The organism is Salipiger mucosus DSM 16094, assembly GCF_000442255.1.
Taxonomy (GTDB): Bacteria; Pseudomonadota; Alphaproteobacteria; order Rhodobacterales; family Rhodobacteraceae; genus Salipiger; species Salipiger mucosus.
The window spans coordinates 58,551-112,681 of record NZ_KE557278.1 but is presented as its reverse complement, the minus strand read 5'-3'; the positions used below and the strand labels follow the sequence as shown (position 1 = coordinate 112,681).

Annotated in this window: 57 protein-coding genes (1 of these 57 only partly in view); 26 read left to right on the top strand and 31 right to left on the bottom strand. The window is 68.8% G+C overall.

Annotated features, from left to right (window positions below; genetic code table 11):
- The 4 genes from rplT to pyk all read right to left on the bottom strand — a co-directional run.
- Positions 1 to 63, bottom strand: partial view of a 50S ribosomal protein L20 gene (gene rplT / locus SALMUC_RS16170; protein WP_020038559.1) — the 5' end (the start) only. The gene continues 306 nt to the left of window position 1, outside the view; 63 of the gene's 369 nt are visible here — the first part of the coding sequence; it begins with the start codon at positions 61 to 63; the stop codon falls past the left edge of the window.
- An 18-nt stretch (positions 64 to 81) separates the two neighbouring features.
- Positions 82 to 282 (bottom strand): 50S ribosomal protein L35, encoded by a 201-nt coding sequence (rpmI, locus tag SALMUC_RS16165; RefSeq protein WP_020038560.1) that lies wholly within the window; start codon positions 280 to 282, stop codon positions 82 to 84.
- A 138-nt stretch (positions 283 to 420) separates the two neighbouring features.
- Positions 421 to 645, bottom strand: coding sequence for a hypothetical protein (locus SALMUC_RS16160; RefSeq protein WP_020038561.1), 225 nt, complete (start codon positions 643 to 645; stop codon positions 421 to 423).
- 124 nt (positions 646 to 769) lie between these two features.
- Complete coding sequence (gene pyk, locus SALMUC_RS16155) at positions 770 to 2,215, bottom strand: pyruvate kinase (RefSeq protein WP_021120517.1); 1,446 nt, start codon at positions 2,213 to 2,215, stop codon at positions 770 to 772.
- A 153-nt stretch (positions 2,216 to 2,368) separates the two neighbouring features.
- Here pyk and SALMUC_RS16150 point away from each other — a divergent pair, with 153 nt between their 5' ends.
- Entirely contained in the window at positions 2,369 to 3,106 is a 738-nt protein-coding gene (locus SALMUC_RS16150) for an N-formylglutamate amidohydrolase (RefSeq protein WP_020038563.1), read from the top strand.
- A 16-nt stretch (positions 3,107 to 3,122) separates the two neighbouring features.
- Entirely contained in the window at positions 3,123 to 3,437 is a 315-nt protein-coding gene (locus SALMUC_RS16145; protein ID WP_020038564.1) for a DUF1244 domain-containing protein, read from the top strand.
- 61 nt (positions 3,438 to 3,498) lie between these two features.
- Here SALMUC_RS16145 and holA read toward each other — a convergent pair whose 3' ends face one another.
- From holA to leuS, 3 genes are read right to left on the bottom strand one after another with little or no spacing between them, the layout of a single operon-like run.
- Positions 3,499 to 4,527 carry a DNA polymerase III subunit delta gene (holA, locus tag SALMUC_RS16140; protein WP_020038565.1) on the bottom strand — a complete coding sequence of 343 codons (1,029 nt, stop codon included), beginning with the start codon at positions 4,525 to 4,527 and terminating at the stop codon, positions 3,499 to 3,501.
- Positions 4,524 to 5,018 (bottom strand): LPS assembly lipoprotein LptE, encoded by a 495-nt coding sequence (lptE, locus tag SALMUC_RS16135; protein WP_020038566.1) that lies wholly within the window; start codon positions 5,016 to 5,018, stop codon positions 4,524 to 4,526. The genes holA and lptE overlap by 4 nt, the downstream gene beginning before the upstream one ends.
- Complete coding sequence (gene leuS / locus SALMUC_RS16130) at positions 5,005 to 7,593, bottom strand: leucine--tRNA ligase (RefSeq protein WP_020038567.1); 2,589 nt, start codon at positions 7,591 to 7,593, stop codon at positions 5,005 to 5,007. The genes lptE and leuS overlap by 14 nt, the downstream gene beginning before the upstream one ends.
- A 190-nt stretch (positions 7,594 to 7,783) precedes the next feature.
- On the opposite strand from leuS, the gene SALMUC_RS16125 reads away from it, so the two are divergent.
- Positions 7,784 to 9,043, top strand: coding sequence for a glycosyltransferase (locus SALMUC_RS16125; RefSeq protein WP_020038568.1), 1,260 nt, complete (start codon positions 7,784 to 7,786; stop codon positions 9,041 to 9,043).
- An 80-nt stretch (positions 9,044 to 9,123) separates the two neighbouring features.
- Here the strand turns inward: SALMUC_RS16125 and SALMUC_RS16120 are convergent, their stop codons facing one another.
- Complete coding sequence (locus SALMUC_RS16120; protein WP_020038569.1) at positions 9,124 to 9,633, bottom strand: DUF3576 domain-containing protein; 510 nt, start codon at positions 9,631 to 9,633, stop codon at positions 9,124 to 9,126.
- A 273-nt stretch (positions 9,634 to 9,906) separates the two neighbouring features.
- Here SALMUC_RS16120 and SALMUC_RS16115 point away from each other — a divergent pair, with 273 nt between their 5' ends.
- The 3 genes from SALMUC_RS16115 to SALMUC_RS16105 all read left to right on the top strand — a co-directional run bounded on the left by SALMUC_RS16115 (position 9,907) and on the right by SALMUC_RS16105 (position 13,065).
- Complete coding sequence (locus SALMUC_RS16115; protein WP_020038570.1) at positions 9,907 to 10,872, top strand: porin; 966 nt, start codon at positions 9,907 to 9,909, stop codon at positions 10,870 to 10,872.
- Positions 10,873 to 10,954: 82 nt separating this feature from the next.
- Positions 10,955 to 12,421, top strand: a complete 1,467-nt coding sequence (locus tag SALMUC_RS16110; protein WP_020038571.1) for a tetratricopeptide repeat-containing sulfotransferase family protein — start codon at positions 10,955 to 10,957, stop codon at positions 12,419 to 12,421.
- Entirely contained in the window at positions 12,412 to 13,065 is a 654-nt protein-coding gene (locus tag SALMUC_RS16105) for a YggS family pyridoxal phosphate-dependent enzyme (protein ID WP_020038572.1), read from the top strand. The genes SALMUC_RS16110 and SALMUC_RS16105 overlap by 10 nt, the downstream gene beginning before the upstream one ends.
- A gap of 15 nt (positions 13,066 to 13,080) precedes the next feature.
- Here the strand turns inward: SALMUC_RS16105 and SALMUC_RS16100 are convergent, their stop codons facing one another.
- The 3 genes from SALMUC_RS16100 to SALMUC_RS16090 are packed head-to-tail and all read right to left on the bottom strand — an operon-like array spanning position 13,081 to position 17,145.
- Positions 13,081 to 15,324 (bottom strand): peptidoglycan -binding protein, encoded by a 2,244-nt coding sequence (locus SALMUC_RS16100; protein WP_020038573.1) that lies wholly within the window; start codon positions 15,322 to 15,324, stop codon positions 13,081 to 13,083.
- A gap of 3 nt (positions 15,325 to 15,327) precedes the next feature.
- Positions 15,328 to 16,545 carry a motA/TolQ/ExbB proton channel family protein gene (locus SALMUC_RS16095; protein WP_020038574.1) on the bottom strand — a complete coding sequence of 406 codons (1,218 nt, stop codon included), beginning with the start codon at positions 16,543 to 16,545 and terminating at the stop codon, positions 15,328 to 15,330.
- 57 nt (positions 16,546 to 16,602) lie between these two features.
- Positions 16,603 to 17,145 carry a gamma-glutamylcyclotransferase gene (locus SALMUC_RS16090; protein ID WP_020038575.1) on the bottom strand — a complete coding sequence of 181 codons (543 nt, stop codon included), beginning with the start codon at positions 17,143 to 17,145 and terminating at the stop codon, positions 16,603 to 16,605.
- A 66-nt stretch (positions 17,146 to 17,211) separates the two neighbouring features.
- Here SALMUC_RS16090 and SALMUC_RS16085 point away from each other — a divergent pair, with 66 nt between their 5' ends.
- The 3 genes from SALMUC_RS16085 to SALMUC_RS16075 all read left to right on the top strand — a co-directional run bounded on the left by SALMUC_RS16085 (position 17,212) and on the right by SALMUC_RS16075 (position 20,075).
- Positions 17,212 to 18,168 (top strand): DUF2125 domain-containing protein, encoded by a 957-nt coding sequence (locus SALMUC_RS16085; RefSeq protein ID WP_020038576.1) that lies wholly within the window; start codon positions 17,212 to 17,214, stop codon positions 18,166 to 18,168.
- A 113-nt stretch (positions 18,169 to 18,281) separates the two neighbouring features.
- Positions 18,282 to 19,556: an acetylornithine deacetylase/succinyl-diaminopimelate desuccinylase family protein gene (locus tag SALMUC_RS16080; protein WP_020038577.1), complete on the top strand. Its 1,275-nt coding sequence runs from the start codon at positions 18,282 to 18,284 to the stop codon at positions 19,554 to 19,556.
- 75 nt (positions 19,557 to 19,631) lie between these two features.
- Positions 19,632 to 20,075 (top strand): RrF2 family transcriptional regulator, encoded by a 444-nt coding sequence (locus SALMUC_RS16075; protein WP_020038578.1) that lies wholly within the window; start codon positions 19,632 to 19,634, stop codon positions 20,073 to 20,075.
- A 7-nt stretch (positions 20,076 to 20,082) separates the two neighbouring features.
- Here SALMUC_RS16075 and panC read toward each other — a convergent pair whose 3' ends face one another.
- Both panC and panB read right to left on the bottom strand, forming a co-directional pair.
- Positions 20,083 to 20,928 carry a pantoate--beta-alanine ligase gene (panC, locus tag SALMUC_RS16070; RefSeq protein ID WP_020038579.1) on the bottom strand — a complete coding sequence of 282 codons (846 nt, stop codon included), beginning with the start codon at positions 20,926 to 20,928 and terminating at the stop codon, positions 20,083 to 20,085.
- On the bottom strand, positions 20,925 to 21,758 hold the full coding sequence (panB, locus tag SALMUC_RS16065) for a 3-methyl-2-oxobutanoate hydroxymethyltransferase (protein ID WP_020038580.1): 834 nt from the start codon (positions 21,756 to 21,758) through the stop codon (positions 20,925 to 20,927). Before panB ends, panC begins: the two co-directional genes overlap by 4 nt.
- A gap of 160 nt (positions 21,759 to 21,918) precedes the next feature.
- Here panB and SALMUC_RS16060 point away from each other — a divergent pair, with 160 nt between their 5' ends.
- Entirely contained in the window at positions 21,919 to 23,394 is a 1,476-nt protein-coding gene (locus SALMUC_RS16060; protein ID WP_020038581.1) for an ABC transporter substrate-binding protein, read from the top strand.
- A gap of 22 nt (positions 23,395 to 23,416) precedes the next feature.
- Here SALMUC_RS16060 and SALMUC_RS16055 read toward each other — a convergent pair whose 3' ends face one another.
- Together SALMUC_RS16055 and smc are read right to left on the bottom strand one after the other, a co-directional pair.
- A complete protein-coding gene (locus tag SALMUC_RS16055; RefSeq protein ID WP_020038582.1) occupies positions 23,417 to 24,280 on the bottom strand; it encodes a DMT family transporter in 864 nt (287 codons plus the stop codon).
- A 110-nt stretch (positions 24,281 to 24,390) separates the two neighbouring features.
- Positions 24,391 to 27,846, bottom strand: a complete 3,456-nt coding sequence (gene smc / locus SALMUC_RS16050; RefSeq protein ID WP_020038583.1) for a chromosome segregation protein SMC — start codon at positions 27,844 to 27,846, stop codon at positions 24,391 to 24,393.
- Between the two features lie 189 nt (positions 27,847 to 28,035).
- Here smc and SALMUC_RS16045 point away from each other — a divergent pair, with 189 nt between their 5' ends.
- Positions 28,036 to 28,506, top strand: a complete 471-nt coding sequence (locus SALMUC_RS16045) for a GNAT family N-acetyltransferase (protein ID WP_020038584.1) — start codon at positions 28,036 to 28,038, stop codon at positions 28,504 to 28,506.
- Here the strand turns inward: SALMUC_RS16045 and SALMUC_RS16040 are convergent.
- The 7 genes from SALMUC_RS16040 to SALMUC_RS16010 form a co-directional block, all read right to left on the bottom strand.
- Positions 28,500 to 28,805: a hypothetical protein gene (locus SALMUC_RS16040; RefSeq protein WP_021120514.1), complete on the bottom strand. Its 306-nt coding sequence runs from the start codon at positions 28,803 to 28,805 to the stop codon at positions 28,500 to 28,502. The genes SALMUC_RS16045 and SALMUC_RS16040 overlap by 7 nt on opposite strands.
- A gap of 312 nt (positions 28,806 to 29,117) precedes the next feature.
- Positions 29,118 to 29,927, bottom strand: a complete 810-nt coding sequence (locus SALMUC_RS16035) for a division plane positioning ATPase MipZ (RefSeq protein WP_020038586.1) — start codon at positions 29,925 to 29,927, stop codon at positions 29,118 to 29,120.
- Between the two features lie 206 nt (positions 29,928 to 30,133).
- Complete coding sequence (locus SALMUC_RS16030; RefSeq protein ID WP_021120513.1) at positions 30,134 to 30,694, bottom strand: F0F1 ATP synthase subunit B; 561 nt, start codon at positions 30,692 to 30,694, stop codon at positions 30,134 to 30,136.
- 5 nt (positions 30,695 to 30,699) lie between these two features.
- Positions 30,700 to 31,251, bottom strand: a complete 552-nt coding sequence (locus SALMUC_RS16025; RefSeq protein WP_020038588.1) for a F0F1 ATP synthase subunit B' — start codon at positions 31,249 to 31,251, stop codon at positions 30,700 to 30,702.
- 87 nt (positions 31,252 to 31,338) lie between these two features.
- Positions 31,339 to 31,563: a F0F1 ATP synthase subunit C gene (locus SALMUC_RS16020; RefSeq protein ID WP_020038589.1), complete on the bottom strand. Its 225-nt coding sequence runs from the start codon at positions 31,561 to 31,563 to the stop codon at positions 31,339 to 31,341.
- 77 nt (positions 31,564 to 31,640) lie between these two features.
- On the bottom strand, positions 31,641 to 32,429 hold the full coding sequence (locus SALMUC_RS16015; protein ID WP_020038590.1) for a F0F1 ATP synthase subunit A: 789 nt from the start codon (positions 32,427 to 32,429) through the stop codon (positions 31,641 to 31,643).
- Positions 32,419 to 32,856, bottom strand: a complete 438-nt coding sequence (locus tag SALMUC_RS16010) for an AtpZ/AtpI family protein (protein WP_020038591.1) — start codon at positions 32,854 to 32,856, stop codon at positions 32,419 to 32,421. The genes SALMUC_RS16015 and SALMUC_RS16010 overlap by 11 nt, the downstream gene beginning before the upstream one ends.
- 236 nt (positions 32,857 to 33,092) lie before the next feature.
- Here SALMUC_RS16010 and SALMUC_RS16005 point away from each other — a divergent pair, with 236 nt between their 5' ends.
- Positions 33,093 to 33,428, top strand: coding sequence for an ArsR/SmtB family transcription factor (locus SALMUC_RS16005; protein WP_020038592.1), 336 nt, complete (start codon positions 33,093 to 33,095; stop codon positions 33,426 to 33,428).
- 52 nt (positions 33,429 to 33,480) lie between these two features.
- On the opposite strand, the gene SALMUC_RS16000 is transcribed toward SALMUC_RS16005, so the two are convergent.
- From SALMUC_RS16000 to SALMUC_RS15985, 4 genes are all read right to left on the bottom strand, one after another.
- Entirely contained in the window at positions 33,481 to 34,359 is an 879-nt protein-coding gene (locus tag SALMUC_RS16000) for a DMT family transporter (RefSeq protein WP_281168862.1), read from the bottom strand.
- Positions 34,356 to 35,237, bottom strand: coding sequence for a LysR family transcriptional regulator (locus SALMUC_RS15995; protein WP_020038594.1), 882 nt, complete (start codon positions 35,235 to 35,237; stop codon positions 34,356 to 34,358). Before SALMUC_RS15995 ends, SALMUC_RS16000 begins: the two co-directional genes overlap by 4 nt.
- 156 nt (positions 35,238 to 35,393) lie before the next feature.
- Entirely contained in the window at positions 35,394 to 35,636 is a 243-nt protein-coding gene (locus tag SALMUC_RS15990; RefSeq protein WP_020038595.1) for a hypothetical protein, read from the bottom strand.
- 184 nt (positions 35,637 to 35,820) lie between these two features.
- On the bottom strand, positions 35,821 to 36,087 hold the full coding sequence (locus SALMUC_RS15985; RefSeq protein WP_020038596.1) for a hypothetical protein: 267 nt from the start codon (positions 36,085 to 36,087) through the stop codon (positions 35,821 to 35,823).
- Positions 36,088 to 36,509: 422 nt separating this feature from the next.
- Between SALMUC_RS15985 and ffh the strand changes: the two genes are divergently transcribed.
- The 13 genes from ffh (at position 36,510) to SALMUC_RS15920 (ending at position 47,975) form a co-directional block, all read left to right on the top strand.
- On the top strand, positions 36,510 to 38,015 hold the full coding sequence (gene ffh / locus SALMUC_RS15980; protein WP_020038597.1) for a signal recognition particle protein: 1,506 nt from the start codon (positions 36,510 to 36,512) through the stop codon (positions 38,013 to 38,015).
- 207 nt (positions 38,016 to 38,222) lie between these two features.
- The gene (locus SALMUC_RS15975) at positions 38,223 to 38,753 is read left to right on the top strand and encodes a GNAT family N-acetyltransferase (RefSeq protein WP_020038598.1); all 531 of its coding nucleotides are present in this window, start codon (positions 38,223 to 38,225) and stop codon (positions 38,751 to 38,753) included.
- A complete protein-coding gene (locus SALMUC_RS15970; protein ID WP_020038599.1) occupies positions 38,750 to 39,352 on the top strand; it encodes a GNAT family N-acetyltransferase in 603 nt (200 codons plus the stop codon). The genes SALMUC_RS15975 and SALMUC_RS15970 overlap by 4 nt, the downstream gene beginning before the upstream one ends.
- Before the next feature lie 28 nt (positions 39,353 to 39,380).
- The gene (locus SALMUC_RS15965; protein ID WP_020038600.1) at positions 39,381 to 39,677 is read left to right on the top strand and encodes a chorismate mutase; all 297 of its coding nucleotides are present in this window, start codon (positions 39,381 to 39,383) and stop codon (positions 39,675 to 39,677) included.
- Positions 39,678 to 39,721: 44 nt separating this feature from the next.
- The gene (gene rpsP / locus SALMUC_RS15960) at positions 39,722 to 40,084 is read left to right on the top strand and encodes a 30S ribosomal protein S16 (protein ID WP_020038601.1); all 363 of its coding nucleotides are present in this window, start codon (positions 39,722 to 39,724) and stop codon (positions 40,082 to 40,084) included.
- Between the two features lie 129 nt (positions 40,085 to 40,213).
- The gene (locus SALMUC_RS15955; RefSeq protein WP_021120511.1) at positions 40,214 to 41,011 is read left to right on the top strand and encodes a MipA/OmpV family protein; all 798 of its coding nucleotides are present in this window, start codon (positions 40,214 to 40,216) and stop codon (positions 41,009 to 41,011) included.
- A gap of 88 nt (positions 41,012 to 41,099) precedes the next feature.
- Positions 41,100 to 41,606 (top strand): ribosome maturation factor RimM, encoded by a 507-nt coding sequence (gene rimM, locus SALMUC_RS15950; protein ID WP_037372073.1) that lies wholly within the window; start codon positions 41,100 to 41,102, stop codon positions 41,604 to 41,606.
- Positions 41,603 to 42,394, top strand: coding sequence for a hypothetical protein (locus tag SALMUC_RS15945; RefSeq protein WP_020038603.1), 792 nt, complete (start codon positions 41,603 to 41,605; stop codon positions 42,392 to 42,394). The genes rimM and SALMUC_RS15945 overlap by 4 nt, the downstream gene beginning before the upstream one ends.
- 39 nt (positions 42,395 to 42,433) lie before the next feature.
- Complete coding sequence (gene trmD, locus SALMUC_RS15940) at positions 42,434 to 43,243, top strand: tRNA (guanosine(37)-N1)-methyltransferase TrmD (RefSeq protein ID WP_020038604.1); 810 nt, start codon at positions 42,434 to 42,436, stop codon at positions 43,241 to 43,243.
- Between the two features lie 275 nt (positions 43,244 to 43,518).
- Positions 43,519 to 43,908 carry a 50S ribosomal protein L19 gene (gene rplS, locus SALMUC_RS15935; RefSeq protein WP_020038605.1) on the top strand — a complete coding sequence of 130 codons (390 nt, stop codon included), beginning with the start codon at positions 43,519 to 43,521 and terminating at the stop codon, positions 43,906 to 43,908.
- 11 nt (positions 43,909 to 43,919) lie between these two features.
- Positions 43,920 to 44,141: a 50S ribosomal protein L31 gene (rpmE, locus tag SALMUC_RS15930; protein ID WP_020038606.1), complete on the top strand. Its 222-nt coding sequence runs from the start codon at positions 43,920 to 43,922 to the stop codon at positions 44,139 to 44,141.
- A gap of 169 nt (positions 44,142 to 44,310) precedes the next feature.
- Complete coding sequence (locus SALMUC_RS15925) at positions 44,311 to 45,984, top strand: bifunctional protein tyrosine phosphatase family protein/NAD(P)/FAD-dependent oxidoreductase (RefSeq protein WP_020038607.1); 1,674 nt, start codon at positions 44,311 to 44,313, stop codon at positions 45,982 to 45,984.
- A 218-nt stretch (positions 45,985 to 46,202) separates the two neighbouring features.
- A complete protein-coding gene (locus SALMUC_RS15920) occupies positions 46,203 to 47,975 on the top strand; it encodes a SulP family inorganic anion transporter (RefSeq protein WP_020038608.1) in 1,773 nt (590 codons plus the stop codon).
- Here the strand turns inward: SALMUC_RS15920 and SALMUC_RS15915 are convergent.
- The 3 genes from SALMUC_RS15915 to SALMUC_RS15905 all read right to left on the bottom strand — a co-directional run bounded on the left by SALMUC_RS15915 (position 47,922) and on the right by SALMUC_RS15905 (position 51,617).
- A complete protein-coding gene (locus SALMUC_RS15915) occupies positions 47,922 to 48,638 on the bottom strand; it encodes a metallophosphoesterase family protein (protein WP_020038609.1) in 717 nt (238 codons plus the stop codon). The genes SALMUC_RS15920 and SALMUC_RS15915 overlap by 54 nt on opposite strands.
- Positions 48,639 to 48,788: 150 nt before the next feature.
- A complete protein-coding gene (gene serA, locus SALMUC_RS15910) occupies positions 48,789 to 50,384 on the bottom strand; it encodes a phosphoglycerate dehydrogenase (protein WP_020038610.1) in 1,596 nt (531 codons plus the stop codon).
- 78 nt (positions 50,385 to 50,462) lie between these two features.
- Positions 50,463 to 51,617, bottom strand: a complete 1,155-nt coding sequence (locus SALMUC_RS15905; RefSeq protein ID WP_020038611.1) for a phosphoserine transaminase — start codon at positions 51,615 to 51,617, stop codon at positions 50,463 to 50,465.
- Positions 51,618 to 51,889: 272 nt separating this feature from the next.
- Here SALMUC_RS15905 and SALMUC_RS15900 point away from each other — a divergent pair, with 272 nt between their 5' ends.
- Positions 51,890 to 52,231, top strand: coding sequence for a DUF2794 domain-containing protein (locus SALMUC_RS15900; RefSeq protein WP_037372117.1), 342 nt, complete (start codon positions 51,890 to 51,892; stop codon positions 52,229 to 52,231).
- Between the two features lie 28 nt (positions 52,232 to 52,259).
- Here the strand turns inward: SALMUC_RS15900 and speB are convergent, their stop codons facing one another.
- Together speB and SALMUC_RS15890 are read right to left on the bottom strand one after the other, a co-directional pair.
- Positions 52,260 to 53,222 (bottom strand): agmatinase, encoded by a 963-nt coding sequence (gene speB / locus SALMUC_RS15895; RefSeq protein ID WP_020038613.1) that lies wholly within the window; start codon positions 53,220 to 53,222, stop codon positions 52,260 to 52,262.
- A 91-nt stretch (positions 53,223 to 53,313) separates the two neighbouring features.
- The coding region (locus tag SALMUC_RS15890; protein ID WP_020038614.1) for a C40 family peptidase at positions 53,314 to 54,131 on the bottom strand (818 nt) is incomplete at its 5' end.

Here is a 54,131-nt window from a genome sequence, read left to right as displayed (position 1 = left end):
CGCTGCCTTCGTGATCTTCTTGTGACGGGCGTGGGTGACGGTACCACCTTTGACTCGTGCCATGGTCTCGATCCTCCTCGCTTAGCGGTCGTAGGGCATGAAGCCCTTGACGATCTTCTCGTCGGGCTTGCTGAGGGTCGTGGTGCCGCGGGCGTCACGAATGAATTTCTTGTGGCGCTTGATCATGCCGTGGCGCTTGCCGGCCTGCGCGGCGATCACCTTGCCGCTCGCGCTCACCTTGAAGCGCTTCTTCGCGCTCGACTTCGTCTTCATCTTGGGCATTTCCGTCTCCTTGTACCGGTGTCAGGCGCGACTCGGCATGCCACTACCGGCCGGCCGCGCGGGTCGAGGCGCCCCTATAGTCGCCAGCCTTACGTCATGCAAGTGCATTCTGCGCCGCGTCCCGGTCCACCCGCGGCGCTAGCGGATCAGATCACCGATCACCCCGAACAGCACCCCCGGCAGAGCCGCGAGTTCGTAGCCTCCGGGCTTGTTGACGATGGCGTGCAGGACCAGCGCCAACCCCGCGAGGAGCACGACCGAGCCCACCCGCGGCGCCCGCCGGTCCGACCAAGCCGAGATGATCGCGGGGACCGCGATCACCGCGAGACAAAGGCCGAGAACGAGAAACTGGTCCGGGGTCATGGGCCCTCGCTGCAAAGGGCCGCAGGGTAGCAGCCGGCCGGGACGACGCAAGGCCCGGAGCGGGCAGCATTCCGGCCGGCGGCAGTGTCGCGGGTGGGCAGAGGGCGGCCGGAGCCGCCCGCCCTCACTCGGGGTCGGTCGAGAAGATCAGCCGTTCGTCGCAGGGCGCGACGCGCAGGATGTTGGTCGTGCCCGGCATGTTGAAGGGCACGCCCGCGGTCACGACGATCTGGTCCTCGGTGCCGGCATAGCCCTGCGCCCGCGCGGCGCGCGCCGCGTTGACCACCGCCTGCTTGAAGCGCTCGAGCTCGCCGGTCATCACGCAGTTGGTGCCCCAGGTCAGCGACAGCCGCCGCGCGGTGCCGCGCAGGCTGGTCATGGCGATGATCGGCACGCGCGGCCGCTCGCGGGCCACCAGCGCGGGCGTGTTGCCCGAGGAGGTGAAGCAGCAGATGACCTTGATATTGGCCGTCTCGGCGATCTCGCGCGCGGCGGCGACGATGCCGTCGGCCACGGTGGTGCGCTCGATGTGGCGGCTGGCCTCGAGAATCTCGGTGTAGGTCGGGTCGTTTTCGACGCCGATGGCCACGTTGTTCATCGTCGTGACGGCCTCGACCGGGTAGTCGCCGGCCGCCGACTCGGCCGAGAGCATGATGGCGTCGGTGCCCTCGTAGATGGCGGTCGCAACGTCCGAGACCTCGGCCCGCGTGGGCATCGGGCTCTCGATCATCGACTCGAGCATCTGCGTCGCCACGATCACCGGCTTGCCGGCCGTCCGGCACTTGCGGATCAGGCGCTTCTGGATCGGCGGAACCGCCTGCACCGGCATCTCGACGCCGAGATCACCGCGCGCCACCATGATGCCGTCCGAGGCCTCGAGGATGCGATCGAAGCTCTTGACCGCCGACGGCTTCTCGATCTTCGACAGGATCGCCGCGCGGCCGTCGCAGAGCTTGCGCGCCTCCTCGACGTCCTCCGGGCGCTGCACGAAGCTGAGCGCCAGCCAGTCGACACCCAGCGCCGCGACGAACTCGAGGTCCTTGCGGTCCTTGTCCGAAAGCGCGGCCAGCGGCAGCACCACGTCGGGCACGTTCACGCCCTTGCGATTCGAGATCGTGCCGCCGGCCTCGACGACGCAGTTCGCGAAATCCTCGCCGCATTCCTCGACCCGCAGGCGGATCTTGCCGTCGTTGACCAGCAGGTGCGCCCCGACGCCCAGAGCCTGGAAGATCTCGGGGTGCGGCAGGTGCACGCGCTTGTGGTCGCCCGGCGTCTCGTCGAGATCGAGGCGGAAGGTCTCGCCCCACTCGAGTTCTTCCTCGCCGTTGGCGAATTCACCGACCCGAAGCTTGGGACCCTGAAGGTCGGCCAGGATGGCGATGGGGCTGTCGAGGTCCTTTTCCACCTGCCGGATGGCGCGGTGCAGCTTGGTGATGTCCTCGTGGCTGCCGTGGCTCATGTTGAGGCGGAACACGTCGGCGCCGGCCTCGTGCAGGGTGCGGATCATCTCGTAGGTGTTGCTGGAGGGTCCCAGCGTCGCCACGATCTTGACTTTGCGCAAACGTCTCATGTCGGTCCCCTTCTCCGGCAGGCCGCCCGCCGGATGGTTCAGCTTTAAACGACCCGCGGCGCGGTTATCGCTAACGGCCCCGTCGCGGGTTATTGTCCAATTCCCTTCGCCGCGCAACTCCTCTATGTCATGCGGGGAAATGATGAAGACACCATGACCTACACGCCATACCACGTCGAGGGTGCCGGACGGAAAGGGCGCTTTCTGGTCACCTGCGATCACGCGACGAATACCGTGCCGCCCGATCTCGGGGGAAGCCTGGGCCTGCCCGAAGCGGACATGGCGCGCCACATTGCCTACGATGTAGGCGCCCTTGGCGTCGCCCGCGCCCTGGCCGAGGGGCTGGACGCTCCGCTGGTCTGGGCGGATTTCTCGCGGCTCGTGATCGACCCCAACCGTGGCGAGGACGACCCGACGCTGCTGATGCGCCTCTACGACGGCTCGGTGATCCCGCGCAATCGCGATGCCGGCCATGCCGAGCGCGAGCGGCGGCTGGAGGCCTACCATCGCCCCTACCACGCGGCCATCGAGCGCACCATCGGCGGGCGCGAGGACGTGGCCATCGTCTCGGTCCACTCCTTCACGCGGCAGTTGCGCGGACGGCCGACGCGGCCCTGGCACATCGGCATCCTGCACGCTTGGGACCGGCGGCTCTCGGACCCGCTGATCGCAAGGCTGGACGCCGAGCCGGACTTGACCGTGGGGCGCAACCATCCCTACCCCGGCCACCTGCCGGGCGACGCCATCGACCGGCACGCGCTGCGCCACGGGCGCAACAACACGCTCATCGAGGTGCGCAACGACCTGATCGAGACCGAGCAGGCGCAGGCGCACTGGGGGCAACGGCTGGCCCCGCCGATTGCGGCGGCGCTAGACGAAGTGCCCGACTGAGAGAGGAGGACCGACCATGGACGACCGCACACGCACGGAACTCGAGGCCGCGGCCTTTCGCCGACTGCGTCAGCACCTGATGGAGGACCGCTCCGAGGTTCAGAACATCGACCTGATGAACCTCGCCGGTTTCTGCCGCAACTGCCTGTCGCGCTGGTACATGGAGGCGGCGCAGGAGCGCGGCATCGACATGGACAAGGAGCAGGCGCGCGAGATCTTCTACGGCATGCCCTACGAGGACTGGAAGGCGCAGACCCAGACCGAGGCGGACGACGCCAAGAAGGCCGCCTTCGACAAGGCCTTCCGCGAGAACGTGGGCAAGGACGGCTGACCGGCGCGCCCGGATCTCCTTGAAGCGATCTGAAAATTCGTTGCCAAGGGATTTGGGCGCCTCAACGCCGGTTGTGTACCCAGGCCAGCCGCACGAAGGCGCGTTCGACAAGCGCCATGGCCGGCGCACGCTGCCCGGCCGAGCGGATCGACAGGTCGGTGTCCATCAGCTGGCCCAGCGCCGTCTCGAGCTTGTCGGCGGTCCAGCCCTGGGCCTGCCGCAGCATGCGGTCGCGGCGCGGCCCGAAGAGCGGCGGGCGCAGCTTCTGCACGCCCGCCTGCGGCCCGCCCGGCGCAGAGGCCAGCGCGTAGAGGACGCGGAAGTGGCGCATCGCCATGATGAGCAGCGTTACCGGCGCCACCCCCTGTCCCTCGAGCCGCTGAACCAGCGGCCCGATCTCGGCGCTGCGGCCCTCGGCCACGACGTGCAGGATGTCGTCGAGCTCGGCCTCGATCGAGGCGGGGGCGCAGAGCGAGACCTCCTCGGGCGTGAGCGGAGCGGGGTCGTCCAGCTTGTAAAGCGCGATCTTGTCCAGCACCTGCCGGAAATCGCCTGGCTCGAGCGCGCGGGCCAGCGTCTCGAGCGCGTCCCAGGCGCCGCGGTCGACCTGTTCGAGGCCGGCCTTGGCCAGCGCCGCCTCGATCTCGGCCCGGCCCGGCGGGTCGGAATAGATGCCGATGGCCAGCGCCGCGCGGTCGTTCTCGAAGAGCTTGCGCAACTTCGACTTGGCCGCCAGCACGCCCGCCGTCACGACGATCTGCGCATCGCCCTCGCGCCAATCCTCGAGCGCGGTGCCGATGGGGCCGACGAGTCCGTCGTTCGCCCCCTCGACGAAGGCCACGCGCGGCCCCGGAAAGAACCCCTGCGCCTTGATCGCGTCCAGAAGCATCGCCGGATCGCCGCGAAGTTCGGAGGCCGGAATCCGCGCGAGGCGCATCTCGGCCTCGGCCTCGGGGCCGGCCAGTGCCTCGATCACCTCCGCGCGACGATGGGCCACGCGCATGGCGTCCTCGCCGTAGAGCAGGACCGCCGGCCGCGTCGTGTCGGGCTTGCGGAAATAGGCCTGCGCGTCGCGCCCGGTGAGCTTCATGCCGGCAGCGTCTCGGCGTCGATCAGCAGCCGGTCGATGACCTGGTCGGCGAGCAGGATCATCAGCCGCTCCTCGGCATCGCGCTCGGCGGACTCGGTCGCGACGGTCGAGCCGGTGGCGGAATAGCCGGTGAAGGCGTCGGTCCGCCCCCGGATCAGCGCGCGCTCGCTGCCCGCCTCGCGCAGGACAAAGGCGACCTCGCCCAGCAGGCGGTAGCGCGTGGTCCGCCCGTCGGCGAGCGAGCCCAGCCCCTGCCGCGAGGTCTCGAAGGTGGTCTCCAGCCGGTAGGGTCCCGCAAGCCCCCGGCCCAGCCGTTCCTCGAACCGGCGGTTGAAGACATATTCGTCGGTCGTCTCGGGCTCGGCCAGCGCCACCGCGTCCAGCAGCGCGCCGCCCCCGCCCGAGGTGCCGTAGACCGGCGCAAAGCCGCAGCCCGCCAGCGGCAGGGCAGCCAAGGTCAGCAGAAGGCGTCTCCGATCAGGCGACCACATTTACGATCCGGCCCGGCACCACGATGAGCTTCTTCGGCGCGGCCCCGTCGAGGGTCCGCACCACAGCTTCGTGCTCCAGCGCGAGCTTTTCAACCTCTTCCTTGGGCATGTCCTTTGCGACCGTGATCTCGCCCCGGCGCTTGCCGTTGACCTGAATCGGCAGGGTCACCGTGTCCTCGACCAGCATCGACTCGTCGGCCACGGGCCATGCGGCCTCGGCCACCAGCCCCGCACCGCCCAGCATCTGCCAGAGTTCCTCGGAGAGGTGCGGCGTCATCGGCGCCATGAGCTGCGCCAGCACGCGCGCCGCCTCGCGGCGGACCTCGGCGCCGGCGCGCGACTTGCCCAGCGCGTTGGTGAAGGCATAGAGCCGCGCGATGGCCGCGTTGAAGCCGAAGCTCTCGACCCCGAGGCTCACGTCGCGGATGGCCTTGTGCATCTCGCGCTTGAGCGGCTCGTCCTCCTGCGTGGCGGGGGCGTCGCTTTCGGCGATCTCGGAGACCAAGCGGTAGACCCGGGCGAGGTGCTTGTGCGCGGCCTCGGCGCCGGCGGCGGTCCACTCGACGTCGCGCTCCGGCGGGCTGTCGGAGAGCACGAACCAACGCGCGGTATCGGCGCCGTATTCCGAGATGATGCGGACCGGGTCGACCACGTTGTTCTTGGACTTCGACATCTTGGCCGAGGGGATGACCTCGACCTCGGTGCCGTCCTCGAGGAAGGCACCGCCGTCGCGCAGTTCGACGTCCTCGGGGTAGTGATAGACCGGGCGGTCGTTGGCGCCCTTCGTCTGGAAGATCGCGTGGGTCACCATCCCCTGCGTGAAGAGCGCGTTGAAGGGCTCCTTGCTTTTCTCGGGCAGGTGCCCGGTCAGATGCATCGCGCGAGCGAAGAAGCGCGCGTAGAGCAGGTGCAGGATCGCGTGCTCGATACCGCCGATGTACTGGTCGACGTTCATCCAGTAGTCGGCCTCGGCCATGTCGGTCGGCGTCGTGGCGCGCGGGGCGGTGAAGCGGGCGAAGTACCACGAGGAATCGACGAAGGTGTCCATCGTGTCGGTCTCGCGCCGCGCCGGGGCGCCGCATTTCGGGCAGGCGCAGTCGCGCCAGCTGGGGTGCCGGTCGAGCGGGTTGCCCGGGACCGAGAAATCGATCGGCGTGCCGTCCTCGTCGTAGGGCAGCTCGATCGGCAGGTTTTCCTTCTTCTCGGGCACCACACCGCAGGTCTCGCAGTGGACCACGGGAATCGGGCAGCCCCAGTAGCGCTGGCGCGAGAGGCCCCAGTCGCGCAGGCGGTACTTGGTGACGCCCTGCCCCACGCCCTGCTCTTCGCAGAAGGCGATGGCGGCATCGACGGCCTCGTCGCCGGTCTGTGCCTCCTCGCCCGCAAAGCCGCGGACGTAGCGCACGGTCTCGGCCTTCGGCGGCACGTAGGCCGGCCCGCCTTCGTCGGGCGCGATGAAGGTCCCCTCCTCGCCGGTGGCGGGGCCGAAGACGCTGCGCACCGGCAGGTCGTATTTCCGCGCGAACTCGATGTCGCGCTCGTCATGCGCAGGGCAGCCGAAGATCGCGCCGGTGCCGTAGTCCATGAGGATGAAGTTGGCGATGTAGACCGGCAGCTCCCACGAGGTGTCGAAGGGATGGCGCACGGTCAGGCCGGTGTCGAAACCGCGCTTCTCGGCCTTTTCCAGCTCCTCCTCGGAGGTGCCCATGCGGCGGCACTCGGCCACGAAGTCGGCCACCTCGGAGTTCTCGCGCTCGAGGTGCTTGGCGAGCGGGTGGTCCGGCGAGATGCCCACGAAGCTCGCCCCCATGAGCGTGTCGGGGCGCGTCGTGTAGACCTCGATCCGGTCGAAGCCCTCGGGGGCCTCGACGGTGGAGAAGGCGAACTGCAGCCCGCGCGAGCGGCCGATCCAGTTGGCCTGCATCAGCTTGACCTTGGCCGGCCAGTCGTCGAGCCCATCGAGCGCATCCAGAAGCTCGCCCGAGAAATCGGAGATGCGGAAGAACCACTGCGTGAGCTCGCGCCGCTCCACCAGCGCGCCCGAACGCCAGCCGCGGCCGTTCTCGACCTGCTCGTTCGCGAGCACGGTCATGTCGACCGGATCCCAGTTCACGACGGCGTTCTTGCGGTAGACGAGGCCCTTCTCGAGGAAATCGAGGAAGAGTGCCTGCTGCTGGCCGTAGTACTCGGCGTCGCAGGTGGCGAACATGCGCGACCAGTCGAGCCCGAAGCCCAGCGGCTTCATCTGGTCGACCATCGTGTCGATGTTGCCGTAGGTCCAGTCCTTGGGGTGCCCGCCCGAGGCCATGGCCGCGTTCTCGGCCGGCATGCCGAAGGCGTCGAAGCCCATCGGGTGCAGCACGTTGTGCCCGGTGGCCAGCTTGTGGCGCGCGATCACGTCGCCCATGGTATAGTTGCGCACGTGCCCGATGTGGATGCGCCCCGAGGGATAGGGGAACATCTCGAGCACGTAGTACTTCGGCCGGTCCTCGGTGCGGGTGGCGCGAAAGGTCTGCGCCTCATCCCAGGCGTCCTGCCATTTCTTCTCGATCGTGGCGGGGTCGTAGCGCGACATCTGGTTTTCCTCGGGAAGCGGTGTGGCTCTTTGGGCGCGTGATAGGGCGATGGCGGCCCAGCGTCCAGTGCCGGGCGACATTTCGGCCACCGGGTGGGCAAAAGCGGGCGGGGTCGGGTTTTCTGCCATTGGCCGGGCGGTACGGCTCGTGCCAGAAATATCGTCGACAGGGAGCCGAGATTTCGACGACATGAAAATCCTTTTGATCCACCAGAATTTTCCCGGCCAATACAAGCACCTCGCACCGGCGCTGGTGCAGGCGGGCCACCAGGTCGTGGCGCTGACGCCCAAGGTCAAGCAACCGTCGAAATGGCAGGGCGTGAACGTGCTGCCCTACCAGATCCAGGGCTCGAGCACGAAGGGCATTCACCCCTGGCTGTCGGACTTCGAGACCAAGCTGCTGCGCGCCACCAGTTGCTACCGCGGCGCCAAGGCACTGAAACAGCAGGGGTTCGAGCCGGACGTGATCCTCGCCCACCACGGCTGGGGCGAGAGCATGTTCCTCAAGGACATCTGGCCGCGCGCGCGCCTCGGACTCTACTGCGAGCTCTACCACCTGACGAACGAGACCTTCACCGCCTTCGACCCCGAGTTCATCAAGCAGAACGCCGAGGCCGACCCGCTGCGCATCCGGATGAAGAACCTCAACAACCGGCTGCACCAGGAGGTCATGGATGCCGGCATCAGCCCGACGCGCTTCCAGGCCGCCACCTTCCCGGAGGAATGGCAGGACCGCCTGACCGTCGCGCACGACGGCATCGACACCGATCTCGTGGTGCCGAACCCCGGCGCACGACTCGAGGTGACGGGCGGCCGCGTGCTGACCCGCGAGCACGAGGTCGTGACCTTCATCAACCGCAACCTCGAGCCCTACCGGGGCTACCACGTCTTCATGCGCGCCCTGCCCGACATCCTCAAGCGGCGGCCGAACGCGCAGGTGACGCTGATCGGCGGCGACGAGGTGAGCTACGGCGCAAGGGCACCCGACGGCAAGACCTGGAAGCAGATCTTCATCGACGAGGTGTCGGACCGGATCGCGCCGGAGGACTGGGAGCGGGTGCATTTCCTCGGCCGCGTGCCCTACGAGCGGTTCCTCGCGATGATGCAGGTCAGCCGGGTGCACGTCTACCTGACCTACCCCTTCGTGCTGAGCTGGTCGCTGCTGGAAGCGATGAGCGCGCAATGCGCGATCCTGGCCAGCGACACCGAGCCGGTGCGCGAGGCGCTGACCGAGGACGAGACCGGCTGGATGGTCGACTTCTTCGACCGCGAGGGGCTGGTCGACCGGCTCTGCGCCCTGCTCGACGACCCGGAGACGCGGGCCCGGCTGGGACGTGCCGCGCGCGAGCACGTGGTCGAGCACTACGACCTGCGCAAGAAGTGCCTGCCGCGGCACATCAACTGGGTGGAGCACCTGTCGGGACTGAGCTCACGCCCGCCCCGCGACTGATCGCTCCGGGGCGGCGGCGCCCCGGGAGCCCTGCAAAGACGCCAGCAAATTCCCTGGAAGGAACCTGGCCCGGCTGTGGATCAGAGGCGGCTGTCCTGCTGGCGGAGTTGGCGCGCGCGGGTCAGGATCGCGTCCTCGACCGCGAGCACCGTGGCCGCGGCGGCGGGGCCCGACCGCGTCATCAGCGCCACGTTGAGCGAGCGCGCGTCCAGCGCCGGGTCCGAGATGTAGATCGTCGCGCGGTAGGCGCGGCCACCGCCCGGCGGCGTTCCGAAGCCGGTGGTGATCACGCCGGTGAAGGGATCGACCGACTGCACCGGCAGGAAATCCAGCGTCTCGAGCGCGGCGTTCCAGATGTACTTGTTGACCGCACCGACCTGGCCCGCGTCGGGCTGCGGGCGGAGGATGTCCCAGATCGTCGAGGTCGGGCGCCCGCGATCGCCGTAGATCTCCTGGTCGAGGATCTCGTCGGCCGACCGGGTCTGCACCGGCTGACGCTCTTCGTCGGAGCCGCCGAACCAGCCGCATCCCGACAGCGCAAGCAGTCCGCCGATCATCACGCAGCTCGTCGCGATCCGCTTCATTCCCATGGCCCCAAGCTCCTGCCCGTCCCGTCTGTTACGCCCCCTGCATACGCGCCACCCCGCCGCGCGACAAGTCGTCAATGCCCTTTGTCCGCCGGGCCTTAACGCCGGTTCGGGGCAGCACCTCGGGCACTTGTGGCAATTGCGCATCACTGCAGGGCTTCGTATCGCGGCGCCTCAGTGGCCAGTTGCAAAGAGCCGGTTCGAAGGCGCATAGAAGCCCCATCAAGGCCGGGCTACCCGGATTGGTACGTGCCTTACGAACACATGAGGGAAACAATGAAAAAGATTCTTTTTGCGACCACCGCACTGGTTGCAACCGCAGGCGCAGCCTCGGCTCAAGGCGTTGAGCTCTCCGGCATGGCCGAGATGGGTATCTTCAACCCGTCGACCGAGAACGCCGAAACCCAGTTCCTCACCGACCTGGACATCACCTTCACCATGTCCGGTGAAGCCGACAACGGCCTGACCTTCGGCGCGACCATCGATCTCGACGAAGCGGCAGACCGCACCAACGTCGGCCTGTTCGAAAGCGACGGCGTCCAAGGCGGCGAGAACATGTTCGTGTCCTACGGCGGCGCAACCCTGACCATGGGTGACACCGACGGCGCATACGATGCGATCGTTCCGGAAATGGCACTCGCCGGCAGCACGCTGACCGACGACGAAACCACCCACGCCGGCTTCAACGACGGCTCGTTCCTCGACGGCGGGGTGGCGGGCAGCGACGGCCAGATCGCCCGTTTCGACTACGCATGGAACGGCTTCACCTTCGCACTGTCGGCTGAGCAAGTCGCAAACGGCGCAGACGTGCCGGGCGTTGGCGACACCATCTGGGGCGTTGGTGTGGGCTACACCGGCATGGTCTCGACCGTCGAGATGACCGCTGGTCTGGGCTACCAGGAGCTGGACGACTTCTACAGCGAAACCGGCGTCGGTGTGACCGCAGCCTTCACCAACGGCCTGTCGGTCGGTGCAACCTACACCAAGTTCGACCCCGACATTTCGGGCGTGGACGAGACCGACCACGTTGGTCTGGGCGTTGGCTACGAGATGAACGCTCTCGCAGTTGGCGTGAACTGGGGCAAGTACGACACCGACGGCACCGAGACCTCGGGCTGGGGCCTCGCAGCTGAGTACGACCTCGGCGGCGGTCTCGCAGCCAAGCTCGGCTACGGCAGCAGCGACTTCGCCGGTGCACCCGACGACGACAGCTGGTCGCTCGGCCTGGCGATGTCCTTCTGATCTCTCACGAGATCGACATCAGGGAAGAGCGGGCGTTTCGCCCGCTCTTTTCTTTTTGGGCCGGACGGGATAGCGATTTGCCATGCTTCCGATCTCCGCCCAGCAGAAGACCATGCTGATGCGCCAGGCGCAGACGGCGCTCTCGCGCGGGGATCGCGCGACCGCCCGGCGCGCATTCGGCGACCTCGCCCGGGCCGAGCCGAAACGCCCCGACTTTCCCTACCAGCTGTCGCGCATCGCCTTCGACTCAGGCGACCGGGCCGAGTGCATCGCGCAGCTCGACCGCGCCGTGAAGCTCGCAAAGGGGAACGCCAAGCTGCTCATGGCCGCCGCCGAGCGTTACCGCCACTTTGGCGAGGCCGGGAAGGCGCTCGCGGCCTACGACGCGGTGATCGCCACCGACCCCCGCGCGATCAAGCCGCGCGCGGACAAGGCGCACTACCTGCAGCTGCTGGGCCGCTTCGAGGAGGCGGAAAGGCTCTTCCGCAAGCTCATCCGCCAGCACCCGGAAGAAGCGGAACTCTACCGCATCTTCTTTGCAACCGAGAAGGTCGCCCCGGACGAGCCGCTGCTGCCCGAGATGGAACGGCTCTGGCACGCGCCCGAGTTGACCGACACGCGGCGGCTGCACCTGGGCTACGCGCTGGCCAAGGCGATGGAGGACACGAAGCAGAGCGACCGCGTCTTTGCCTACCTCGACCGCGCCAATGGCTTGCAGCGCAAGGCTGCGCCCTTCGATGCCAAGGCACAGGCGCGCGAGTTCGCGGCCGTGCTTGCCGCTCAGGACAACCTTCCGGCCGAGCCCGCCGGAGAGCCCCTGCCCTCGCGGCCGGTCTTCGTCACGGGGATGCCGCGCTCGGGCACCACGCTGGTGGAGCGCATCCTCGGCGCGCACAGCGCCGTCGCCACCGGTGGCGAGCTGGGTCACGCGATGCGAACGGCCTACCATCTCTTCGGCGCCGGCGAGGCCATGCGTCCGCTCGACCGCGAACCGCCCAAGCGGCTGCGCGCCTTCGCCGAGCGCTACGTGACGCTGGCCCGTCGGGACGCGGGCGATTCCCCGGTGATCACCGACAAGTCGATCCTCTGCCACCTGATCTTCGGACTGCTTCACCACGCCCTACCCGGCGCGCGGATCGTCGTGGTGCATCGCGATCCGCGCGACATCGCGCTGTCGATCTACAAGAACCACTTCACCACCGGCACCCACCGCTACGCCACCGACCTCGCGGACATCGCCGAAGCCATCAAGCGCTTCCGCCGCAACGTGGCGCACTGGAAGGCGAAGCTGCCCGGCGTGCTGCACGAGATCCACTACGAGGACCTCGTGACCGAGCCCGAGGCGCAGTCGCGCGCGCTGGTCGCGGCGGCGGGCCTCGACTGGGAGGACGCCTGTCTCGACTTCCACAAGGGCACGGGACAGGTGAAGACACTCAGCGTGAGCCAGGTCCGCCAGCCGATCTATCGCGGCTCGGCACAGGCCTGGCGCAAGTACGAGGCCGAACTGGCCCCCTTCATCGAAGCCTGGGGAGACGATCCATGGGACTGAGCGAGATTCGCGAACGCGTGGCCAAGGCCGAACGCGATGCCGGCCGGGCCGAGGGCTCGGTCAACCTCATTGCCGTGAGCAAGGTGCAGCCGCTGGCGCGGGTCGAGGCCGTGTTGCAGCAGGGCCATCGCCTCTTCGGCGAGAACAAGGTGCAGGAAGCGCGCGACAAGTGGCCCGATTTCATGGAGCGCTACGACGGCGTCGATGTGCATCTCGTGGGGCCGCTGCAGACCAACAAGGCGCGGCAGGCGATGGAGCTCTTCTCGGCCATCCACTCGGTCGACCGGCCGAAGCTGGCCAAGACGCTGGCCCGCCTCGCGCAGGAGACGGGCGGCTGCCCGGACCTCTTCGTGCAGGTCAACACCGGCGAGGAAGAGCAGAAGGCCGGCGTGCTGCCCGCCGAGGCCGACGCCTTCATCAAGGAGGTGCGTGACATGGACCTGCCGCTGAAGGGCCTGATGTGCATTCCGCCGGTCGAGGAGACGCCCTCGCTGCATTTCTCACTGCTTGCGAAGATCGCCGAGCGCAACGGGCTCGAGGGCCTCTCGATGGGCATGAGCGCCGATTTCGAGGAGGCCATCGCGCTCGGCGCGACGCATGTGCGCGTGGGCTCGGCCATCTTCGGGGAACGCGACTACGGCTGAGCCGCGCCCGCGCGGTCAGCTCTCGGTGAGTTTCAGCTCGATCCGGCGATTCTGCGCCCGCGCCTCGGGCGTGTCCTCGGAGTTGATCGGCTGGTACTGGCCAAAGCCGTTGGCCGAGAGCCGCTCGGGCGGGATGCCGAGGAAGTTCACGAGGTAGCGCACCACCGATAGCGCCCGCGCCTGGCTGAGTTCCCAGTTGTCGGCAAAGCGCGCGCCGGGGCGCAGCGGGATGTCGTCGGTGTGGCCGTCGACGCGCAGTACCCAGTCGATACCCTCGGGGATCTCCTCCATGACCGTCCGCAGAATGCCGGCGATCTTGGCGATCTCGTCGCGGCCGGCGTCCGACAGCTCGGCCTCGCCCGGGGCAAAGAGCACCTCCGAGGAAAACACGAAGCGGTCGCCCTCGATTCGGATGCCCTCCTGGTTGCCGACGACCTCGCGCAGGCGTCCGAAGAATTCCGAGCGGTAGCGTTCCAGGTCCTCGGCCTGCGCCTCCAGCCGGGCGCGTTCGGCCTCCTCCAGCTGGCGGCGGCGGCGTTCCTCCGCGGCCGCGCGCGCCAGCGCGGCGTTCAGCTCGGAGCCGAGGTTCTGCAACTGCACATCGGCCGCAGCGTCGCGGTCGCGCGCGTCGTCGAGCAGCGCCTGCAGCTCGCCCAGCTGGTTGCGTAGCGCCGAGACCTGGCGGTTCAGCAGCTCGGTCTGCTCCTGCGAGCGGTCGGCGCGCGCCTCGGAGGTCTCCAGCTGTTCACGCGCCTGCGAGAGCAGCGCGGCGCGTTGCTCTGCCTCGTCGAGGCGATCCTCTGCGCGCTGCTCGGCCGCCTTCTGCGCGGCCAGCGCGGCGGCGAGCCGGTCGCGCGTCTCCTCGGCGCTGGTTTCGGCATCGAGCCGCGCAGCCAGTGCCGAGGCCAGGCGTTCCTCGAGCGAGCGGGCGTCATCGGTGCGCTCGGCCGCGCGAGCCTCGGCCTCGGCCAGCTGCTGGCGCAGGGTCGCGATCACCGTGTCCTTGTCGCCGGCCTGCGCTTCGGTGCTCTCGATCTCTTCGGTGAGGCTGGCGTTGCGGTCGCGGAGTTCGGCCAGCCGCTCTTCCAGCCCCTCGGCCTCGCTGACACGGGCCAGCGCGGCCGCAAGGCGGGCCGACAGGTCCGAAAGGCGCGTCTCGGCCGTGTCGGCACGGTCGCGCGCGGCGGCAAGGTCATCCTCGACGTCGGCCCGCGCCGCGCGTTCGTCGGCCAGCGCGGCCTGCGCGCCTTCGATCGCGGCGGCCGACTCCTCGCGCTCCGAGGCCAGCTGCGCCTCGGTCTCGGCCAGTTCGTCGGCCTGCGCGTCGATCCGGCCCTGCAACTCCTCGGCACGCTGTTCACCTTCCAAAAGCGCGGCGGCAAGCCGGGCGTTCAGGTCGTTCTCGGCCTCGCGTGCGGCGGCCAGCAGGGTCAGCGTCTCCTCGGCGCGCTTGCGCTCCTGTTCCAGCGCCATGGTCATGGCGGTCAGCTCGCTGTCGGCCTCTTCCAGCCGCTTGCGCAGGGCGGCAGCAGCCTCGGATTCGGCAAGGCGCTGCGCCTCCTCCTCGCTGAGCGCGCTTTCGAGGTCGTCGACCTCGCCTCGCAGGCCAGCCAGCGTGTCCGACTGCTCGGCGCTCTGCGCGCGCAGGTCCTCGACAAGCGCCTGAAGGGCTTCGCGACGGGCAGCGGCAAGGCGCGCGGCCTCTTCCTGCGCGTCGACCTCGTCGCGCGCCTGCGCCAACGCGAGGTCCAGCGCGTCACGCTCCGAGATCAGCTCGGCGCGGGCCGACTCCAGGTTTTCCTGCGTGGCGGTCAGTTCGCTCACCTGCTCGCGCGCCGAGTCGCGCTGCGACAGCAGCGTGGCGACCCGGTCCTCGAAGCTCGCGATGCGCGCCTCGGCATCCTCGAGCGCGGCGGCCTGCCGGTCGCGCGTCGAGGTCAGGGCCGAGATGATGTTCTGCTGTTCCGACAGGCGCGTCTCACTGTCCGACAGGGTCGTTTCCAGCTCGCCAAGCTGGTTGGTCAGCGCGGCGTTGCGACGCTCCTGCACGCCCAGGGCGCGGGCCAGTTCCGCCACCTCGGAGGAAAGCGAATCGAGCTCGGTCTCCTGCCCCGATATGGTTTCGTTCAGCACGAACTGGATGACCATGAAGATGGTCAGCACGAACATCAGGACCAGCAGCAGGCCGGTCATGGCATCCACGAAGCCGGGCCAGATATTGGCCTGGAAGCGCGTCCCGGTGCGCCGCGCCAGCGACATGGATCAGCCCTCCTGCCCGCCGCTGCGGGCCGGACCGCCCTGCACCGGCCGGATCGAGCCGCCGCCCGACTGCGACTGCCGCGCCATCTGCCCGATGGTGCGCGTCAGGGCGTGCAGGTCGGTGCGCAGCTCGGCCATGCTTTCCTGCCGGCCCGCCGACATCTCCTCGAGCAGGCGCAGCATCTGCACGTCGATCGAGCGCAGGCGCATCCGGCTCTCGGCGTCGAGCCCCTCGGTCTCCTTGCTCTCCAGCACCTCGACCAGCTTTTCCTGCCCCTCGGCGATCCGAGCCAGCGAGGTCGCGGAGGGCGACGTTGCCTCGATCCGCTCGGCCATGCGTTCGAGCGAATCCGCCAGCTGCCCGAGACGCGATTCGACCTCGGACCGGCCTTCCTCGGACTGGGCGAAGAGCAGGTTGAGCCGCTCCATCTGGTCGTTCATCTGGTCGAGCATCGCGCCCACGACACCGGCCTCGCCGCCGCCCTCGCCGTCACCGGAGAGCGACAGCTTGGTGATCGAACTCAGCCATTCCTCGAGCTCGCGGTAGAAGCGGTTCTGCCCATGCCCGGCAAAGAGCTCGAGCAGCCCGACGATGAGCGAGCCCGCGAGGCCCAGCAGTGACGAGGCGAAGGCCACCCCCATGCCGCCGAGTTGGGCTTCGAGGCCGGACATCAGCCGCGAAAAGGTCTCGACCCCGGTCTCGCCCGCCTGCGGGGCGAGGCTGCGGATGGTATCGACCAGCGCGGGCACGGTGGTCGCAAGGCCGTAGAAGGTGCCCAGCAGCCCGAGGAAGATCAGCAGAGACACGATGTAGCGCGTGATTTCGCGCGCCTCATCGATGCGGGTGGCGACCGAATCGAGGATCGAGCGTGTCGAGGTCGTGGTGATCTGCATCCGCCGGTCGCGGCGGCGCAGCAGGGCGGCCAGCGGCGCCAGCAGACGCGGCGCCTGGGCGCCGGCGTCGCGGTCCTGGGCAAAGCTCTCGATCCAGCGGACCGACTGCACCAGCTGCGCCACCTGCAGGAAGCAGGCGATCACGCCCAGCGCGAAGACGAAGAGAATGAAGCCGTTGAGATAGGGGTTGGCCTCGAACACCGGCAGCACCCGCGGCAGCGCCAGGAAGGCGCCCGCGCCGCACAGCCCGAGCACCGCCAGCATCAGGAAGATCTGGCGGAAGGGCTGGCTGAAATGGGGCTGGGCCTCGAAGTCGGGCCGGTCCATCGGGGACAAGGCGACACCTTACGATAACGTCATGGAGAGCCTAGGGATTCGGCCCGTTCAAGCCAAGCCGTTATCCACAAGCGCCCGGACACGCGAGGCCAACCAGTGCAGTTCGGCGTCTGGAATGCCCAATTCGTCGAGATGTGTTGCCGTATTGTAGAGATATTCGGGATTCGGCCCCATTCCCCCGATCGCCCCGGCGATCGTGCGGGCCTGGTCCTCGAGCGGCATCCCACCGCAATACTGCACGTGGTCGGGGTCGATGACATAGGTCACCGCCTCGATGCGCGCGCCGGTGGAGAGGTCCACCGGCAACACCTTCTCGATGTAGGCCGAGGAGACCAGCTCGCGCTCGCGCAGGTATGCCAGCGTCGCGTCCTCGCTGCCGGGGGCGGCGCGCAGGGCCAGCCCCTCGCAGACCGAGCCCTCGTGCGCGTCGAGCGCCAGCACCAGGCCGGGGCGGTCGTCGGTGCCGCGGTGGTGTATCGAGCGCATGCAGAAGCTGCGGTGGTAGTCCGGCAGACAGGCATGGGCACGCTCGGCCACCTCGAAGCCGGGATTCCACAGCAGCGATCCGTATCCGAACACCCAAAGCGCCATCGTCTGGTCCTTTCCTGTCGCGGGCTGTAAACACCATCGCGTTCGACCATGAAAGGGGGCGCCGCGGTGAAACGTCTGGCACTGATCGTGATCGCGGCGGGACTCGCATGGTCCGGCTACTGGTTTTTCGCCGCCTGGAGCCAGCGCGCGGCCATCGAGGACTGGTTCGAGGCGCGCCGCGACGACGGCTGGGAGGCCTCCTACGAGTCGCTCGCGATCCGCGGTTTTCCCAACCGGCTGGACGCCAGCTTCGAGGGGCTGATCCTGGCCGATCCCGAGACCCGCATCGCCTGGGAGGCCCCGTTCTTCCAGGTCCTGCGGCTGGTCTACCGCCCGGGCCACGAGATCCTTGTCTGGCCCGAGCGCCAGAGCCTCTCGACCCCCGAAGGCCGCTACGAGATCGCCTCGCAGAGCCTGCGCGCGAGCCTCGTGCACGACGGTCCGCGCGTGATCCGTGCGAACACCGAGGCCGAGGTGCTGAACGTCTCGGGCGACATGACGCTGGCCCTGGCGGGCGTGACCGGGGCTGTGTCGCAACTCGAAGGGCAGGACAGCACCTATCGCGTGGCGGTCAACGCCGACTCGGTGGCGACCGAGCATGGCGACCTGGGCGGGCTCGACGCCGGGCCCGACGGGCTGCGGCTCGACGCCGAGGTCACGCTGGCCGAGCCGCTCGAGGTCTCGGGCGGCGAATTGCCCGACCCGACCGCCATCGACCTGCGGCTTGCCGAGTACCGCATGGGCGAGCTGCGGCTGAAGCTCGCGGGCGCGGTCGAGGTGGACCGCGCAGGATATCTCGACGGGCGGATGACGGTGCAGGCCGAGAACTGGCGCGAGTTGATCGAGGTCGCGCGCGAGGCGGGGCAACTGCCCGGCGCGCTGGCCGGGGCGCTCGAGGAGGCGCTGTCGCTGGTGGCGGGGCTATCGGGCAATTCCGGCACACTGGACCTGCCGCTGGAGTTTCGCGGCGGCCGCACCTGGATGGGGCTGATCCCGCTGGGCGAGGCGCCGCGCCTGCGCTGAGGGGACGGCCAAATCCCTTCAAAGGAATTTTCAAGAGTCTTCGAAGACTTTTGGCTCCACCGCGGGGCACAGGCACCTTGCGCCCGGGGCGCTTCCCCGAAAGACTGACCCTCATGAGCGATACCCTGATGTCGCGGATCGAGGCGCGGCGCGACGAGCTTGTCGCGCTGACGCAGGAGCTGATCCGCATTCCCACCCTGAACCCGCCCGGCCGTCACTACCGCGACATCTGCACCCATCTGGAGGCGCGGCTCGCGGCGCGCGGCTTTGCCTGCGAGCTGGTCCGCGCCGAAGGCACGCCCGGCGACAGCGACACATACCCGCGCTGGAACCTCGTCGCCCGGCGCGAGGGCACGCGGCCCGGCGACTGCGTGCATTTCAACTCGCATCACGACGTGGTCGAGGTCGGCCAAGGCTGGACCCGCGATCCTTTCGGCGGCGAACTCGACGGCGACCGGATCTATGGCCGCGGCTCCTGTGACATGAAGGGCGGGCTCGCCGCCTCGATCATCGCGGTCGAAGCCTTTCTCGAGGAACACCCGGGCCACGCCGGCGCCATCGAGATCAGCGCCACCGCAGACGAGGAATCCGGCGGCTACGGCGGCGTGGCCTACCTGGCGGAACGGGGCTACTTCGACCCCGCCCGTGTGCAACACGTCATCATCCCCGAGCCGCTGCAGAAGGACCGCATCTGCCTTGGTCATCGCGGCGGCTGGTGGGCCGAGATCGAAACGCGGGGCGAGATCGCGCACGGCTCGATGCCCTTCCTCGGCGACTGCGCGGTGCGCCACATGGGCGCGGTCCTGGCGGCATTCGAGGACAAGCTCTACCCCGCACTCGCCTCGCGTTTCACCGAGATGCCGGTGGTGCCCGACGGCGCGCGGCAATCCACCATGAACATCAACTCGATCCACGGCGGCCAGGCCGAGCCCGCCCCCGGCGACACCAGCCTGCCCGCGCACTGCGTGCCGGACAGCTGCCGCATCGTGATCGACCGGCGCTTCCTGATCGAGGAGGGGCTGGAAGCGGTCCAGTCCGAGATCACCGGCCTGCTCGAGGCGCTCAAGGCCGAGCGACCGGGCTTCGACTACGAGATCCGCGAGCTGAACCGGGTCATCCCCTCGATGACCGACCGCGACGCGCCCGTCGTCACCACCGTCGGCCGAGCCGTGCGCGAGGTGCTGGGCTGCGAGGCCGCCCATGTCGCCTCGCCCGGCAGCTACGACCAAAAGCACATCGACCGGATCGGGCGGCTGCGCAACTGCATCGCCTACGGGCCGGGCCTGCTGGAATTGGCGCACAAGCCCGACGAATGGGTTGGCGTCACCGATATGCTCGACAGCGCAAAGGTCATGGCACGCAGCCTCGAGCATCTGCTGACCGGCTAGTGCGCGACACACCGTCCGGTTGCGCCGGGTGGCGGAATTACGCAGTATGCGGGTACGTCAACGAGTAAGCTGTTCATGAAACTCTCGAAATTCACCGACTACGCCATGCGCGTGTGCCTCTACCTCGGCGCGCATGACGACCGGCGCGTCTCCATCGCGGAAATCGCCAAGGCCCACGACCTGTCCCATGCCAACCTGATGAAGGTGGTGCAGCAGCTCGTCGAAGGCGGTTTTCTCAAGAGCACGCGCGGCCGCCTTGGCGGCGTGCAACTGGCGCGCGAGGCCTCGGCAATCCGCGTGGGCGACGTTGCCCGCCACATGGAGGGCTGCGGCATGATGGTCGACTGCGCGTCCTGCATCCTGCAAGCCAATTGCGGCCTGGTCCCGGTGCTCGCCAAGGCGCAACGCGCCTTCTTCGCCGTGCTGGACGAGGTAACGCTGGAGGAGGCGGTCCACGCCCATCCGGCCACCGTCGGCATCCTTCAGGCCGGCGCACCGCCGGCCAAGGCCGCCGGCTGACGCCGGTTCAGACCACCGCGATATTGTCGATCAGCCGCACGCCGTCGAGCCAGGCCGCGACCAGAAGCCGTGCCGGCCGCTCCGGCGTCTCCAAAGGCGCGAGGTCTTCCGCACCGCGCAACTCGAGGTATTCCAGCCGCTCGAACCCCGCGCTGATCAACCGCCGCTCCGCCGCCTCGCGCAGCGCACCAAGCGCCTCTCCCGCGCGCAGGGCCGCCGCGGTCTCGACCAGAACCGCGTGCAGCTCGGGCGCCTGCCGGCGTGCCTCGGGCGAAAGCCGGACGTTGCGCGACGACAGCGCGAGCCCGTCCGCCTCGCGCACCGTGGGGCAGCCCACCACCTCGATCGGGATGTCGAGATCCGCCGCCATGCGCCGCACGACCTGCAGTTGCTGGTAGTCCTTTTCCCCGAAATAGGCGCGGTCCGCCCCGGTCTGCAGGAATAGCTTGGGCACGACGGTGGTCACCCCGTCGAAGTGCCCGGGCCGGTGCGCGCCGCAAAGCCCCTCGGTCAGCCCCGCGACCAGGACGGTGGTCGCGAAGCCCTCGGGATAGATCTCGCCCGGGCCGGGGACGTAGATCACGTCGACATCAAAGGGAGCGAGCTTTTGCGCGTCCGTTTCCTCGGTGCGCGGATAGCTCTCGAGGTCCGCCGGGTTGTTGAACTGGCGCGGATTGACGAAGATCGTCACGATGACGCGGTCGCACTCCGCCTGCGCCGCCTCGACCAGGCTCAGATGCCCGGCGTGCAGCGCGCCCATGGTCGGGACCACGCCCACGCGCGCACCGTCCCGTTTCCAGCCGGCCACGCGCTCGCGCAGCGCGGCCTTCTCGCGCAGGATCGGCGCGGTCATGAGCGTTTCTCCGGCGCGGCATCGGCAAAGGCATGCTCGGGCCCCGGGAACTGCCGCGCGCGCACCTCCTCGGCATAGGCGGCGACGGCGGCCTCGGCCTGCTCGCCCAGGGTGGCGTAGCGCTTCACGAATTTCGGCTTGAAGGCGGTGAAGAGCCCCAGCATGTCGTCCACCACAAGGATCTGCCCGTCGCAGGCTGCCGAGGCGCCGATGCCGACGGTCGGCACGGGGACTGCGCGGGTGATCTCGTCGGCCAGTCCCTCCGGCACCTTCTCGAGCACCACGGCAAAGGCGCCCGCCTCGGCAACCGCATGGGCATCGGCGCGCAGCTGCGCGCCCGCCGCCCCGCGGCCCTGCACCCGGTAGCCGCCCAGCGTGTTGACCGACTGCGGGGTCAGCCCGACATGCGCCATGACCGGAATGCCGCGCGCCACGAGGAAGGCGATCGTCGGCGCCATGGTCACCCCGCCCTCGAGCTTGACGGCGCCGGCGCCGGTCTCGGCCATCAGCCGGGCGGCGTTGCGATAGGCCTCTTCCGGGCTCGCCTCGTAGCTGCCGAAGGGCAGGTCCACGACCATCATCGCCTTCGACAGGCCCCGACGCACCGCCTGGCCGTGCAGGATCATCATCTCCATGGTGACGCCGAGTGTCGAGGGCAGCCCGTGCAGCACCATACCCACCGAGTCGCCCACCAGCACGAAATCGCAATGCGGGTCCAGGACCTGCGCCATGGGCGTGGTATAGGCCGTCAGGCTCACCAGCGGCGCGCCGCCCTTGCGGGCTCGGATATCGTCGGGCATGGGGGCCGACACCTTGGCCGATGCGCTCATTGCCGCCTCCTCTCGTCAACAAGGTTGCCGCCATCTACCAGCCACGCCGCCCCTGATCCAGCCCAAGGCATCCCCTGCCCCCGACTTGAAAGCCCTGCCTGTTTCGGCTCAAGGTCAACACGACGGCGGCCAGACCGACCGCCCCGACAGGAGATCGACCATGACCCGCCTTCGCGCCGCGCTTCCCGCGCTGCTGCTGACCGGCAGTGCCGCCCTCGCCCAGCAGCAGACCGACCTGACCGTCGCGCTGCAGCTCGAACCGCCGCACCTCGACCCGACCTCGGCCGCGGCCGGCGCCATCGACAGTGTGCTCTACGCCAATGTCTTCGAGGGCCTGACCCGCTTCGCCGAGGACGGCTCGGTGCAGCCGGCGCTGGCCGAAAGCTGGGAGATTTCCGACGACGGGCTGACCTATACCTTTACCCTGCGCGAAGGCGTGAGCTTTCACGACGGCTCGGAAATGGACGCCTCGGACGTGAAGTTCACCCTCGACCGGGCCCGCGACGAGGACAGCCTGAACGCGCAGAAGGCCCTCTTCGAGGCGATCTCCGACGTGACCGTCGTCGACCCGCGCACGGTCGAGGTCACCCTCTCGCAGCCCGAGGGCAACTTCCTGTTCAACATGGCCTGGGGCGACGCGGTGATCGTCGCCCCCGAAAGCGTCGAGGACATCAAGCAGACGCCCGTGGGCACGGGTCCCTTCATCTTCGAGGATTGGGTGCAAGGGGATCGGATCGAGCTTTCGCGCAACCCCGCCTACTGGGGCGAGGCGCCCACGATCGAGGAGGCGACCTTCCGCTTCATCTCGGACCCGACCGCTGCCTATGCCGCGATGATGGCGCAGGACATCGACGTCTTCGCCGGCTACCCCGCCCCCGAGAACCTGCCCCAGTTCGAGGCCGACCCGCGCTTCCAGGTACTCGTGGGCTCGACCGAGGGCGAGACGATCCTCGCCATGAACAACGGCGCCGAGCCCTTCGACAACCCGCAGGTGCGCTCGGCCGTGGCGCATGCCATCGACCGGCAGGCGATCATCGACGGCGCCATGTTCGGCCAGGGCACGCCCATCGGCACGCATTTCGCGCCGCACAATCCCGATTACGTCGATCTTCTCGACCTCTCGCCCTACGACCCGGAAGAGGCCAGGCGCCTGCTCACCGACGCGGGCTACCCCGAAGGCTTCACCACCACGCTCAAGCTGCCGCCGCCGTCCTATGCCCGCCGGGGCGGCGAGATCATCGCGGCCCAGCTGCGCGAGATCGGCATCGAGACGCAGATCACCAACCTGGAATGGGCGCAGTGGCTCGAGGAGGTCTTCCGCGGCAAGGACTTCGGCCTGACCATCGTCAGCCACACCGAACCCTTCGACATCGGCATCTACGCGCGGCCCGACTACTACTTCCAGTACGGCAAGCCGGCCTTCGTCGAGATCATGGACGAGCTGTCGGCGACCACCGACCCAGAGGCCCGCTCGGAGCTTCTCGCCCGGGCGCAGACCATGATCGCCGAGGATCACGTCAACGCCTACCTCTTCCAGCTGGCCTTCCCCACGGTGGCCGACGCCCGGGTCGAGGGGCTCTGGCGCAACCAGCCGACACAGGCGACCGACCTCACCGAGGTCCGCTGGGCCGACTGACCGGCCCCGGCCGGCCCCCGGCTCAGCCCCGGGGCCGCCATCGCGGCAGCGGCAGCACCGAGATGGCGACGCCGCCCAGCACAAGCCCCGCGGCCGCCAGCAGCGCGGGGCTCACCCCCTCGCCCAGCACGATCACGCCACCCAGCGCGGCGATCACCGGCACCGTCAGCTGCGCCACCGCCGCCACCGTGCCGGGCAGTTGCGGCAGCACGGAATACCACAGCGCATAGCCCAGACCCGAGGTGACCGCGCCCGAGACCACCGCCAGCACGATCCCCGCGCCGGTCATTACGATGTCGGAGGGCGAGGGCACGACCACCGCGCCGATGAAGAGCCCCAGCGGCGCCGCCAGCACGAAGTTCGCCGCGGTCGAGAACAGGGGATCCCGCGCCTTGCGCCCGGCCAGCGAGTAGACGCCCCAGCCAAGCCCCGCGGCCGCCATCGTCAGCCCGTGGCGCAGGCTCACCACCGCATCGGCCCCGGGCCAAAGCAGCCAGCTCAGTCCCGCGAAAGCCAGCACCGCACCGATCCAGCGCCGCGCCGGGGGCCGCTCGCCGCCCAGCAGGGCACCGGCGAACATCGTGACCTGCACGACGCCGAAGAGGATCAGGGCCCCCGCGCCGGCGTCCAGCGCCACGTAGGCCGCCGAGAACCCGTAGATGTAGAGCAGCAGCCCCGCCACGCCCGGGATGCGCCCCGGGCCCGCGACCGTCTCGCGCCGCCGCAGCACCAGCGCGAGCACGAGCAGCACCCCGGCACCCGACAGCAGCCGGATGGTGCCGAAGGCTTCCGGCCCGATCCCCCCGCCCGCCAGCGCGGCGCGGTTCAGCACCGAGTTGGCGGCGAAGGCCATCATGGTCAGGGCGGTGAGCAGGAACAGGCGCATGCCCCTTCCCTAGCCCGCGCCGCGTCCCGACACCAGCGCGGCGCCCGCGCCCGTCGCTTCTTCTTGTTCCAAATACGCACAAGCGGCCGGCGGCCGGGCAGACCGCCGGATCAGGCGACCATCTTCTCGGCGCGCTTGAGATCGACCGAGACCAGCTGCGACACGCCCTGCTCCTGCATGGTCACCCCGAAGAGCCGGTCCATCCGCGCCATGGTCACCGCATGGTGCGTGATGATGAGGAACCGCGTCTCGGTGCGGCGGCACATTTCGTCCAGCAGGTCGCAGAAGCGCGTGACGTTGGCGTCGTCCAGCGGCGCGTCCACCTCGTCGAGCACGCAGATCGGCGCCGGGTTCGCCAGGAACACGGCAAAGATCAGCGCCAGCGCCGTCAGCGTCTGCTCGCCGCCCGAGAGCAGCGAGAGCGTCGAGAGCTTCTTGCCCGGCGGCTGGCACATGATTTCGAGCCCGGCTTCGAGCGGGTCGTCGCTCTCGACCATCACGAGGTTCGCCTCACCGCCGTTGAAGAGGTGCGTGAAGAGCATCGAGAAGTTGCTGTTCACCTGCTCGAAGGCGGTCAGCAGCCGCTCGCGGCCCTCGCGGTTGAGGCTCGCGATGCCCGAGCGCAGCGTGGCGATCGCCTCCTCGAGGTCCTCTTTCTCCGAGACCAGGGTGTCATGCTCGGTCTGGACCTCGCGGGCGTCCTCCTCGGCGCGCAGGTTGACGGCGCCCAGCGCGTCGCGCTGGCGCTTGAGCCGGTTCACCTCGGCCTCGATCTGCTCGGCCTCGGGCATGGCCTCGGTGTCGGCATCCAGCCGGTCCAGCAGCTGCGCCGGCGTCGTTTCCTGCTCCTCGGCGATCCGCTCTGCGGCCGCCGCGACCGTCTCGCGCGCGGCCTCGACGCGGGCCTCGGCCCGGGCCCGCGCCTCGCGCGCCTCCGAGGCCGTGCGCTCGCAGTCGCGCTCCGCCGCCACCGCCTCGCGCAGCGCCGCTTCGGCGGCGGCAAGCGCTTCCGAGGCGGCGTTGCGCCGCGCCTCGGCCTGCTCGATCGACACCACGAGGTCCGCGCGCTCCTCGGCCAGCGCCTCGGGCACCTCGGCCGCCTCGGCCAGTTCCGCCTCGCTGGTCTCCTTGCGCTCTGCCAGTTCGGCAGCCCGCTTTTCTGCGGTCTCCAGCCGGTGACGCCACCCCGAGAGGTCCTTGGCGACCTGCTGCGCGCGGGCCTTGCGCTGCTCGCCCTCGCGGCGCAGCTCGTCGTGGGCCGAGCGGCGGGCCATCATGGTCATCCGGGCCGCCTCGACCGTCATCTTGACGTCTTCCAGCTCGGCCCGGGCGTCCTCGAGATCATCCAGCTCGGCCACGCCCCGCTCGGCCTCGAGCAGTTGCTTCCGCGCCGTGGTCGCCTCGTCCTCGTGGCGCGTCACGGCCAGTTCCGCGCTCTCCAGCCGTGTCTCGGCCATGTTGCGGTCGGCCTCGGCGCGGTTCAGCGCCCGGCTCGCCTCGTTCATCGCCTGGTCGGCGGCGCGGCGCGCCTCGCGCGCGGCCTTGTCGGCCTGCGTGAGCTCATCGAGTTGCGCCACCAGCGCCTCGTGTACCGAGCGCATGCCGTCGACGCGGGCCGTGGCCTCGGCCATCTCCTGCTTCAGCGCCTCCAGCTTGTTGAGCTGTTCCAGCCGCAGCGCCGCCGCCGAGGGCTGATCCTCTGCCCAGGCGCGGTAACCATCCCAGCGCCAGAGGTCACCCTCGAGGCTCACCAGCCGCTGGCCCGGCCGCAGCAGCGGCTGCAGCCGCGCACCATCCTCACCCGCGACGAGCCCCACCTGGCTCATGCGCCGCGCGAGCACGTCCGGAACAGAGACGTGGTGCGTCAGCGCCGTCACCCCGTCAGGCAATGGCTGGTCGGTCTCGTAGGCCGCGAGCCGGGTCCAGCCCGTCGGCCCGTCGGATTCGACCTCGGGCGCGCGCAGATCGTCGGCCAGCGCCGCGCCAAGCGCCTTCTCAAATCCCTGCTCGACCTGCAGCCGATCAAGGATCTGCCCGCCCTCGGCCGTGTCGCGCTCCACCAGCCGCGCCAGCGCCGTGACCTCGGCGCGCAGCGCGTTGAACTCGCCCTCGGCCTCGGCGCGCTCTCCGCGTGCCTCCGCCTCGCGGCCCTGTGCATCGACGCGGGCCGCATCGGCCTCGGAAAGCGCGGTCTCGGCCTCCTCGGCGGCGGCCTGCGCCTCTTCGGCGGCGGCCTGCGCCTCCTCCATGGCCTCGGCGGCACCGTCACGCGTGGCGCGTGCCGTCTCGACACCCTCGCGGGCCTTGGTCGCAGCCTCCTCGTGGCGCCCCAGGGTCTTGCGGGCATCCGCCAGCAGGCGATGCGCCGAGTGGTGCCGGGCCGACAGGCGCGCCATGTCCTCGGTCCGCTGGGCGAGATCGGCCTCCTGCGCCTGCAGCACCGACGAGGCTTCGCTCGCGGCCTCGGACGCCTCGGAGAGCCGGTCCTCGTGGCCCTCGCCGGCCTTCTCCAGCTCACGCGCCTCCCATTCCAGTTGCGAGATGGTTTCGCCCGCGTCGTGGTTCAGCCCCGCCTCGCGGTCCATGTCGCGCGCGAGCTGCTCGATGCGGCGCTTGAGCGTGGCGATGGTCTCGGCGGCCCGGGTCTCCTGGTCGGCAAGCGCGTCGCGCTGCACCACCAGACGCTGCAGCACGGCTGCGGCGATGGCCTCTTCCTCGCGCAGGGGCGGCAGCCCCTCCTCGGCCTCGGCGCGGGCCTGCGCCGCGGCGCGCGCGGCGCTCTCGGCCTGCGAGGCGGCGGTGACGCGCTCGCGCAGCGCCGATTCCGCCAGCAGCCGCGCCGCGTCGGCGTCCTTCCAGCGGCGGTAGAGCAGCAAGCCCTCGGCGTGACGCAGGTCCTCGCCGATGGCACGATAGCGCGCCGCCTGCTTGGCCTGCCGCGCAAGCTGCGCCAGCTGGCCGGCGAGCTGCTCGATCACGTCGTCGACCCGCGTGAGGTTCGACTCGGTGTTCCTGAGCTTCAGCTCCGCCTCGTGGCGGCGCTGGTAGAGGCCGGAAATGCCTGCCGCCTCTTCCAGGATCCGGCGGCGGTTCTTGGGCTTGGCGTTGATGAGCTCGGAAATCTGACCCTGCCGCACCAACGCAGGCGAATGCGCCCCGGTCGAGGCGTCGGCGAAAAGCATCTGCACGTCGCGCGCGCGGGTGTCCTTGCCGTTGGTCTTGTAGGCCGACCCCGCGTCGCGGGTGATGCGGCGCACGATCTCGATGTGATCGGCCTCGTTGAACCCCGCCGGCGCGAGCCGGTCCGAGTTGTCGAGATGCAGGCTGACCTCGGCGAAGTTGCGCGCCGGACGCGACGAGGCGCCGGCAAAGATCACGTCCTCCATGCCCGCGCCGCGCATCGCCTTGGCGCGGTTCTCGCCCATGACCCAGCGCAGCGCCTCGAGCAGGTTCGACTTGCCGCAGCCGTTCGGCCCCACGACGCCCGTCAACCCGTCCGCGATGACGAGATCTGTGGGATCGACGAAGCTCTTGAAGCCTGTCAGCCTGAGTTTCGTGAACTGCACGTGCCTGCCCCGATTCCGGTGTTTTGAATATTTTGCCGGTCCGGGGCATTGCGAGTCAAACGCTTTGCTCTGCATATCGCGGCGGGTTGGCGGTTTTCCACAAGATATCGCGATGGCGCACGACCTTCGGCGCGCTTGACGGATTGTTCACTTCGGCTTTTCATCATTGGACAGGATTGGAGTCCCGTCATGGCGCTTGCCATCGCCCCCATATCGCCCCGCGATCCGCATGCCACGGCGCTGCTGCGGGCCAGCCACGCGCTCATGGAGTCGCTTTTCCCGCCCGAGGAGAACCACTTTCTCGACATCGACGCCCTCTGCGATCCCTCCGTGACGCTCTACGGCGCGCGCGAGGATGACGTCCTGCTGGGCTGCGCCGCCCTCGCCCGGGCCGAGGGCTACGCCGAGGTGAAGTCGATGTATGTCGCGCCCGAGGCGCGGGGTATCGGCGTGGCCCGGCGGTTGCTCATGCACCTTGAACGCGTGGCGGCGGAGGACGGGATTCCCCTGCTCCGGCTCGAGACGGGCGACAGGCTGGGCGCGGCGGTTTCGCTCTACGAGCGCGAGGGCTTTCTGCGGCGCGGGCCGTTCGGGAACTACCAAGCCAACGGCTCGAGCCTCTTCTACGAAAAGCCGGTGCAGCAGGCCGTCGCTCAGTAGCGGAAGCATTCCAGCGATGCACTGCCGCCCAGCCGCTCCGAATAGTGCGCATCCATAATCTCGCAGGCGATGGACCGGCTCCGCGGTTCCGGCGGGGCTGGCTCGCCGTCGCAGGAGAGGCCCATGAGCATCATCGCCGGGTCGCCGGTGACCCACTCCGGCGTGCATCCGGTTTCAAGGAAGACGGCCTTCTGCGCGCGGGCCGAGATCGCGTCGTAGCGTGCGGGCCACTCGGTATTCGTACGGATGACCTCGGCCATCCGGTCGCGAACGCGGATGGTAAAGGTGGATCCCTCCACGCTGCGCTCCATCGCCGGGGCGCCGCGGAACGCGGGGCTGGCCATGTCACAGGCAGCGCAGAGGGAGAGACACAGGAGAGAGAGGCGTGTCATGCGGCCAATCAATCCCAAAAGGCTTAAGCAGAGATTAATGCGAGCGCGATCAGGCGTCGCGAGTAGCAAGAAACCGTATGGCGACTTTCGATTTCGCCGAGAGCGTCACTCTTGCCGATCGCAGCGTGACGACGCCCCCTAAATTCCGGCGGTCGAAAAGGCGGTCGATCGCTTGGCAGCCGCCCGGACGGGGGACCGAGGACCCGCCCCCCCGGCCACTCAGAACTTCACCTCGACACCCGGCAGGTTCAGCGTCTTGAGCAGGTCGCGAAGCTCCTGCCGTGCCGCCACGTTCGAGATGTTGAGCTGCCGCACGCCCACGTCCTTGAGGTCGAGCAGCGTGAGTCCGCGCGGAAACAGTTCGCGAAACACCACGCGCTCGGAAAAGCCCGGCGCGATGCGAAAGCCGATCCGCCGCGAGAGACGCTCGAGCGCGCGTTCCATCTTCATCTTGTTGATCATCTGCTGCGCGCCGAGACGATTGCGCAGAACCACCCAGTCGATGGGAGAGAGCCCGGCCTTCGCGCGCAGCTGCCGGGCGCTCCAGACCATCTCGGAATAGACCGAGGGGCCGAGGATCGTCTCGCCGTCGTTGTCGATGCGGGCAAGCAGGTCGAAGTCGATGAAACTGTCGTTGAGCGGCGTGATCAGCGTGTCGGCCAGCGAATGCGCCACCTGGCTCAGCCGCGTATGCGAGCCGGGGCAGTCGATCAGGATGAAGTCGCAGTCCCGTTCCAGTTCGGCCACGGCCTTGGAGAGGCGATGATCGTAGGCGTTCTCGCCGGGCGCCAGGGCGGAGGGATCCGCCTCGGGCAGATCGATGTAGCGCGGCCCGGGCAGATCCATGCCCGAACTTTCGAGATAGCGCTGCCGGCTGTCGGCGTAGCGGCCCAGTGTCTTCTGCCGCAGGTCGAGGTCCAGCGCGCCCACAACGTGGCCCATCCGGGCCAGCGCAGTGGCGACGTGCATCGACACCGTCGACTTGCCGGCCCCGCCCTTCTCGTTCCCCACGACGATGATATGTGACACGCTACCCTCTTGCCCTTTTGACCACATGTGCACGCAAAATTGCGCTGACGGCACCGTATCTTGTGGGACTGCACAAGCATAGACGAAGCCGCCGCAGCGCGGCAGAGCCCGGGACAAGCGTGTTCCCGGCGCCGCAGCCCGGCCGGATGCGCACGAAAAAACCCGGCCGCGAGGCCGGGTTCTTGTCGTGTCGACGTGGGAGCCGCTCAGTGGAGCTTGGCGCCAACCTCGTCGATGGAACGGTCCACGAGCTGTGCCCGCTGGTCCGGGGTCATCTGCTGCGCGATCACGTCCTTGGACGCAGCCACGGCCACGGCCGCCGCCTGGTCGCGCACGTCGCGGATGGCAGCTGCCTCGGCCGAAGCGATCTGGTCCTCGGCCGCGGCCATGCGGCGCGCGATGCTCGCCTCGAGGTCCTTCTTGGCCTGAGCGGCCGACAGCTCGGCCTCGGACTTCGCCTGCGAGACGATACGGTCCGCCTGCTCCTGGACCTCGCGCTGCTTGCGCTCGTAGGACGCCAGCAGAGCCTGTGCCTCTTCGCGCAGTCCGCGTGCCTCGTCCAGCTCGCCGCGGATGTCCGTCGCGCGCTTGTCGAGCATCTTGCCCAGCAGGCCCGGCACCTTGAAGTAGACCAGGACCGCGAGGAAAAGCAGGAAGGCCAGCAGCACGACGAAGTCGGTGTTGCCCAGCGAGAAGAAGGGACCGCTGGCCGCCATCGCCGGGGTGCCCAGCGTCGCGGCTGCAGCGGGGAAGATGAGCTTGCGCATGTCGGTCACCCTTTCAGCCGGTTGTCGACGGCCGAGTCGATCGCGCTCTTGTCAGCCTGGTGGCCAAGCGCGGCCAGGATGGCCTCGGCGGTCTCCTTGGCGACGATCTCGACGTTCTGTGCGGCCGAATCGCGGATCTCGGCGATGGCCTTTTCCGACTCGGCAGCCTTGGCGGCGATGCGGGCATCGGCCTCCTGGGTCGCTTCGTCGAGCTGGGCCTTGATCTCGGTGCGGGTCTTCTCGCCGATGGCCTGGGCCTCGGCCCGTGCGTCGGCCAGCGCCTTCTGGTAGGCGGTCTCGGCCTCTTCCGCCTGGCGCTTGAGTTCTTCCGCCGCGGAAATGTCGTTCGTGATGGCGCCCTGACGCTCGGCCAGGACGGATGCGATCCGCGGCAGAGCGATGCGCGACAGCACGAAGTAGATCACCACCAGCGTGATGATCAGCCAAAAGACCTGGTTCGGGATCCAGTCCGCGCAAAGCTGCGGCATCCCGATGGCGGACCCTCCGGCATCGACGCAGGCGCCGGCTGCCTCGTGCCCTGTGGTTTCTGTCGCCATGTCGTCCTCCGTCGGAACGGTGTCGTTACATCGGGCGGGCCGTCAGAGACGGCACCGCCCGCGCGTAAGGATCCTGCGTTCCGTCGATCAGACGGCGAACATCAGCAGCAGGGCGATCAGGAACGAGAAGATGCCCAGTGCTTCGGCGAATGCGATGCCGATGAAGAGGGTCGCGGTCTGCGACGCCGCGGCCGAGGGGTTGCGCAGGGCGCCGGACAGGAAGTTTGCTGCCACGTTGCCCACACCAAGAGCGGCAAGACCGGTTCCGAGGCCTGCGATGCCGGCGCCGATGTGTGCGAGTTGTCCTTCCATGGGTGTCTCTCCTTACGATTGGAAGTTGGCTGTTTGAGGTGTTGCGGAGCGGCGGGCACAACGGCCCGGCCGCGGTATCAGTGATGCGGGTGCAGCGCGTCCTTGAGGTAGACGCAGGTCAGGATGGTGAAAACGTATGCCTGGATGAGCGCCACCATGACCTCGAGCCCGTACATCGCGGTGATCGCGACGATCGAAAGCGGCGAGACGACGGCCAGCGCTGCGAAACCGGCGAAGACCTTGATCACCGCGTGGCCCGCCATGAGGTTACCCGCAAGACGAATGGAGTGGCTGACCGGGCGCACGAAGTACGAGATGACCTCGATCACGGCAAGGATCGGGCGCAGCGCGAGCGGCGCGCTGGAGACCCAGAAGAGGCTGAGGAAGCTCTTGCCGTTCTTGATGAAGCCCAGGGCCGTCACGCCGACGAAGACTGCCAGCGCCAGCACGACGGTGACCGCGAAGTGCGACGTCACCGTGAAGCTCATCGGGATCAGCCCGAGGAAGTTGGCGAAGACGATGAACAGGAAGAGCGTGATGATGTAGGGGAAGTAGCGCAGCCCCTCCTTGCCGGTCACGTCCTCGACCATCTTGTAGATGAAGCCGTAGACCAGCTCGGCGACGGACTGGGCCCGCGAGGGGATCACCGCCCGGCGCGAGGTACCCAGAACCATCATCGCGACGATGCCGAGGATGGCGATCAGCATCCAGAGCGTCACGTTGGTGATGGTGAAGAGCCCGACTTCGCCGTGGCCGAAGAGCGGCTTGACGATGAACTGGTCCATCGGGTGGAAGACCAGCCCCCCTGCCTCGCCGCCGTGGGCCGCGGCGTCCGCGCCTTGCGCTGCTTCCATCTCAGTCGCCATGCCGATCCCTCTTCTCGTCTGTCGCGGCCTCGGCCGCGCTCGTCCTGTCCGTGGCCGTTTCGGCCTTTGTCCCGTTCCCGGCCTCGTCGGCCGGTGATTTTCCCTCGGCCGCCTCGGCCGTGGTCTGCAATTCATCGGCGGTGCGCATCATCACGCGAACACCCGCCACGATCCCCAGCACGGTGAACAGGACCATGAGCCACGGCGTCGTGCCGAGGAGCATGTCCAGCCCGTACCCGATGCCGAAGCCGATCCCAAGACCGGCGACCATCTCGGTCACCATCCGCCAGGCGACCTGGGCCTGGGAATAGTGCTCCTCCTGGTGCTTGCGGTCGCTGTCCCGGGCAGCCCGTGCCGCCGCGATCTTCGCCTCCAGCGCGTCCAGCCGCTGCTTTGGATCGGGATCGCTCACCCTCATCAGCCCCATCGGAGTTCCGCAGCTGTGCTATGCGGGGGAGCCCTCCGAGTCAAGCACCCGTGAGGCCGCATGGAAGGGGCGTCAAAGCACTGATATTCATCAATTTTCAGTCACGCAGGACATTCCCGCCCCGACCGCGCTTGTCACCTGATAGCGCAACCGGGCGACCGGACCATATTCAACTTGGCAGTTGAATATGGCAGACCGTGCTTGACCCCTCCCCGAGCCACGGTGCTTATGAGTCGATGCAACCCGACCTCGACACCGTCTTCGCCGCGCTGGCCGACCCCACGCGCCGCCGCATCCTCGCGATGCTGCTCGAGGACGACATGGCGGTGACCGACGTGGCAGAGCCTTTCGACATGTCGCTGGCGGCGATCTCGAAGCACCTCGCGATCCTCGCCGGCGCCGGCCTCATCAGCCAGGAGCGGCGCGGCCGCCTCAAGTGGTGCAAGCTGGAGCCCGATGCCCTGCGCGAGGCCAGCGTCTGGATGCAGGGCTTCGGCCAGTTCGAGGCGATCCACCTCGACGCCTTCGAGCGCTTCCTGTCGCGCGAACTGGGCGAACCGGGCGCGGAGTAGCGTCAGGATCCTTCGCGGCGTTCTGCAGATTCCCGGCAAGAGAGCCCGGGCGTCACTCCGGCTTGAGAAGCAGCGCCAGTGAGACCACGGTCGCCCCAACCCCGGCAAGCACCAGCGCCGGCGGCGTGCCCCGCCCCAGCGCGATCTCCCACAGGATGACCCAGGAAGGCACGAGGTAGGTATAGGCCATGACCTTGGCCGAGGGCAGCCGGAGCGCCGCGAACTGCAGCAGGACGAAGGTCGCCGCCGTCGCGGCGAGCGCAGTGTAGACGATGGTGATCCAGACGATGGGCGGAAGCGCGGCCCAGTCCGTCGCCCGCAGCTCGGGCCAGGCCCAGACCAGCAGCAGCACCGTGCCAGCCACCATGGTCCAGAGCGTGTAGACAAGCGCGGGCTCGCCGCGGTTGAGCCGCCGCACCATCGGCGCGTAGAGCGCATGCGCCGCGCAGCCCCAGAAGTAGATCGCCTCGCCCCGCCCAGGCGCGAAGGCCAGCAGGTCCGACAGGTCGGCGCGAAAGATCACCCAGAGCGCGCCCGCCGCGCCGATGCCCAGCGCGAGCGCCATGCGCGGCGTCGTCCGCTGCCGCACGATCCACCAGCCGAAGAGCGCGGCCATCGGCGGGGTCAGCGTGAAGACCGCCGCCATGGGCACCGGCTCTGCCGTCTCGAGCCCCGCGAACATCAGCACGAAGTAGGCGATCATCAACCCGCCGAGCACGAGGTAGCGCCAGGGCGCCTGCATCGAGGCGCGTGTGATCTTGCCGCTCGCGGCCGCGACGGTGCCCAGCACCGCCAGCGCCAGCACGAAGCGCACCGCGTTGAGCGCCGTCGGCGCGATCGACGGCGCGGCCATGGAGCCCAGCGAGAACGACCCCGCGACCAGCGCCGAGAAACCGAGCATCGCGAGATGCCCGCGCGTGGCTGGGCTCACCGCAGGCCCCGCTCGGCGGCGAAGGCCTTGAGATGCGACAGGAAGGCCTGGACCTTGGGTGTGCGGTGCAGGTCGACGTGGGTCACCAGCCAGAGCGGCGAGGTCCAGTCCTCCTGCGGCGGCAGGACCTGGACCAGCCCGCCGATACGCTCGGCCTCGGCCACCGACATGAAGCCCAGCCCCGCGCCCTGGCGCACCGCGTCTTCCTGCAGGCGGCTGTCCGGCACGCGGAAGACCAGCCGGTCGCGCGGGACACGCTCCATCAGCCAGCGATGGAAGGGCGCACGGGAATCGGGGTCGTCGTAGCCCACGAACCAGTGCTCGGGCAGTTCGGCCTCGCTCCGCAGCTTGCCGTGCTGCGCGATGTAGTCCTCCGAGCCGTAGAGCGCGATATCCTGCCGCGCAAAGCTCTGCACGACGTTGTCGGGCTCCTGCGGCGCGGCCCCGGCGCGCAGCGCCACGTGCGCCTCGCCGTATTCCAGCCGGAAGACCCGCGTGTCGGTCATGTAGCGCACCAGCACATCCGGGTAGAGCGCCCGGAAACTCGTGAGCGCTCCGATCATGAGCGGGGCGAAGTTGATCAGCGAGGTTACGAGAAGCTCACCCGACACGCCCTCGCCGCGGCCCTTGATTCGCCCCGAGAGCTGCTGGAACTGATCATCGGTGGTCTGTGCCACGCGGGCCAGGTCCTGCCCGGCCTCGGTCGGCGTGTAGCCGCGCGCGTGGCGCTGGAACAGCTTGACGCCAAGCCGCCCCTCGAGCGCGTCGATATGCCGGATCACCGTGGCATGGTGCACGCCGAGCACCTCCGCCGCCCCGCTGACCGTGCCCAGCCGCGCAACCTGGTAGGCGGTGCGGACCTCGTCCCAGTTCTCCATCCTGACCTCTGTGCGAACAACCACAAGTCGCAGCAGGAAGCGCCAGATCGTTCGGAATTGCAAGGAGCCGCGCGGCGCGATCCTCCGAAACGAAGACGACGCCCGGGGTCGGCCGGACGTCGTCCTGTCTGTCACGAACCCCGGGAACGGGTCCGCTCATTCGGCGGCGGTGGAACTCGAAGAGCTCGACGAATCCGATCCCGCGGCCAGCGCCGCTGCCGCGAGGAGCGCCCCGCCCGCGATGGCGAGTCCCTGCGTGTTTCCGGCACTGCCGTAGGCCAGCGCATATGGGTCGTCGTCTTCGACATCCGTGTCGCCATTGGCGTCCTGTGCCTGCGCGGCGGAGGTAGCAAGCATGCCGGCCAGCGCGGCCGATGCGAGAATATCCTTGAGCGTCATGTGAAATCCTTGCGTCGGGGGCCGGGGACCCGACAGCGCGCGGACCCCGGCCGATTTTGGTTCAAAGCTCGGCCCAGGGCCGAAATGCCGTCCTGAAAATGATGACGGCCGAGGATGAAATCACGTCACCCTCGGCCGTCACAATGTCTCGGGAGCGTCATGCTCCGGTCGCCTCGCGGGACGATCAGTCCGCGGCGGAGCTCGACGAGCTCGAGCTCGAGCTCGAGGAGTCGGACGAGGCCGCGAGTGCGGCAGCCGCGAGCACTGCGCCACCTGCGATGGCCAGACCGGGCGCCATGCCGGCGCTGGGGCCCGCAAGCGCGAAGGGATCGTCCTCGGACACCTCCGGCTCGGCTTCCGATTCAACGACAACCGGGCCACCTGCGAAAGCGACACCCGACGCGACGATGTTGATGAGTGCTGCCGTAGCAACGAGGTTCTTGAGTTTCATAAATTCACCTGCGCTTAGCGTTACGCCCCACGTCTTAGCGCGAACAGGGCGAGTCGGCCAGTATGGAATCCCAGATTCACGGCACACCATATGCCGATGAGTGGGACTATGCCGATTTTCCGTGCATCGGGCAATGCTGCATTGCCGCGTGATCGCGAAAACTGTCACCTTTCGGCATCGCCCCGCCGAAGGTGCCGCCGGCCCCTCGGCTTGACAGCACGCCCCGCACACTCTAATGGCACGCCAACTCCGGAAGTGTGTCTGCTCTTCCGGTCCCATGGGGTATGCCCGGGATCGCCCTCCGTCAGCGCGTTGCGCCCACGGAGGTCTCTGTGCATTGCGGGTGCCCCGGAATTGCGATGCGCGCGGCCGGATCCCACATGACCCGGCAGGACAAACGGAAACAAGGAGCCCCGGGGCCCATGTTCGAAAATCTTTCCGACCGCCTGGGCGGCGTCTTCGACCGGCTGACCAAGCAAGGCGCGCTCAGCGAAGAGGACGTGCGCAGCGCCATGCGCGAGGTGCGCGTCGCCCTGCTGGAGGCCGACGTCTCGCTCCCCGTGGCGCGCCAGTTCATCAAGGCCGTCGAGAAGAAGGCCACCGGCGCCGCGGTCACCCGCTCGGTGACGCCCGGCCAGCAGGTGGTCAAGATCGTCCACGACGAGCTGATCGCGGTGCTCTCGGGCGAAGACGACCCGGGCGAGCTGCGAATCGACAACGCCCCGGCACCGGTCCTGATGGTGGGCCTGCAGGGCTCCGGCAAGACGACCACCACAGCCAAGCTCGCCAAGCGCCTCAAGGAGCGCGACCGCAAGAAGGTGCTCATGGCCTCGCTCGACGTGAACCGTCCCGCCGCCATGGAGCAGCTGCAGATCCTCGGCACCCAGATCGGCGTCGACACCCTGCCCATCGTCAAGGGCGAGGATCCGGTCACCATCGCCAAGCGCGCCAGGACGCAGGCCAGCCTCGGCGGCTACGACGTCTACATGCTCGACACCGCGGGCCGGCTGCACATCGACGAGGAGCTCATCCAGCAAGCGGCCGACGTGCGCGACGCCGTGTCCCCGCGCGAGACGCTGCTGGTGGTCGACGGTCTGACGGGCCAGGACGCCGTGAACGTCGCCACCGAGTTCGACGAGAAGATCGGCGTCTCCGGTGTGGTGCTTACCCGGATGGACGGCGACGGCCGCGGCGGCGCGGCGCTCTCGATGCGCGCGATCACCGGCAAGCCGATCCGCTTTGTCGGCCTCGGAGAGAAGATGGACGCGCTCGAGACCTTCGAGCCCGAGCGCGTGGCCGGCCGCATCCTCGGCATGGGCGACATCGTCGCGCTGGTGGAAAAGGCGCAGCAGACGCTCGAGGCCGAACAGGCCGAGCGCATGATGAAGCGCTTCCAGAAGGGTCAGTTCAACATGAACGACCTGAAGATGCAGCTCGAGCAGATGCAGAAGATGGGCGGCATGGAGGGCATGATGTCCATGATGCCGGGCATGGGCAAGATGGCCAAGCAGATGGAGGGCGCCGGCATCGACGACTCCATCCTCAAGCAGCAGATCGCGCTGGTGAACTCGATGACCAAGCGCGAGCGCGCCAACCCGCAACTGCTCCAGGCCAGCCGCAAGAAGCGCATCGCCAAGGGCGCCGGCCTCGAGGTCTCGGACCTCAACAAGCTTCTGAAGATGCACCGCCAGATGGCGGACATGATGAAGAAGATGGGCAAGATGGGCAAAGGCGGCATGATGAAACAGGCCATGAAGGGCATGTTCGGCAAGGGCGGCATGCCCGAGGGCATGGACCCCGGCCAGATGGACCCGAAGGCGCTGGAACAGGCCGCCAAGGCCATGGGCGGCAAGATGCCCGGCGGCATGGGCGGAATGGGCGGCGGCGGCCTGCCGCCCGGTATCAGCGGTTTCGGCAAGAAGAAGTAAGATGACGACGACGCGCGCCCTCCCCTCTCCCGAGCAGGCGACCGCCCTCCCGGCGGCGGCCCGCACCCGCGCGCCCGCTTCATCTTTCTCCAAATACGCAACACCCCGCCTGCGTGCGAACTCCGCGTCCGACCACGCGCGCCGAGTCTCTTCGGGGCAATGCGCGACGGCCTGCGAAGGCTTCTGGTCCCGCCCCGGAGGCCGCGCATGAGCCTCGTGAACGCCCCCCGCCTCGAGACCGAGCGGCTGGTCCTGCGCGGCCCCGAACCGCGCGATGCCGAGCCGATGATCGCCTTCCTGCTCGACCCGGTGCGCTCGGTGGGCTTCGGCGGATACGACCACCGCGGCGACGCGTGGCGCTGGTTCGCCATGAACATCGGCCACTGGCACCTGCGCGGCTACGGCTACCTGACCATCGAGGACCGCGCGACCGGCGCCCCCGCCGGCATCTGCGGCATCTGGAACCCCGAGGGCTGGCCCGAGCCGGAAATCGGCTGGGTGGTCTTCGACGGCTACGAGGGCCGCGGCATCGCCTTCGAGGCCGCCACCCGCGTGCGTCGCCACGCCTACGAGGACATGGGCCTCACCACGCTCACCTCGAACATCGTGCCCTCGAACACCCGTTCCAAGCGGCTCGCCGAGCGGCTCGGCGCCCGCTACGAGCGCACCTACCTGAACTACAACGTCGGCGAGGACGAGCTCTGGCGCCACCCCGGCCCGGCGGAGGTCACGGCATGAGCGTCGAGATCCCCGTGATCGAAAGCGACCGGCTGATCCTGCGCGCGCCCGAGCCGCAGGACTACCCCGATTTCAAGGCGACCTTCGCCTCCTACCGCTCGCGCTTCATGGGCGGGCCGCTCAACGCGTACGAGACCTGGATGCTCTACGCCGCCGAGATCGGCCACTGGGAAATCCGCGGCTTCGGCATCTGGATGATCCACCTGCGCCAGACCGACGAGACGGTGGGCATGGCCGGCGGCTGGTTCCCGGCGAAATGGCCCGAGCGCGAGATCGCCTGGATCATCTGGCCCGACAAGGCCGGCCAGGGCTTCGCGCTCGAGGCCACGCACCGCGTGCGGCAGTATCTCTACGAGGAGCGGGGCTGGGACGGCGCGGTCTCCTACATCGACCCCAAGAACCTCGATTCGATCCGGCTGGCCGAGCGGCTCGGCGCGGTGAAGGACCCGCAGGCGCCCTCGATCGACGGCAGCGACGCCGTCTACCGCCACCCCGCGCCCGCCGGGCTGCGCGGCAGCCAGCTCGCGCACGGGATCGACATGGAGATCGCCCACTACCGCGACCCGCTGTTCCAACCGAAGGGGTGGGCCCTTGACTGAGCAATCGAACGACATCGAGGAGCGCCCTATGAGCGACCCCGTCACCCGCGCCGCGGCGCTTCTGAAGGAACACCGGGACAGCATCGACCGGCTGGACGCGATCCTCGTGTTCACGCTGGCCGAACGCTTCAAGCACACCCAGGCCGTGGGTGTGCTCAAGGCCGAGCACGACCTGCCGCCCTCCGACCCCGCGCGCGAGGAACGGCAGATTGCCCGGCTGCAGGACCTGGCGAACCGGGCCGATCTCGATCCCGAATTCGCCAAGAAATTCCTGAACTTCATCATTCAGGAAGTCATCAAGCACCACGAGAAACACAAGACCTGACGGGTCCGTCCCGTCCGCAACGCCATTCAAAGGAGATACAGACAATGGCCATGAAGATCCGACTCGCCCGCGGCGGCTCCAAGAAGCGCCCCCACTACTCGATCGTCGCGTCCGACTCGCGGATGCCCCGCGACGGCCGCTTTCTCGAGAAGCTGGGCACCTACAACCCGCTCCTGCCCAAGGACGACGAGCGCCGCGTGCAGATGAACATCGAGCGCGTGCAGGCATGGATGGACCACGGCGCCCAGCCGACCGACCGCGTCGCACGCTTCCTCGAGGCCGCGGGCGTTCGCCCCAAAGCCGCGCGCAACAACCCCAAGAAGGGCACCCCGGGCAAGGCCGCCCAGGAGCGCGCCGAAGCCAAGGCGGCCAAGGCGGCCGAAGCCGCCGAGGAAAGCGCCGAGTAATCCCCGGCCGGACCATGTCCGACTTTCGGGACACGGGCGCGCGGAAATTTCCGCGCGCCCTTTCTTTCGTCTTGTGTCATGGCATGTGCCCGCTACCTTTGCCGTGACACCTTCAAAGGGATTGCTGCCATGCTCTCCACCCGTCTCGCCCTGCCGCTGACCCTGGCCGCCGGCCTGTCGGCCGCACCCGCCCTCGCACAGGAGGAGCCGGCCTTCTCGACCCAGTCGGGCGGGGGCGCGCTCGCCTTCACGTTGCGCGGCGGCGTTTCGGTCTCGCCGGAATACTTCGGCTCGGACAGCTACGCACCCGGCCCGGACGTGGGGTTCCGCTTCAACAACCTGCGCCTGCGCAACGGGCGCGAGTTCGGCAACCCCGACCCCTGGGCCGATTCGCTGGGCTGGGGCGTGCACGGCTCGTTCCGCTATATCGGTGAGCGCGACGCGAGCGACTTCTCCGACCTGCAGGGTCTCGACGACGTGGACCAGGCGCTCGAGCTGGGTGTCGGCGTCGGCTACACGGCCCGCAACTTCGAGGCCTTCGCCGATGTGCGCCGGGGCTTCGGCGGGCACGAGGCCTGGGTCGGCGCCGCCGGCATCGACGGCATCATGCGTCCCAACGACCGGCTCCGGCTCTCGCTGGGGCCGCGCCTGCTCTGGGGCAGCGAGGACTACACCGAGACCTATTTCGGCGTCTCGCCCTCCGAGGCCGGTCCGCTGCCGGCCTACGATCCCTCGGGCGGGCTGGTGAGCGCGGGCGTCGAGTTCGGCGCGCGCTACCAGATCAACGACGACTGGGGCGTCGAAGGCGCGGTCAGCTGGGAGACCTTCACCGGCGACGCCGAGAACAGCCCCATCGTCGAGCGCGGCGACGCCGACCAGTGGAAGATGCGCATCGGCGTCACCCGCACCTTCCGCCTGCGCTTCTGATCCGCGCCGGGCGATTGCCTTTTCCTGCCGCTCTGGTCTATCCAGAGCGTCGCGGCAAAGCATCTGAACGGCAGGAGGCACGACCGGCGTGAGCGACAGGATTTGCGTGGGCGCCATCGCGGGCGCATACGGCGTTCAGGGCGAGGTGCGCCTCAAGAGCTTTACCGCCGACCCGGAGGCCATCGCGGACTACGTGCCGCTGACCGACGAGGACGGCACCCGCTCCTTCGAGGTGCAGATCGTCCGCCCGATCAAGAGCGGCTTCGCCGCCCGTCTTTCCGAGGTTCGCACCAAGGAAGACGCCGACGCGCTGAAGGGTGTCCGCCTCTTCGCGCCGCGCGACCGCCTGCCCGCCCTGCCCGACGACGAGTTCTACCACGCCGACCTGATCGGCCTCGCCGTGCACGACACCGGCGGCGCGCTGCTGGGCCACGTCGCGGCCGTGCACAACCACGGCGCCACCGATCTGCTGGAGCTGCGCCTGCCCGGCAGCTCGCGCACCGTGCTGCTGCCCTTCACCCATGCCGCCGTTCCCACGGTCGACCTCACTGCAGGCCGCATCGTCGCAGATCCGCCCGAGGGCCTCATGGAATGACCCGCGTGGTCGTGCACGCGGGGTTCCACAAGACGGGCACCTCCAGCGTGCAGACCATGCTGCGCGGCAACCGCGCGGCGCTCGAGCCGCACCTGCGCATCCTGCTGAAAGAGGACTTCGAGCCGCTGACCGAGGCCGCCCGCGCACTGTCGCACCGCCCCTCGGACGAAGCGCTGGCCGCCGTGGGCCGCTACGCCGCTCGCCTCTTTCGAAGGGTCGCGAAAGACGATCCGCGCCCGCTGCTCCTGTCGTCTGAGGATCTCTCGGGCCTGCTGCCCGGCCGCCGGGGCGTGACCGACTATGGCGCGGCTCCCCTCGTCATGGCCAAGCTCGCCGAGAACGCGCGTTACCGCTTCGGCGCGGCGCTCGACCTCGCGGTCTGCTTCTCGACGCGGGGCGCCCCGGACTGGCTGCGCTCGAGCTGGTGGCAGAGCCTGCGCAGCACCCGCCTCACCGAGGATTTCGACACCTACGCCCGCCGTCTCGCGCCCGCCGCCGACATGGCGGCCGTCGTCGCCGAGGTGCAGGCCGCCCTGCCCGACGCGCAGGTCACTTCGGTGCCGCTGGAACGCAGCCGCGAGATGCCGCAGGGGCCGCTGACCCCTCTGCTCGATCTCGCGGGCCTCGGCCAAGCCGTGCGCGACACACTCGAGGTGCCGGGCCCGGTCAACGCCCAGCCCGAGGCCCGGCTGGCCGAGGTCTTTCTCGCCCTCAACCGGAGCGAGCTGGACGACGCGCGGCTGAGCGAGGCGAAGACCGCGCTGCGCCGCATCGCCACGCGCGCGTGACGCTTGAGTGCTCCGCGCCGGCGGGATAGAGGACCCGGAATGAGCGAGACGCCCAAATCCCACGGCCGCAAGGCCATCCGCCCCAGCCTGAAGCCGCGCGAGCTGATGACCGACAGGCCGTCGCTGGCGCGCGCCTGGACGGCGCAGGTCATAACCCTGTTTCCCGAGGCCTTTCCCGGCGTCCTGGGCCAGTCACTGACCGGCAAGGCCCTGCAGGAGGGCAAGTGGCAGCTCGACACCGTGGGGCTGCGCGACTTCGGCGAGGGCAAGCACCGCAACGTCGACGACACGCCCGCCGGTGGCGGCGCCGGCATGGTGCTGCGCGCCGACGTCATGGGCCGCGCGCTGGATCACGCACGGCGGCGCATCCCGCCCGCGGCACCGATCCTCTACCTCTCGCCGCGCGGCCGGCGCTTCGACCAGTCGGTCGCCCGCGACCTCGCGCAGACCCCCGGCGTCACGCTGATCTGCGGCCGCTTCGAGGGGCTCGACCAACGCGTGCTCGATCACTACGGCATCGCCGAGATCTCGCTGGGCGACTTCGTCCTCACCGGCGGAGAGATCGCCGCGCAGGCCATGCTCGACGCCACCATCCGGCTGCTGCCGGGCGTGCTGGGCAACGCCGCCTCGACCGAGGACGAGAGCTTTTCGCACGGGCTTCTGGAACACCCGCAGTACACCCGCCCGGCCCAATGGCAGGGACTCGACATCCCCGACGTGCTGCTCTCGGGGCACCACGGCGAGATCGACAAGTGGCGCCGCGCCCAGTCCGAAGCGCTGACCAGGGCCCGCCGCCCCGACCTCTGGGAGGCCTACCAGCGCAGCCGCGACGCCGACGGCGCGGAGTGACCGCTCCAGCGCCCCGCGCGGGCGATTGACGCTTGAAATTCGCAGCCAAACCTGCTTTACGCGCCGCATTCCAAGCGGCTGTGGTGTCTGTCGATTCCCGTCTTCTTCTGGTGGGCCATCCCCGACGCCGTAGCAGGCCCTTGGATCGGAACAAGGAACGCCGACCTGATCTCTGGCGGGCTGCCCAAGCGGGCGGGACCCGGAAGAAGACCGAGAGCTCTGAGGTTGCGAGGAACTTTGCGGGACCAACCGCAAGCAGCACAGGAGTGGATCAGATGGATCTGATCGCAGAACTCGAGGCGGAACAGATCGCCTCGCTCGGGAAGGACATTCCCGACTTCAAGGCCGGCGACACCATCCGCGTCGGCTACAAGGTGACCGAGGGCACGCGCACCCGTGTTCAGAACTACGAGGGCGTCTGCATTAGCCGCAAGAACGGCGAAGGCATTGCCGGCTCGTTCACCGTCCGCAAGATTTCCTTCGGTGAAGGCGTGGAGCGTGTGTTCCCGCTGTACTCGACCAACATCGAGTCGATCACCGTCGTGCGCCGTGGCCGCGTCCGCCGCGCCAAGCTCTACTATCTCCGTTCGCGCCGCGGCAAATCGGCCCGGATCGCCGAGGATACCCACTACAAGCCGCGCTCCAACGCCGGCGCGAAGGCATAAGGAGAGCCGCGATGAAAAAGGGCATCCACCCCGAATACCACGTCGTCGACGTCAAGATGACCGACGGCACCGTCTACCAGACGCGCAGCACCTGGGGCGCCGAGGGCGACATGCTGACGCTCGACATCGACCCCACCGTGCACCCGGCCTGGACCGGCGGCACCTCGCGCCTGATGGACACCGGCGGCCGCGTGTCGAAGTTCAAGAAGAAGTACGAAGGCCTCGGCTTCTGAGCCACGCGCCGTCCGACGTGACGAACGCCGCCCCTCGGGGCGGCGTTTTTCGTTTGTGCGCCAGGATTTGGCGGCCGCCTGCCCCTGCGACCCTTCGGCGCGTTACATATTCCACAATCTATATCTATATCTGCGTGATCCGGAAATTCCGTTTTGGAGGAGACGCGCCGTGGAATTCAGGACCATCACCGAGGACATCGCGGTTTCGCCGCAGATCGCGGCCGGCGACATTCCCGCCATCGCCGCGGCGGGCTACCGCGCGATCATCTGCAACCGCCCCGACGGCGAGGGCGCCGATCAGCCCAACGTCGAGGAGATCGAGGCCGCCGCCCGCGCCGAGGGGCTGGAGCTGCGCTACCTGCCCGTCGTCTCGGGCAAGGTCGCGGACGAGGACGCCACGGCGTTCGGCCGCGCACTGCGCGAACTGCCGGGTCCGGTGCTGGCCTACTGCCGGACGGGCACACGCTCGGCGACGCTCTGGTCGCTCAGCCAGGCCGGCACGATGCAGCCCGCCGAGATCCTGCAGGCGACGCAGGGCGCCGGCTACGACATGCGCGGCGTGGTCCGGCGCATCGTGAACGGCGGCCGCACCCCCACCGACACCGGCGACGCCAGCTTCGACGTCGTCGTCGTGGGCGGCGGCGCGGCGGGCATCGCCGTCGCGGCCAGCCTGCATGCACGCAAGCCCCACCTCGAAATCGCACTGCTCGACCCCGCCGACATTCACTACTACCAGCCCGGCTGGACGATGGTCGGCGGCGGCATCTTCGAGCCGCAGACCACGGCCCGCACCCTGGGCAGCCTGATCCCGCGCGGCGTGCACTGGATCAAGGCCGCCGTCGCCGCCTTCGAGCCCGAGAACAACGCCGTCGTGCTCGACGGCTGCCGGGTGGTGAAATACGACCGGCTCATCGTCTGCCCGGGCCTCAAGCTCGACTGGCACAAGATCGAAGGGCTCGTGGACACGCTGGGCAAGAACGGCGTGACCTCGAACTACCGATACGACCTCGCGCCCTACACCTGGGAGCTGGTGAAAGGTCTGAAAGAGGGCCGCGCGCTCTTCACGCAGCCGCCGATGCCGATCAAGTGTGCCGGCGCGCCGCAGAAGGCGATGTATCTCTCGGGCGACCACTGGTTCCGCGAGGGGTGCCTCAAGGACATCGACATCCAGTTCATGAACGCCGGCGGCGTGCTCTTCGGGGTCAAGGACTATGTCCCTGCGCTGGAACGCTACATCGAGAAATACGGCGCGACGCTGAACTTCTTCCACAACCTCGTGGCGGTCGACGGCCCCGCGAAGAAAGCGATCTTCGCGGTCGCCAAACCCGACAGCGAGCCCACCGAGGTGACCGTCGACTACGACATGATGCACGTCTGTCCGCCGCAATGCGCCCCCGACTTCATCCGCGTCTCGCCGCTGGCGGATGCGGCGGGCTGGGTCGACGTCGACCAGAGCACGCTGCGGCACAAGACCTACGAGAACGTCTGGAGCCTCGGCGACGTCATGAACGCGCCCAACGCCAAGACGGCGGCGGCGGCCCGGATGCAGGCGCCCGTGGTGGCCGAGAACGTGGCCGCCGACATCGACGGGCACGCTCCGCGCGCGGTCTACAACGGCTACGGCTCCTGTCCGCTCACGGTCGAGCGCGGCAAGATCGTCCTGGCGGAATTCGGCTACGGCGGGGCCCTGCTGCCCAGCTTCCCGAAGTGGCTGATCGACGGCACGAAACCCACCCGCGCCGCCTGGCTGCTCAAGGAACAGATCCTGCCGCCGGTCTACTGGAAGGCCATGCTGCGCGGGCGCGAGTGGATGGCCAGGCCCGAGACCGTCGCCGCGGACTGAGCCCGAGAGGCGACTCCCACTGGCCGCCGGCCCCGAACAAGGGCCGGCGCGCCGCCGCGCGACTGCCCGGCGGCGGGGCAAACCGCCGGATCCAGCGCCCTGGCCGGGAAAAAGCCGGTCCGGGCCAAAGTCTTCCCTTCACAAATTCCCCATATTGAATATATGAAGCGGGCAAAGGATGCCTCCCGCGTCCGGACCGCCAGCCAAGGAAATCCGCGATGTCCCTGCCCCGCCCCACGCGCGAGACCTTTACCCGCTACCTGCCGATCCTGACCTGGGCGCGCGCCTACAACCGCGATACAGCCACCTCGGACCTCGTGGCGGCGGTCATCGTGACGATCATGCTGATCCCGCAGTCGCTGGCCTACGCGTTGCTGGCGGGGCTGCCAGCCGAGATGGGCCTCTATGCCTCGATCCTGCCTCTGGTGGCCTACGCGATCTTCGGCACCAGCCGGGCGCTGGCGGTGGGTCCGGTCGCGGTGGTTTCGCTGATGACGGCGACGGCGATCGGAGCACTTGGCGTCTCGACCCCCGCCGAATACGCCCTCGCGGCGATCACGCTGGCCTTCATCTCGGGCGTCTTGCTCGCGCTCCTGGGCGTCCTGCGCCTGGGCTTCCTCGCGAATTTCCTCAGCCACCCGGTCATCGCGGGCTTCATCACCGCCTCGGGCGTGCTGATCGCCGCCTCGCAGCTCAAGCACATCTTCGGAATCGACGCCGAGGGGCACACGCTGCTGGCCCTGCTCCGCTCGCTGGGCGCGCATCTCTCCGAGACCAACCTCATCACCCTCGTGCTGGGGCTTGCCGCGCTGGCCTTCCTCTTCTGGGTGCGCAAGGGGCTGAAGCCGCTGCTGCTGAAGGCCGGTCTGAAGCCCAGGCTCGCCGACGTGCTGGCCAAGGCCGGGCCCGTGGCGGCGGTCGCGGTGACCACGCTGGTCACCTGGGCCTTCTCCCTCAACGATCGCGGCGTGCGCGTCGTGGGCGAGGTCCCGACCGGCCTGCCGCCGCTTTCTGCCCCCTCCTTCGACCCCGAGATGTGGAGCCAGCTCGCGCTGTCGGCTGTGCTGATCTCGATCATCGGCTTCGTCGAGTCGGTCTCGGTCGCGCAGACGCTGGCCGCCAAGCGGCGCCAGCGCATCGACCCCGACCAGGAGCTGATCGGTCTTGGTGCCTCGAACGTGGCCTCGGCGGTCTCCGGCGGCTACCCGGTCACTGGCGGCTTCTCGCGCTCGGTGGTCAACTTCGACGCGGGCGCCGAGACGCCGGCGGCGGGCGCCTACACCGCCGTGGGCATCGGCCTAGCGACGCTGCTGCTGACGCCTCTGTTGTTCTTCCTGCCCAAGGCGACGCTGGCGGCGACCATCATCGTCGCGGTCCTCAGCCTCGTGGACTTCTCCATCGTCGGCAAGGCCTGGCGCTATTCCAAGGTGGACTTCACCGCCGTGACCGCAACCATCGTGCTCACGCTGCTGGTGGGCGTCGAGACGGGCGTGTCGGCGGGGGTGATCCTCTCGATCTTCCTGCACCTCTACAAGACGTCCAAGCCGCACGTGGCCGAGGTCGGCCTTGTCCCCGGCACGCACCACTTCCGCAACATCCGCCGCCACAAGGTCGAGACGCTGCCCGAGGTGCTGACCCTGCGGGTGGACGAAAGCCTCTACTTCGTGAACGCGCGCTTCCTCGAGGAATACGTGCTGAACCGCGTCGCCGAGTGCGAGAACCTGCGCCACGTCGTGCTGATGTTCCCGGCGGTCAACGAGGTCGACTTCAGCGCGCTCGAGACGCTCGAGGAGATCAACCGCCGGCTGGACGAACAGGGCATCACCCTGCACCTGACCGAGGTGAAGGGCCCCGTCATGGACCGGCTCAAGCGGTCGCATTTCCTCGATGAATTGACCGGCAAGGTCTTCCTGGCGCAGTACGACGCCTGGTGCGAACTACAGTCGGGCCCGGCCGAAGGGACCAAGGACAAAGGCCTCGCGGCCCAGTAACAACACCGGCGCGAGCGGGCGCCCGTAGCCCGCCCCGCCGTCGATGTTGAGCCGGTTGGAATACATCTGCGGCGCGTCGAGGGCCGTGTGACCGTGCACCACGAGCTTGCCGTGATCGCGGCTGTCCTCGAGAAACCCGCCCCGGATCCACAGCAGGTCGCTTTCCTCCTGACGCTCCATCGGAATGCCTGGCCGGATGCCCGCATGCACGAAGATGTGCTCTTCGGTCTCGTGCCAGAGCGGCAGCGCGGCCAGCCAGTCGCGATGCGCCTGCGGCACCGCCTCCAGCGCGTCGGCGTGGATGTCATCCAGCGGCCGGTCCTCCGAGACGTCAACGCCGTAGGAAGCCAGCGTCGCCCGCCCGCCCAGCGGTTTCTCGGTGTAGAGCAGCCGGCGCGCGATGTTCGGATCGTCGTGATGCGGGTCCGCGAGATAGTCCAGCAGCAGCTTGTCGTGGTTGCCCTTGAGGCAGATCCACGGACGGCCATCGGCCTGCCCCTGCAACAGCAGCTCGATCACGGCGCGCGAGTCGGGCCCCCGATCGACGTAGTCGCCGATGAAGAGGACCGGCCCCTCGGCCTCGTCCTGCGCCACCAGCCCAAGCGCCTTGTGCAGCTCGTCGATCTGGCCGTGAATGTCGCCGATGGCGAAGATCGGTTGCATGGGCACCTCCGGATTGCGCACCCTTGATGCCCTGCACAACGGCGGGGCACAAGCCGACACGCCAAGCAAATGTTAGCGCTCTCGCGTTGCGAGAAAAAAGACCCCGGGGCGGTTCCGCCCCGGGGCCCGTCATCGGGATATGCGTCGCGCTCAGGCGGCGTCGAACTGCAGCGGGCGGACCTGCTGGAAGAGGCCCGTTTCCTTGAGCTCGTTCAGCACGTTGGCCGGCACCACGCCGTCAACGTAGAGCAGCGCGATGGCGTCCTTCTTCGAGGACGACCGGCCCAGCGTGAAGTTGGCGATGTTCACGCCGTGCTTGCCCAGCGTCGTGCCCAGCGTGCCGATGATGCCCGGCACGTCCTTGTTGGTCGTGTAGAGCATGTGGCTGCCGACCTCGGCATCGATGTTGATGCCCTTGATCTGGATGAAGCGCGGCTTGCCGTCGCTGAAGACCGTGCCGCCGATCGAGCGCTCGCGCTTGTCGGTGACCATGGTGACCTTGATATAGCCCTCGAAGGCGCCCGACTGTTCCTGGTTGGTGGTCGAGACCTTGATGCCGCGCTCGCGCGCGATGACCGGGGCCGAGACCATGTTCACCTCGGGCGAGATCGACTTCATGATCCCCGCGATGGTCGCGCAGTTCAGCGCGTCGAGGTTCATGGTCGCCGCTTCGCCGTCGTAGAGGATGTTGATCGCCTTGATCGGCTCGTCGGTCATCTGCCCGATGAAGCTGCCCAGGTGATCGGCCAGCTTGATCCAGGGGCCCATGACCTTGGCTTCCTCGGCGGTCACGCTGGGCATGTTCAGCGCGTTCTCGACGGCGCCGGTCAGCAGGTAGTTCGACATCTGCTCGGCCACCTGCAGGGCGACGTTCTCCTGCGCTTCCGAGGTCGAGGCGCCGAGGTGCGGCGTGCAGACGACGTTGGGCAGGTTGAACAGCGGGTTCTCCTTGGCCGGCTCCTCGGCGAAGACGTCGAAGGCCGCGCCGCCGATGTGGCCCGACTTCAGCATCTCGGCGACAGCTTCCTCGTCCACGAGACCGCCGCGCGCGCAGTTGATGACGCGCACGCCCTTCTTGGTCTTGGCGAGGTTCTCACGCGACAGGATGTTGCGCGTCTGGTCGGTCAGCGGCACGTGCAGCGTGATGAAGTCGGCACGGCCCAGCAGCTCGTCCAGCTCGACCTTCTCGACGCCCATCTTGGCCGCCTTCTCTTCCGACAGGAAGGGATCGTAGGCCACGACCTTCATCCGCAGGCCGCGTGCGCGGTCGCAGACGATGCCGCCGATGTTGCCGGCGCCGATCACGCCCAGCGTCTTGCCGGTCAGCTCGACGCCCATGAACTTCGACTTCTCCCACTTGCCCGCGTGGGTTGAGGCGCTGGCCTCGGGCAGCTGGCGCGCCACGGCGAACATCATCGCGATGGCGTGCTCGGCGGTGGTAATCATGTTGCCGAAGGGCGTGTTCATCACGATCACGCCCTGCTTCGAGGCCGCTTCCTTGTCGACGTTGTCGGTGCCGATGCCGGCGCGGCCGACGACCTTCAGCCTGGTCGCCTTCTCGAGCAGCGAGGGGGTGACCTTGGTGGCCGAGCGGATGGCAAGGCCGTCATACTCGCCGATGACCTCGGCGAGCTTGTCCTTGTCCTTGCCCAGCTCGGGCATGAAATCGACATCGATGCCGCGGTCACGGAAGATCTGGACGGCGGTTTCCGACAGCTTGTCGGAGACGAGAACCTTGGGAGCCATGTGTCTGGTCCTTCGATATAGGGGAACGGGTCGGGGCCACGGGGGCCCCGATATTTCGACGATCAGTCTTGCGCGGGATCAGGCCGCGGCGGCCTGCGCCTCGAGCGTGGCGAAAAAGGCCCACTCGATCCAACCGGTCAGCGCCTCGACGTCCGAGGTCTCGACCGTGGCACCGCACCAGACCCGCAGGCCCGCAGGCGCATCGCGGTAGGCGCCCACGTCGTAGGCGACGCCGGCCTCCTCGAGCTTCTTCGCGACGGCCTTGGCAAAGGCGCCGCCGTCGGAGATGCGGTCGTCGGTGAACTTCAGGCAGACGCTGGTGTTCGAGCGAGTGGCCGGGTCATCGGCCAGGTTGGCGATCCAGTCGTTCTTTTCGCAGAAGTCCCACAGCACCTTGGCGTTGGCATCGGCCCGCGCCTGCAGCGCCGTCAGCCCGCCGATGGAGCGCGCCCAGTCGAGCGCGACGAGGTAGTCCTCGACCGCGAGCATCGACGGCGTGTTGATCGTCGCGCCCTCGAAGATGCCCTCGTTGAGCTTGCCGCCCTTGGTCATGCGGAAGATCTTGGGCAGCGGCCAGGCCGGGGTGTAATTCTCGAGCCGCTCGACGGCGCGGGGGCTCAGCACGATCATGCCGTGCGCGGCCTCGCCGCCCATGACCTTCTGCCACGAGAAGGTGGCCACATCGAGCTTGTCCCAGGGCAGGTCCTGCGCGAAGGCGGCGCTGGTGGCGTCGCAGATCGTCAGGCCGGCGCGGTCGGCGGGGATCTTGTCGCCGTTCGGCACGCGAACGCCCGAGGTGGTGCCGTTCCAGGTGAAGACGACGTCGGTGTCGAAATCGATCTCGGCGAAATCGACGATCTGGCCGTAATCGGCTTCCTTGATCTCGGCGTCGATCTTGAGCTGCTTGACCACGTCGGTCACCCAGCCGGCGCCGAAGCTTTCCCAAGCCACCATGGTCGCCTTGCGCTCGCCCAGCATGGACCACATGGCCATCTCGACGGCGCCGGTGTCCGAGGCCGGCACGATGCCGATCTTGTAGTCAGCGGGAATTCCCAGGATCTCGCGCGTGCCCTCGATGGCCGCCTTCAGCTTGTCCTTGCCGACCTTGGCACGGTGCGACCGGCCGAGCGCGGCGTCGGATAGCATGTCGAGCTGAAACTGGGGGATCTTGGCACAGGGGCCGGAGGAAAAACGCGGATTGGCCGGCCGCGTTGCCGGTTGTTGGTTCGTCATGGGTGTCTAACCTTCCAGATAGTCGCCCCTCGTTGGGGAGGGGTGTCCCACCGCCGCACTTAAGCGACAGGGGATGGTCTGGCAAGTCGGAATCCGACAACGAGGTGCCGCATTCGGCAAAGAGCTCCCGGCGCGCGACGCGGATCGGAAACCTTCGCACCGCTCTTGCGCAAACGGCGCGGGCCGAAATTCGCGGCGCTCGGGTCTCGAACGGCACGTCCGGCGCGGCAAGCCCCTTGATTTCGCGCCGCCACACGCGCAGCTTGGAACGCATGAACAGCCTGACACCTTTCCCGGGGTCCGGTGCCGCGAACGAGGTCGTGTCGTTCCACCGGACGGAGCTGAACGTGATCCTGTCGCTCTACGGCCGCATGGTGGCCGCCGGAGAATGGCGCGATTACGGCATCTCGTCGCTGCGGGACGTCGCCGTCTTCTCGGTCTTCCGCCGCACCGCCGAGCATCCCCTCTACCGAATCGAAAAACGCCCCCGGCTGCGCAACCGCCAGGGGCAATACGCCGTTATCGGCATGGACGGGCAGGTGCTCAAGCGCGGGCACGAGCTGCGCACCGTCCTGCGCGTGCTGGAACGCAAGCTGATCCGCGCGGTGGAGTGACCCCCACCCCGCCGCGCGAGCCTGGTGCTCAGCCCGTCTGCTGTGCCATGACGCAGAGCAGCTCGAACATGATCGACACGCCAAGGAAGGCCGTGCCGCCCGAGGCATCGAAGGGCGGCGAGACCTCCACCAGGTCGGCCCCGGCGATGTTCAGCCCCTGCAACCCGCGCACCACCTGCAGCGCCTGGTAGCTGTTGGGTCCGCCCACCTCGGGCGTGCCGGTGCCGGGCGCGAAGGTCGGGTCGACGAAGTCGATGTCGTAGCTGATGTAGGTCGGCGCATCCCCCACGATCTCGCGCGCCTCTGCCATCACGTCCTCGGGGCCGCGGGCGTGGAATTCCTCGATCGGGATCAGGCGGATGCCCTCGGCTTCGGCGAAGTCGCGATCCTCGCGGTCGTACATGGTGCCGCGAATGCCGATCTGCACCACGCGCTTGGGGTCCAGCAGCCCCTCCTCCACCGCGCGGCGGAAGGGGGTGCCGTGCGTGTACATCGTGCCGCCGAAATACGAGTGGTAGAGATCGGTGTGGCTGTCGAAATGCACCATGCCCAGCGTCGTGTCGCGGGCAAGCGCCCGCAGCACCGGCAGCGAGGTCAGGTGATCGCCGCCCGCCGTCAGCGGTCGCGTCCCGTTGCGCATCAGCTGGCCGTAGTAGGCCGAGATCCGCTCCATGCTGTCGAGGATGTCCGCGGGGTTCGGGCCCACGTCGCCGAGGTCCGCGCAGGCCAGCGCCTCGAAGGGGCGCATGCCGGTCACCGGATGCTCGGCACGGATCATGGTCGAGGCGTCCCGCAGCTGGCGCGGCCCGTGGCGCGGACCCGGGCGGTTCGTCGTGCCGCTGTCCCAGGGCACGCCGACGATGCCGATCTCGACCTCGCCGAAACGGTCGTGCTCGGGCGTCAGGTGCGGCAGGCGCATGAAGGTCGGCACCCCGGCGAAGCGCGGCAGCTCGAACCCCGAGACGGGGTGAAAGAACGGGTCGGAGGTCATCGCGGGTCTCCCCTGTGAAAAGCGGCTCTCAGGGGCGGAGAGCAAATCTTTTCGAATGGATTTGCAAGTTTCTTCGAAGAAACCTGCGGCGTCACCGCAACCGGCGGTGGCTTGTCGGGCGTCCGTCGCCCTGCGCGTCGATACGCGCGACGGCGGCCTCCAGCGGCTCCAGGGCCACCGCCATGTGATGCGCATTGGCGTGCAGCAGCAGGTCGGGGCCCGCGACCCAGGCGACGTGCCCCTTCCAGAACAGCAGGTCGCCCCGCCGCGGCGCGGCGCCTTCGGGCAACGCCTCGCCCAACGCCACCTCCTGCAGGTCGCTGTCGCCGGGGCAGGCCTGCCCGCAGGCGTGCAGCGCCACCTGCACGAGCCCGGAACAGTCGATCCCCAGCGCCGAGTTCCCGCCCCAGAGGTAGGGCGTGCCCAGCAGCCGCTCGGCCTCGGTCACCGGGTCTTCGGCGGGCGGATCGAGCGGGGCGAGATGCCGTGCGGGCACGTGCCCGGGCGCCTCGGCGCCGGGCAGGCGCACCTCGGCAAAGCCGTTCCGACCGCCCGTGACCGCCAGCAGGCTGCCGTAGGACAGGGCGCAAAGGTCGCGTGTCTTCATGTCCGGCGCCGCGTAGGCATGGGTCAGGCGCACCGCGACGCGGTGCGTCGGCGCTCCGGCATCCGGGGCCAGAGCCGCCTCCGGCAGGTAGCCCATGTAGCCGTCCGCGCGCGCCTGCACGAAGGCCCAGCCGTCCTGCCGCTCCAGCACACGCACCGCGGCCCCGAGCAGCAACTGGCGGTCGCGGCCTCCGCCGGGCGCCTCGAGCAGGTCGACCACGGGCGCGGCGACGCAGGCCGCCTCGCCCTCGACGAAGCGCTCCGCCGTCACGGTCCCGCGCAGCTCGGCGCCGGCCACGCGGC

What these genes read in the sequence shown, in the direction of transcription:
- rpmI (WP_020038560.1), bottom strand. Translation starts at nt 282, where the DNA reads ATGCCCAAGATGAAGACGAAGTCGAGCGCGAAGAAGCGCTTCAAGGTG.
- SALMUC_RS16160 (WP_020038561.1), bottom strand. Translation starts at nt 645, where the DNA reads ATGACCCCGGACCAGTTTCTCGTTCTCGGCCTTTGTCTCGCGGTGATC.
- pyk (WP_021120517.1), bottom strand. Translation starts at nt 2,215, where the DNA reads ATGAGACGTTTGCGCAAAGTCAAGATCGTGGCGACGCTGGGACCCTCC.
- SALMUC_RS16150 (WP_020038563.1), top strand. Translation starts at nt 2,369, where the DNA reads ATGACCTACACGCCATACCACGTCGAGGGTGCCGGACGGAAAGGGCGC.
- SALMUC_RS16145 (WP_020038564.1), top strand. Translation starts at nt 3,123, where the DNA reads ATGGACGACCGCACACGCACGGAACTCGAGGCCGCGGCCTTTCGCCGA.
- holA (WP_020038565.1), bottom strand. Translation starts at nt 4,527, where the DNA reads ATGAAGCTCACCGGGCGCGACGCGCAGGCCTATTTCCGCAAGCCCGAC.
- lptE (WP_020038566.1), bottom strand. Translation starts at nt 5,018, where the DNA reads ATGTGGTCGCCTGATCGGAGACGCCTTCTGCTGACCTTGGCTGCCCTG.
- leuS (WP_020038567.1), bottom strand. Translation starts at nt 7,593, where the DNA reads ATGTCGCGCTACGACCCCGCCACGATCGAGAAGAAATGGCAGGACGCC.
- SALMUC_RS16125 (WP_020038568.1), top strand. Translation starts at nt 7,784, where the DNA reads ATGAAAATCCTTTTGATCCACCAGAATTTTCCCGGCCAATACAAGCAC.
- SALMUC_RS16120 (WP_020038569.1), bottom strand. Translation starts at nt 9,633, where the DNA reads ATGGGAATGAAGCGGATCGCGACGAGCTGCGTGATGATCGGCGGACTG.
- SALMUC_RS16115 (WP_020038570.1), top strand. Translation starts at nt 9,907, where the DNA reads ATGAAAAAGATTCTTTTTGCGACCACCGCACTGGTTGCAACCGCAGGC.
- SALMUC_RS16110 (WP_020038571.1), top strand. Translation starts at nt 10,955, where the DNA reads ATGCTTCCGATCTCCGCCCAGCAGAAGACCATGCTGATGCGCCAGGCG.
- SALMUC_RS16105 (WP_020038572.1), top strand. Translation starts at nt 12,412, where the DNA reads ATGGGACTGAGCGAGATTCGCGAACGCGTGGCCAAGGCCGAACGCGAT.
- SALMUC_RS16100 (WP_020038573.1), bottom strand. Translation starts at nt 15,324, where the DNA reads ATGTCGCTGGCGCGGCGCACCGGGACGCGCTTCCAGGCCAATATCTGG.
- SALMUC_RS16095 (WP_020038574.1), bottom strand. Translation starts at nt 16,545, where the DNA reads ATGGACCGGCCCGACTTCGAGGCCCAGCCCCATTTCAGCCAGCCCTTC.
- SALMUC_RS16090 (WP_020038575.1), bottom strand. Translation starts at nt 17,145, where the DNA reads ATGGCGCTTTGGGTGTTCGGATACGGATCGCTGCTGTGGAATCCCGGC.
- SALMUC_RS16080 (WP_020038577.1), top strand. Translation starts at nt 18,282, where the DNA reads ATGAGCGATACCCTGATGTCGCGGATCGAGGCGCGGCGCGACGAGCTT.
- SALMUC_RS16075 (WP_020038578.1), top strand. Translation starts at nt 19,632, where the DNA reads ATGAAACTCTCGAAATTCACCGACTACGCCATGCGCGTGTGCCTCTAC.
- panC (WP_020038579.1), bottom strand. Translation starts at nt 20,928, where the DNA reads ATGACCGCGCCGATCCTGCGCGAGAAGGCCGCGCTGCGCGAGCGCGTG.
- panB (WP_020038580.1), bottom strand. Translation starts at nt 21,758, where the DNA reads ATGAGCGCATCGGCCAAGGTGTCGGCCCCCATGCCCGACGATATCCGA.
- SALMUC_RS16060 (WP_020038581.1), top strand. Translation starts at nt 21,919, where the DNA reads ATGACCCGCCTTCGCGCCGCGCTTCCCGCGCTGCTGCTGACCGGCAGT.
- SALMUC_RS16055 (WP_020038582.1), bottom strand. Translation starts at nt 24,280, where the DNA reads ATGCGCCTGTTCCTGCTCACCGCCCTGACCATGATGGCCTTCGCCGCC.
- SALMUC_RS16045 (WP_020038584.1), top strand. Translation starts at nt 28,036, where the DNA reads ATGGCGCTTGCCATCGCCCCCATATCGCCCCGCGATCCGCATGCCACG.
- SALMUC_RS16030 (WP_021120513.1), bottom strand. Translation starts at nt 30,694, where the DNA reads ATGCGCAAGCTCATCTTCCCCGCTGCAGCCGCGACGCTGGGCACCCCG.
- SALMUC_RS16025 (WP_020038588.1), bottom strand. Translation starts at nt 31,251, where the DNA reads ATGGCGACAGAAACCACAGGGCACGAGGCAGCCGGCGCCTGCGTCGAT.
- SALMUC_RS16020 (WP_020038589.1), bottom strand. Translation starts at nt 31,563, where the DNA reads ATGGAAGGACAACTCGCACACATCGGCGCCGGCATCGCAGGCCTCGGA.
- SALMUC_RS16015 (WP_020038590.1), bottom strand. Translation starts at nt 32,429, where the DNA reads ATGGCGACTGAGATGGAAGCAGCGCAAGGCGCGGACGCCGCGGCCCAC.
- SALMUC_RS16010 (WP_020038591.1), bottom strand. Translation starts at nt 32,856, where the DNA reads ATGGGGCTGATGAGGGTGAGCGATCCCGATCCAAAGCAGCGGCTGGAC.
- SALMUC_RS16005 (WP_020038592.1), top strand. Translation starts at nt 33,093, where the DNA reads ATGCAACCCGACCTCGACACCGTCTTCGCCGCGCTGGCCGACCCCACG.
- SALMUC_RS15995 (WP_020038594.1), bottom strand. Translation starts at nt 35,237, where the DNA reads ATGGAGAACTGGGACGAGGTCCGCACCGCCTACCAGGTTGCGCGGCTG.
- SALMUC_RS15990 (WP_020038595.1), bottom strand. Translation starts at nt 35,636, where the DNA reads ATGACGCTCAAGGATATTCTCGCATCGGCCGCGCTGGCCGGCATGCTT.
- SALMUC_RS15985 (WP_020038596.1), bottom strand. Translation starts at nt 36,087, where the DNA reads ATGAAACTCAAGAACCTCGTTGCTACGGCAGCACTCATCAACATCGTC.
- ffh (WP_020038597.1), top strand. Translation starts at nt 36,510, where the DNA reads ATGTTCGAAAATCTTTCCGACCGCCTGGGCGGCGTCTTCGACCGGCTG.
- SALMUC_RS15975 (WP_020038598.1), top strand. Translation starts at nt 38,223, where the DNA reads ATGAGCCTCGTGAACGCCCCCCGCCTCGAGACCGAGCGGCTGGTCCTG.
- SALMUC_RS15970 (WP_020038599.1), top strand. Translation starts at nt 38,750, where the DNA reads ATGAGCGTCGAGATCCCCGTGATCGAAAGCGACCGGCTGATCCTGCGC.
- SALMUC_RS15965 (WP_020038600.1), top strand. Translation starts at nt 39,381, where the DNA reads ATGAGCGACCCCGTCACCCGCGCCGCGGCGCTTCTGAAGGAACACCGG.
- rpsP (WP_020038601.1), top strand. Translation starts at nt 39,722, where the DNA reads ATGGCCATGAAGATCCGACTCGCCCGCGGCGGCTCCAAGAAGCGCCCC.
- SALMUC_RS15955 (WP_021120511.1), top strand. Translation starts at nt 40,214, where the DNA reads ATGCTCTCCACCCGTCTCGCCCTGCCGCTGACCCTGGCCGCCGGCCTG.
- SALMUC_RS15945 (WP_020038603.1), top strand. Translation starts at nt 41,603, where the DNA reads ATGACCCGCGTGGTCGTGCACGCGGGGTTCCACAAGACGGGCACCTCC.
- trmD (WP_020038604.1), top strand. Translation starts at nt 42,434, where the DNA reads ATGAGCGAGACGCCCAAATCCCACGGCCGCAAGGCCATCCGCCCCAGC.
- rplS (WP_020038605.1), top strand. Translation starts at nt 43,519, where the DNA reads ATGGATCTGATCGCAGAACTCGAGGCGGAACAGATCGCCTCGCTCGGG.
- rpmE (WP_020038606.1), top strand. Translation starts at nt 43,920, where the DNA reads ATGAAAAAGGGCATCCACCCCGAATACCACGTCGTCGACGTCAAGATG.
- SALMUC_RS15920 (WP_020038608.1), top strand. Translation starts at nt 46,203, where the DNA reads ATGTCCCTGCCCCGCCCCACGCGCGAGACCTTTACCCGCTACCTGCCG.
- SALMUC_RS15915 (WP_020038609.1), bottom strand. Translation starts at nt 48,638, where the DNA reads ATGCAACCGATCTTCGCCATCGGCGACATTCACGGCCAGATCGACGAG.
- serA (WP_020038610.1), bottom strand. Translation starts at nt 50,384, where the DNA reads ATGGCTCCCAAGGTTCTCGTCTCCGACAAGCTGTCGGAAACCGCCGTC.
- SALMUC_RS15905 (WP_020038611.1), bottom strand. Translation starts at nt 51,617, where the DNA reads ATGACGAACCAACAACCGGCAACGCGGCCGGCCAATCCGCGTTTTTCC.
- SALMUC_RS15900 (WP_037372117.1), top strand. Translation starts at nt 51,890, where the DNA reads ATGAACAGCCTGACACCTTTCCCGGGGTCCGGTGCCGCGAACGAGGTC.
- speB (WP_020038613.1), bottom strand. Translation starts at nt 53,222, where the DNA reads ATGACCTCCGACCCGTTCTTTCACCCCGTCTCGGGGTTCGAGCTGCCG.